Annotated in this window: 47 protein-coding genes and 1 tRNA gene (2 of these 48 only partly in view); 23 read left to right on the top strand and 25 right to left on the bottom strand. The window is 67.0% G+C overall.

From position 1 onward, the window contains the following. From ACHAA3_RS12510 to ACHAA3_RS12490, 5 genes are all read left to right on the top strand, one after another. On the top strand, positions 1-1,104 hold the end of the coding sequence (locus ACHAA3_RS12510) for a DNA gyrase/topoisomerase IV subunit A (protein WP_435709352.1). Its footprint begins 1,353 nt before the window's first position; the window shows 1,104 of its 2,457 coding nt (coding positions 1,354-2,457); its start codon lies off the left edge, out of view; it ends in the stop codon at positions 1,102-1,104. 4 nt (positions 1,105-1,108) lie between these two features. Continuing rightward, entirely contained in the window at positions 1,109-1,843 is a 735-nt protein-coding gene (locus ACHAA3_RS12505) for an LppX_LprAFG lipoprotein (protein ID WP_435709351.1), read from the top strand. A 7-nt stretch (positions 1,844-1,850) separates the two neighbouring features. Next, positions 1,851-3,653, top strand: a complete 1,803-nt coding sequence (locus ACHAA3_RS12500) for an MFS transporter (RefSeq protein WP_435709350.1) — start codon at positions 1,851-1,853, stop codon at positions 3,651-3,653. A gap of 87 nt (positions 3,654-3,740) precedes the next feature. Continuing rightward, the gene (locus ACHAA3_RS12495; protein WP_435709349.1) at positions 3,741-4,235 is read left to right on the top strand and encodes a beta-class carbonic anhydrase; all 495 of its coding nucleotides are present in this window, start codon (positions 3,741-3,743) and stop codon (positions 4,233-4,235) included. Between the two features lie 41 nt (positions 4,236-4,276). Continuing rightward, a complete protein-coding gene (locus tag ACHAA3_RS12490; protein WP_435709348.1) occupies positions 4,277-5,119 on the top strand; it encodes an SDR family NAD(P)-dependent oxidoreductase in 843 nt (280 codons plus the stop codon). A gap of 17 nt (positions 5,120-5,136) precedes the next feature. Here the strand turns inward: ACHAA3_RS12490 and ACHAA3_RS12485 are convergent, their stop codons facing one another. Beyond that, positions 5,137-7,233: a DNA gyrase/topoisomerase IV subunit B gene (locus tag ACHAA3_RS12485; RefSeq protein WP_435709347.1), complete on the bottom strand. Its 2,097-nt coding sequence runs from the start codon at positions 7,231-7,233 to the stop codon at positions 5,137-5,139. A 185-nt stretch (positions 7,234-7,418) separates the two neighbouring features. Here ACHAA3_RS12485 and ACHAA3_RS12480 point away from each other — a divergent pair, with 185 nt between their 5' ends. Next, positions 7,419-7,637 (top strand): DUF7455 domain-containing protein, encoded by a 219-nt coding sequence (locus tag ACHAA3_RS12480; protein ID WP_435709346.1) that lies wholly within the window; start codon positions 7,419-7,421, stop codon positions 7,635-7,637. A gap of 66 nt (positions 7,638-7,703) precedes the next feature. Here ACHAA3_RS12480 and ACHAA3_RS12475 read toward each other — a convergent pair whose 3' ends face one another. The 4 genes from ACHAA3_RS12475 to ACHAA3_RS12460 all read right to left on the bottom strand — a co-directional run bounded on the left by ACHAA3_RS12475 (position 7,704) and on the right by ACHAA3_RS12460 (position 12,214). Then, complete coding sequence (locus tag ACHAA3_RS12475) at positions 7,704-7,931, bottom strand: hypothetical protein (protein WP_435709345.1); 228 nt, start codon at positions 7,929-7,931, stop codon at positions 7,704-7,706. Positions 7,932-8,018: 87 nt separating this feature from the next. Next, positions 8,019-9,527 (bottom strand): RNA polymerase sigma factor, encoded by a 1,509-nt coding sequence (locus ACHAA3_RS12470; RefSeq protein ID WP_435709443.1) that lies wholly within the window; start codon positions 9,525-9,527, stop codon positions 8,019-8,021. A gap of 158 nt (positions 9,528-9,685) precedes the next feature. After that, positions 9,686-11,161 (bottom strand): glutamate--cysteine ligase, encoded by a 1,476-nt coding sequence (locus tag ACHAA3_RS12465; protein WP_435709344.1) that lies wholly within the window; start codon positions 11,159-11,161, stop codon positions 9,686-9,688. Between the two features lie 18 nt (positions 11,162-11,179). Further along, on the bottom strand, positions 11,180-12,214 hold the full coding sequence (locus ACHAA3_RS12460; RefSeq protein WP_435709343.1) for a DUF4192 domain-containing protein: 1,035 nt from the start codon (positions 12,212-12,214) through the stop codon (positions 11,180-11,182). Positions 12,215-12,267: 53 nt separating this feature from the next. Here ACHAA3_RS12460 and ACHAA3_RS12455 point away from each other — a divergent pair, with 53 nt between their 5' ends. The 4 genes from ACHAA3_RS12455 (at position 12,268) to ACHAA3_RS12440 (ending at position 17,437) form a co-directional block, all read left to right on the top strand. Continuing rightward, positions 12,268-12,888 carry a GNAT family N-acetyltransferase gene (locus ACHAA3_RS12455; protein ID WP_435709342.1) on the top strand — a complete coding sequence of 207 codons (621 nt, stop codon included), beginning with the start codon at positions 12,268-12,270 and terminating at the stop codon, positions 12,886-12,888. A gap of 13 nt (positions 12,889-12,901) precedes the next feature. Further along, positions 12,902-14,212: a DNA polymerase IV gene (locus tag ACHAA3_RS12450; protein ID WP_435709341.1), complete on the top strand. Its 1,311-nt coding sequence runs from the start codon at positions 12,902-12,904 to the stop codon at positions 14,210-14,212. Then, positions 14,209-16,377 (top strand): S9 family peptidase, encoded by a 2,169-nt coding sequence (locus tag ACHAA3_RS12445; protein ID WP_435709340.1) that lies wholly within the window; start codon positions 14,209-14,211, stop codon positions 16,375-16,377. Before ACHAA3_RS12450 ends, ACHAA3_RS12445 begins: the two co-directional genes overlap by 4 nt. Before the next feature lie 115 nt (positions 16,378-16,492). Beyond that, positions 16,493-17,437, top strand: a complete 945-nt coding sequence (locus tag ACHAA3_RS12440) for a sigma-70 family RNA polymerase sigma factor (RefSeq protein ID WP_435709442.1) — start codon at positions 16,493-16,495, stop codon at positions 17,435-17,437. On the opposite strand, the gene coaE is transcribed toward ACHAA3_RS12440, so the two are convergent. From coaE to ACHAA3_RS12425, 3 genes are all read right to left on the bottom strand, one after another. Further along, positions 17,434-18,027 (bottom strand): dephospho-CoA kinase, encoded by a 594-nt coding sequence (gene coaE, locus ACHAA3_RS12435; protein WP_435709339.1) that lies wholly within the window; start codon positions 18,025-18,027, stop codon positions 17,434-17,436. The two genes, ACHAA3_RS12440 and coaE, sit on opposite strands and share 4 nt — an antisense overlap. A 7-nt stretch (positions 18,028-18,034) precedes the next feature. Beyond that, on the bottom strand, positions 18,035-18,931 hold the full coding sequence (locus ACHAA3_RS12430; RefSeq protein WP_435709338.1) for an SH3 domain-containing protein: 897 nt from the start codon (positions 18,929-18,931) through the stop codon (positions 18,035-18,037). 179 nt (positions 18,932-19,110) lie between these two features. After that, positions 19,111-20,076 carry a GlxA family transcriptional regulator gene (locus ACHAA3_RS12425; protein ID WP_435709337.1) on the bottom strand — a complete coding sequence of 322 codons (966 nt, stop codon included), beginning with the start codon at positions 20,074-20,076 and terminating at the stop codon, positions 19,111-19,113. Positions 20,077-20,169: 93 nt separating this feature from the next. Here ACHAA3_RS12425 and ACHAA3_RS12420 point away from each other — a divergent pair, with 93 nt between their 5' ends. After that, positions 20,170-20,325, top strand: coding sequence for a hypothetical protein (locus ACHAA3_RS12420; protein ID WP_435709336.1), 156 nt, complete (start codon positions 20,170-20,172; stop codon positions 20,323-20,325). A 63-nt stretch (positions 20,326-20,388) separates the two neighbouring features. Here ACHAA3_RS12420 and rpsA read toward each other — a convergent pair whose 3' ends face one another. From rpsA to ACHAA3_RS12405, 3 genes are all read right to left on the bottom strand, one after another. Continuing rightward, on the bottom strand, positions 20,389-21,870 hold the full coding sequence (gene rpsA / locus ACHAA3_RS12415) for a 30S ribosomal protein S1 (protein WP_435709335.1): 1,482 nt from the start codon (positions 21,868-21,870) through the stop codon (positions 20,389-20,391). A 198-nt stretch (positions 21,871-22,068) separates the two neighbouring features. Next, entirely contained in the window at positions 22,069-23,322 is a 1,254-nt protein-coding gene (locus ACHAA3_RS12410; RefSeq protein WP_435709334.1) for a M18 family aminopeptidase, read from the bottom strand. Positions 23,323-23,400: 78 nt separating this feature from the next. After that, a complete protein-coding gene (locus tag ACHAA3_RS12405; protein WP_435709333.1) occupies positions 23,401-24,393 on the bottom strand; it encodes a DUF3068 domain-containing protein in 993 nt (330 codons plus the stop codon). Between the two features lie 89 nt (positions 24,394-24,482). Between ACHAA3_RS12405 and ACHAA3_RS12400 the strand changes: the two genes are divergently transcribed. Together ACHAA3_RS12400 and ACHAA3_RS12395 are read left to right on the top strand one after the other, a co-directional pair. After that, positions 24,483-26,285, top strand: a complete 1,803-nt coding sequence (locus ACHAA3_RS12400) for a hypothetical protein (protein WP_435709332.1) — start codon at positions 24,483-24,485, stop codon at positions 26,283-26,285. Beyond that, a complete protein-coding gene (locus tag ACHAA3_RS12395; protein WP_435709331.1) occupies positions 26,282-27,478 on the top strand; it encodes an acyltransferase family protein in 1,197 nt (398 codons plus the stop codon). The genes ACHAA3_RS12400 and ACHAA3_RS12395 overlap by 4 nt, the downstream gene beginning before the upstream one ends. On the opposite strand, the gene ACHAA3_RS12390 is transcribed toward ACHAA3_RS12395, so the two are convergent. After that, positions 27,385-31,467 carry an alpha-(1->3)-arabinofuranosyltransferase gene (locus ACHAA3_RS12390; RefSeq protein ID WP_435709330.1) on the bottom strand — a complete coding sequence of 1,361 codons (4,083 nt, stop codon included), beginning with the start codon at positions 31,465-31,467 and terminating at the stop codon, positions 27,385-27,387. The two genes, ACHAA3_RS12395 and ACHAA3_RS12390, sit on opposite strands and share 94 nt — an antisense overlap. Next, a complete protein-coding gene (locus ACHAA3_RS12385; protein WP_435709329.1) occupies positions 31,386-32,120 on the bottom strand; it encodes a class I SAM-dependent methyltransferase in 735 nt (244 codons plus the stop codon). The genes ACHAA3_RS12390 and ACHAA3_RS12385 overlap by 82 nt, the downstream gene beginning before the upstream one ends. A 143-nt stretch (positions 32,121-32,263) precedes the next feature. On the opposite strand from ACHAA3_RS12385, the gene ACHAA3_RS12380 reads away from it, so the two are divergent. Beyond that, the gene (locus ACHAA3_RS12380; RefSeq protein ID WP_435709328.1) at positions 32,264-33,349 is read left to right on the top strand and encodes a glycosyltransferase family 4 protein; all 1,086 of its coding nucleotides are present in this window, start codon (positions 32,264-32,266) and stop codon (positions 33,347-33,349) included. A gap of 70 nt (positions 33,350-33,419) precedes the next feature. Here the strand turns inward: ACHAA3_RS12380 and ACHAA3_RS12375 are convergent, their stop codons facing one another. Next, positions 33,420-33,566 (bottom strand): hypothetical protein, encoded by a 147-nt coding sequence (locus tag ACHAA3_RS12375; RefSeq protein WP_435709327.1) that lies wholly within the window; start codon positions 33,564-33,566, stop codon positions 33,420-33,422. Between the two features lie 44 nt (positions 33,567-33,610). Then, positions 33,611-35,308 carry a hypothetical protein gene (locus ACHAA3_RS12370; RefSeq protein WP_435709326.1) on the bottom strand — a complete coding sequence of 566 codons (1,698 nt, stop codon included), beginning with the start codon at positions 35,306-35,308 and terminating at the stop codon, positions 33,611-33,613. 59 nt (positions 35,309-35,367) lie between these two features. Between ACHAA3_RS12370 and ACHAA3_RS12365 the strand changes: the two genes are divergently transcribed. Continuing rightward, entirely contained in the window at positions 35,368-36,618 is a 1,251-nt protein-coding gene (locus ACHAA3_RS12365) for an oligosaccharide flippase family protein (protein WP_435709325.1), read from the top strand. On the opposite strand, the gene polA is transcribed toward ACHAA3_RS12365, so the two are convergent. Both polA and ACHAA3_RS12355 read right to left on the bottom strand, forming a co-directional pair. Continuing rightward, on the bottom strand, positions 36,559-39,228 hold the full coding sequence (polA, locus tag ACHAA3_RS12360) for a DNA polymerase I (RefSeq protein WP_435709324.1): 2,670 nt from the start codon (positions 39,226-39,228) through the stop codon (positions 36,559-36,561). The genes ACHAA3_RS12365 and polA overlap by 60 nt on opposite strands. Before the next feature lie 71 nt (positions 39,229-39,299). Then, complete coding sequence (locus ACHAA3_RS12355) at positions 39,300-39,911, bottom strand: N-acetyltransferase family protein (RefSeq protein WP_435709323.1); 612 nt, start codon at positions 39,909-39,911, stop codon at positions 39,300-39,302. A 165-nt stretch (positions 39,912-40,076) separates the two neighbouring features. Between ACHAA3_RS12355 and ACHAA3_RS12350 the strand changes: the two genes are divergently transcribed. Genes ACHAA3_RS12350 through ACHAA3_RS12335 form a run of 4 tightly spaced genes read left to right on the top strand, consistent with a single transcriptional unit; the run spans position 40,077 to position 44,201 of the window. Further along, entirely contained in the window at positions 40,077-41,501 is a 1,425-nt protein-coding gene (locus tag ACHAA3_RS12350; protein ID WP_435709322.1) for an ABC transporter permease subunit, read from the top strand. Positions 41,502-41,510: 9 nt separating this feature from the next. After that, positions 41,511-42,506, top strand: a complete 996-nt coding sequence (locus ACHAA3_RS12345; RefSeq protein WP_435709321.1) for a branched-chain amino acid ABC transporter permease — start codon at positions 41,511-41,513, stop codon at positions 42,504-42,506. Further along, positions 42,496-43,422 carry an ABC transporter ATP-binding protein gene (locus ACHAA3_RS12340; RefSeq protein WP_435709320.1) on the top strand — a complete coding sequence of 309 codons (927 nt, stop codon included), beginning with the start codon at positions 42,496-42,498 and terminating at the stop codon, positions 43,420-43,422. Before ACHAA3_RS12345 ends, ACHAA3_RS12340 begins: the two co-directional genes overlap by 11 nt. Continuing rightward, positions 43,419-44,201 (top strand): ABC transporter ATP-binding protein, encoded by a 783-nt coding sequence (locus ACHAA3_RS12335; RefSeq protein WP_435709319.1) that lies wholly within the window; start codon positions 43,419-43,421, stop codon positions 44,199-44,201. Before ACHAA3_RS12340 ends, ACHAA3_RS12335 begins: the two co-directional genes overlap by 4 nt. A 54-nt stretch (positions 44,202-44,255) precedes the next feature. On the opposite strand, the gene ACHAA3_RS12330 is transcribed toward ACHAA3_RS12335, so the two are convergent. From ACHAA3_RS12330 to ACHAA3_RS12320, 3 genes are all read right to left on the bottom strand, one after another. After that, positions 44,256-45,170, bottom strand: a complete 915-nt coding sequence (locus ACHAA3_RS12330; protein ID WP_435709318.1) for a type IV toxin-antitoxin system AbiEi family antitoxin — start codon at positions 45,168-45,170, stop codon at positions 44,256-44,258. 190 nt (positions 45,171-45,360) lie between these two features. Then, a complete protein-coding gene (locus tag ACHAA3_RS12325; RefSeq protein WP_435709317.1) occupies positions 45,361-46,644 on the bottom strand; it encodes an ABC transporter substrate-binding protein in 1,284 nt (427 codons plus the stop codon). Positions 46,645-46,831: 187 nt separating this feature from the next. After that, the gene (locus ACHAA3_RS12320; RefSeq protein ID WP_435709316.1) at positions 46,832-47,443 is read right to left on the bottom strand and encodes an ANTAR domain-containing response regulator; all 612 of its coding nucleotides are present in this window, start codon (positions 47,441-47,443) and stop codon (positions 46,832-46,834) included. A 30-nt stretch (positions 47,444-47,473) separates the two neighbouring features. Between ACHAA3_RS12320 and ACHAA3_RS12315 the strand changes: the two genes are divergently transcribed. Then, positions 47,474-47,556, top strand: a tRNA-Leu gene (locus ACHAA3_RS12315). Positions 47,557-47,819: 263 nt separating this feature from the next. After that, positions 47,820-50,987, top strand: coding sequence for an ATP-binding protein (locus ACHAA3_RS12310; RefSeq protein WP_435709315.1), 3,168 nt, complete (start codon positions 47,820-47,822; stop codon positions 50,985-50,987). Between the two features lie 19 nt (positions 50,988-51,006). On the opposite strand, the gene ACHAA3_RS12305 is transcribed toward ACHAA3_RS12310, so the two are convergent. The 3 genes from ACHAA3_RS12305 to ACHAA3_RS12295 all read right to left on the bottom strand — a co-directional run bounded on the left by ACHAA3_RS12305 (position 51,007) and on the right by ACHAA3_RS12295 (position 53,653). Then, positions 51,007-51,888, bottom strand: a complete 882-nt coding sequence (locus ACHAA3_RS12305; RefSeq protein ID WP_435709314.1) for an ABC transporter permease — start codon at positions 51,886-51,888, stop codon at positions 51,007-51,009. After that, the gene (locus ACHAA3_RS12300) at positions 51,885-52,889 is read right to left on the bottom strand and encodes an ATP-binding cassette domain-containing protein (protein ID WP_435709313.1); all 1,005 of its coding nucleotides are present in this window, start codon (positions 52,887-52,889) and stop codon (positions 51,885-51,887) included. The genes ACHAA3_RS12305 and ACHAA3_RS12300 overlap by 4 nt, the downstream gene beginning before the upstream one ends. A gap of 230 nt (positions 52,890-53,119) precedes the next feature. Next, a complete protein-coding gene (locus ACHAA3_RS12295) occupies positions 53,120-53,653 on the bottom strand; it encodes a class I SAM-dependent methyltransferase (RefSeq protein ID WP_435709312.1) in 534 nt (177 codons plus the stop codon). Positions 53,654-53,696: 43 nt separating this feature from the next. Between ACHAA3_RS12295 and ACHAA3_RS12290 the strand changes: the two genes are divergently transcribed. Beyond that, complete coding sequence (locus ACHAA3_RS12290) at positions 53,697-54,464, top strand: hypothetical protein (protein ID WP_435709311.1); 768 nt, start codon at positions 53,697-53,699, stop codon at positions 54,462-54,464. Then, complete coding sequence (locus ACHAA3_RS12285; RefSeq protein WP_435709310.1) at positions 54,454-55,764, top strand: copper resistance protein CopC; 1,311 nt, start codon at positions 54,454-54,456, stop codon at positions 55,762-55,764. The genes ACHAA3_RS12290 and ACHAA3_RS12285 overlap by 11 nt, the downstream gene beginning before the upstream one ends. Position 55,765: 1 nt before the next feature. Here the strand turns inward: ACHAA3_RS12285 and ACHAA3_RS12280 are convergent, their stop codons facing one another. Together ACHAA3_RS12280 and ACHAA3_RS12275 are read right to left on the bottom strand one after the other, a co-directional pair. Continuing rightward, positions 55,766-56,866 (bottom strand): DegT/DnrJ/EryC1/StrS family aminotransferase, encoded by a 1,101-nt coding sequence (locus ACHAA3_RS12280; protein WP_435709309.1) that lies wholly within the window; start codon positions 56,864-56,866, stop codon positions 55,766-55,768. Positions 56,867-56,888: 22 nt separating this feature from the next. Further along, a protein-coding gene (locus ACHAA3_RS12275; protein WP_435709308.1) for an NDP-hexose 2,3-dehydratase family protein crosses the window boundary here: on the bottom strand, positions 56,889-57,671 show its 3' portion. The gene runs 585 nt beyond the window's last position; only the last 783 of its 1,368 coding nucleotides appear in the window; its start codon lies beyond the right edge, outside the window — the gene reads right to left on this strand; it ends in the stop codon at positions 56,889-56,891.

Raw genomic sequence — 57,671 nt, 5'->3', positions numbered from 1 at the left:
GAGGAGCTGCGCCGCACCATCGAGCGCCTCGACGAGATCCTCGCCGACGACGCAGTCCTGCGCCGAGTGGTCGGCGACGAGCTCACCGAGGTCGCCGAGAAGTTCGGCACCCCACGCCGCACCGTCCTGCTGGAGTCGGCCGGTCAGACCGTCACCAGCGCCGCTTCGGTCGAGGTGGCCGACGACCCCTGCTGGGCCCTGCTGTCGGCCACCGGGCTTCTGGCCCGCACCAGCGACGACAGCGACATGGGGCCGGTGGGCGGACGTGTCAAGCACGACACGATCGTGTCGGCGGTCCGCACCACGGCTCGCGGCGAGATCGGCCTGATCACGTCGGCCGGGACCGTCCGGCGCCTGCAGGTGCTCGACCTGCCCGCACTGCCTCCCACGGCCCAGTCCGCGAACCTGCAGGGCGGGGTTCCGCTGGGTGAGATCATCGACCTTGCCGGACACCGTGCTCTCGCGCTGATGCCGCTGACCGACGACGGTCCCGGTGTCGCGCTGGGCACCCGCCACGGCGTGGTCAAGCGGGTCAAGCCCGATCATCTCGGTCGTGACGAGTGGGACATCATCACTCTCGACGACGGCGACCAGGTCGTCGGAGCCGCCGTTCTGGCCACCGGAGACGAACAGCTGGCGTTCGTCACCTCGGATGCACAGCTCCTGCGATTCGGCGCTGACGCCGTCAGGCCGCAGGGCCGTGCCGGCAGCGGCGTGGCCGGCGTCAAGGTCACCACCGGGTCTCGGGTCGTCGCCTTCGGCGCCGTCACCCACGTCGACACCGCCTCGGTGGTCACCGTGGCCGGGTCGGCCGAAGCTCTGCCCGGCACCCAGACCGGTGCGGTCAAGGTCACCGCCCTGCACGTCTACCCGGCCAAGGGCCGAGCCACCGGCGGGGTGCGCTGCCACCGACTGCTCAAGGGCGACGACGGCCTCATCCTCGCGTGGGTCGGAGACGGCGTTCCGATGGCGTGCGCCACCAGCGGATCACCGGTCGATCTTCCCCCGATGGACGAGCGTCGTGACGGCTCCGGTGTCGGGGCGGCACAGCCGATCGCGTCGGTTGCAGGAACCCCCGGACCGCACGTGGTCGTGCAAGACTGACCGCGTGCGATTCTCCCTTCCTCGTCAGGCCCCCGTCCTCCTGCTGACCCTGGCCGCCCTCGTGCTGGCGGCGTGCAGCGGAGGTGACGACACCTCCTCCGACGGGGGTGGCGACATGGCGGCGCTCCAGGCCCGCTTGGACACCGCACAGCAGGCGATCTTCGATGCTCCGGCGCTGGACATCTCGCTGGCCACCACCGAGCTGCCGCCGGGCGTCAACGGTCTGCTGTCGGCCTCGGGTCGCGGTTATCAGGGCGCCTCGGTCGACGAGGCTGCGTTCACCGGCGAGGTCAACGTCACCGCCGCGGGAACGTCGGTCGAGGCCGAGGTCGTCGCGGTCGATGGCACCGTCTACGCCAAGACCGGGCTCACTCCGGTGTTCCTGACCCTCGATCCGGCCACGCTCGGCGCTCCCAACCCCTCCACGCTGCTGGGCGCCGAGGGCGAAGGTCTCGCGACGATCCTGACCGAGACCCAGAAGCTGGCCGACGGCGGCGAGTCCCGCGAGGGGCGCGACGTCCTGACCACGATCACCGGCACCATCCCCGGCGCCATCGTCGCCGAGTTCCTTCCCACCGCCGACGCCGACAGCAGCTTCCCTGTCACCTACCGGCTCACCGAGGACGACACCCTCGCCGACGCCGAGATCACCGGACCGTTCTACCCCGGCGGAGCCGACGTCACCTACACGGTGCAGCTGACGCCCAACGACGACGACTCCGAGATCACCAAGCCCTAGGACGGCCATGGACGCCCAGCCGATCCAGCCCCAGCCCACCTCTTCTCCCCCGCGTTCGTCACAGATCCTGCTCGGGCTCGCCGCGGTGGCGATCGCCTTCGCCGCCGCCGACACGTACGTCGTCGTGCTGGCGCTGCCGGACATGATGACCGCGGCCGGGCTCGGCGTCGACGAGCTCCAGCGTGCTGCCCCGATCGTGTCAGGGTTCCTGCTCGGTTATGTCGGGGTGCTGCCGCTGATCGGACGGATCTCGGACCTGCGGGGCCGCGTGCCCGTGCTGCTGGGATCGCTGGTGGTGTTCGCCGTCGGTTCGCTGGTCACCGCAGCCGCCTACGACCTCGACTCGGTCGTAATCGGACGCTTGATCCAGGGCATCGGTGGCGGCGGTCTGATCCCGCCCACCCTCGCACTGGTGGCCGACCTGTGGCCGCCCCAACGACGCGGGCTGCCCCTGGGCATCGTCGGTGCGGTCCAGGAGCTGGGCAGCGTGCTCGGCCCGCTGTACGGCGCCGTCGTCCTGTCCTTCGGGTCGTGGCGCGACATCTTCTGGATCAACTGCGCCGTCGGCCTGGTGCTGGCCGCAGCGATGCTGGCACCGGGCCGGGCCGATCCGGTGGCGCCGACGACTCCACGCGGTCGGTTCGACTGGCCCGGGGCAGCTCTGGCGATCGCTGCCCTCGTGGCCCTGACGCTGGTCATGCTCGAACCCGCGCGACTCACCTCGGGTGTCACCAGCGGCCTCGCCTTCCTGCCGGTCACCGGGGAGTCTCGCTGGCTCACGCCACTCGCCCTGACCATGTTCGGTCTGCTGGTGCTGTTCGCGCTGCGCCAGCGGTTGGCGCGCCGGCCGCTGCTGCAGTGGCGTGGGTGGGGCGAGATCGCCCGCGAGACCGACCTGCTCGGCGCCGCCTTCCTGACAACCGCCCTGGGCGCCGTCATCGTGACGTTCGCGTCCGCCGAGCCCGAGACGGCGGCCATCTCCCCCGACGCCGCCTGGCTGCTGCCGCTGGCCGCCGCCGCACTGCTGGGCTTCTGGTGGCGCCAGCGATCCGCACGCGAACCCCTCATCCCTCGAGGGGCCTTCCGGTCGCGGGCCGCGTGGGGCGCGCTCGTCGTCTCGTTCTTCGTCGGCGCCTCACTGATCGCCGCCCTGGTCGACATCCCGTTCTTCGCCCGGCTCACGGTCTATCGCGACTCCCAGCTCGACGCGGCCCTGGTGCTGGTGCGCTTCCTGATCGCCCTGCCGATCGGCGCGGTGCTCGGCGGCTATCTGCTGCGCCGTGTGTCGGCTGCCTGGCTGACGGCCGGCGCGATGACCATGAGCGCAGTGGCGTTCGCCCACATGGCGACGTGGGACGCCCAGTCGCTGGCCAGCGAGGTGGAGACGATCTCGCTGGTGCTGGCCGGCCTCGGATTCGGTCTGGCGATCGCGCCGGTCAACGCCGTCCTGCTCGAGCACACCGCCGACGCCGTGCACGGCGTGGCCTCGGCCCTGCTGATCGTGGCACGCATGGTCGGCATGCTGCTGGGCATCTCGGCGCTCACCACGATCGGCCTGCGCGCCTTCTACGCCGCCTCCGCCGACATCCCGCCGGCCGCACAACTCTGCGACGGGCAGGCCGCCCTGTGCCAAGCCTACCGGGACGCCGTCCGCGACGCCGGCATCACCCAGCTGCACGCTGTGTTCATCGGCGCCGCCCTCTGCGCCGCCATCGCCGCAGTCCTCGCCCTGCTCCTCCTCCGCACCCCCTCCCCCTCACCTTCCCGCTCCCCTTCCCCCAGGGCGGTGGATTCTCAACCGAATGCCTGAGGCGCAGTGGATCTGCAACCGTTTGACGCATCTTTGGGTTTCAGATCCACCGCCCCACCCCCATCGGCGCCTCGGTACGGTGGCGTCGTGAATGACTTCGATGACCTTCTGGACGCCAACCGCACGTTCGCCGACGACTTCCACCTGTCCGGCTTCGACGGAATCGCCAAGGCCGGCGTCGCCATGGTGACCTGCATGGACTCACGCATCGACCCCCTGAAGATGATCGGTCTACAGGCTGGCGACGCCAAGATCCTGCGCAATCCCGGCGGCCGCGTGACCGATCAGGTGCTGGTCGCCGTCGTGCTGGGCGCCACCTTGTTGCAGGTCAAGCGGGTCATGGTGGTCGAGCACACCCGGTGCGCCATGGCCTCGCAGTCCGAGGACCAGCTGCACGAGCGCATCGCCGAGCACACCGGCAGCGACTCCACGTGGATGACCCTTGGCGCCATCAGCGACCAGGAGAAGACAATCCGGGCCGACGTGCATCGCATCACCAGCCACCCGCTGATCGCCGACTCCATCTCCGTCGGCGGCTTCCTCTACGACGTCGACACGGGCCTGCTGCAGCCCGTCGTCTGACCTCGGACCGTCCCACCCTCCCGACTGATCGGCGACTCACCATGACCGGACCCCTGCAGGACACGACCGTGCTCGTCACCGGCGCGAGCGACGGCATCGGTGCCGAGGCAGCCCGGCACTTCGCCGCTCAGGGCGCCCACGTGCTGGTGACAGGGCGTTCGACGGACAAGCTGAAGGCGATCGCCGGTCCGATCAGCGCCGAGTCGTTCGTGGCCGACTTCTCGCGACTGGACGATGTTCGTCAGCTCAGCAAGGACGTTGCCGCGGCTACCGATCGCATCGACGTCCTGGTCAACAACGCCGGCGGCACGTTCTCCCCCGACCGCGTCACCGCCGACGGTCATGAGCCGAACTTCCAGATCAATCACCTCGCACCCTTCCTGCTGACCCACCTGCTGCGACCGAACCTCGCGGCCGCCGGAGGCGCCCTGGTGCTCAACACCTCGAGCGTCGGCAACCTGATCGGCTCGGTCGACCTGGACGATCTGGACTGGAGGCGCCGCCGCGCGAACGAGTTCCGCTGCTACGGCACCGGCAAGCTGATGAACATCATGTTCACCCGCGGCATCGCGCGCCGCTGGGCCGACGACCGCATCGCGTCAGCTGCCGTGCACCCCGGCCCGGTGGGCAGCTCGTTCGGGCGCGACTCCGCGCTCGTGGGCCTGATCTACCGCAGCCCCCTCAAGCGGTTCGCGACGATCAGCGTGCCCGACGGCGCCGCTCCCCTGATCGCGCTCGCCGAGCGAGGCCCATCGCCTGAGATCAATGGCGTCTACTTCAGCCGATTCACGCCGAACGGCAAGGAGAACAAGCAGGCCGCCGATGACCGACTCATCGACGGCCTCTGGGCGACCTCGGCCGACCTGGTCGGCGTACCAACCTGATCTGACAGCGTCTGGACCTACACGTCGATCTGGTCGACGTCGATGTCGTAGGCCCCCTGCACGATGAACTCCTTGCGCGGCGGCACCTCGTTGCCCATCAACAGCTCGAAGACCGAGTCTGCCTCGGCGGCGTCGTCGACCGTGAGACGTCGCAGGGTGCGGTGGCGCGGATCCATCGTGGTCTCGGCCAGCTGGTCGGCGTCCATCTCGCCCAGACCCTTGTAGCGCTGCACCGGGTCCTTCCAGTGCTTGTTCTTGCGCTTGAGCTCGGCCAGCGTGCGCTGCAGCTCGGCGTCGGAGTACGTGTACACGTACTTGTCCTGGCCCTTCTTGGGCGCCGACAGCTCGATGCGGTGCAATGGCGGCACAGCGGTGAAGACCCGACCGCTGTCGAGCAGTGGTCGCATGTACCGGTAGAACAACGTGGCCAGCAGGCACCGGATGTGGGCCCCGTCCGAATCGGCGTCGGCCATGAAGATGATGCGCCCGTACCGCGCGGCCGCCAGCTCGAAGGTGCGACCCGACCCCGCCCCGACCACCTGGATGATCGAGGAGCACTCGGTGTTCTTGAGCATGTCGGCGATGGTCGCCTTCTGGACGTTCAGGATCTTGCCGCGGATCGGCAGCAGCGCCTGGAACTCAGAATCTCGGGCCGCCTTGGCGGTGCCGAGTGCGGAGTCGCCCTCCACGATGAACAGCTCGGAGCGGTCGACGTCGTTGCTGCGGCAGTCGGCCAGCTTGGCCGGCAGCGCACTGGACTCGAGCGCGTTCTTGCGTCGCTGCGTGTCACGCTGCTGCCGCGCCGTGAGGCGGGTGCGCGAGGCGTCGACGACCTTCTGCATGACGACGCGGGCCTTGGCCTTGTGCGCTGTCTTGCTCGACCCGAGGAACGCCTTGAGCTCGCGGGTCACGACCTGGTTGACGATCTTGGTCACGGCCGGGGTGCCCAGGACCTCCTTGGTCTGGCCCTCGAACTGCGGCTCGGCCAGGCGCACCGTGACGACCGAGGTGAGGCCCTCGAGGATGTCGTCCTTGATGACGTCGGGGTCGCCAGCCTTGAGCAGCCGAGTGGTGCGCAGGACGTCGTTGAAGCTCTTGGTGATGGCACGCTCGAAGCCCGAGATGTGCGTGCCGCCCTTGGGGGTCGCGATGATGTTGACGAACGAGCGCACCGTGGGGTCGTAGCCGCTGCCCCAGCGCACCGCGATGTCGACGCCCAGCGTGCGCTCGACCTCCTGGGCGGTCATCTGGCCCTTGGCGTCGAGCATGGGAACGGTCTCGGTGAAGGTGTCCTCGCCCTGCAGCCGCAGGACGTCGGTGACCGCCTCGTCAGAAGCCAGGAACTCACAGAACTCGGTGATGCCACCGTCGTAGCGGAACTTCTCCTCGTGCAGCTCAGGACCACGGGCATCGCCGATCACCAGCTCGAGACCCGGTACCAGGAACGCGGTCTGTCGGGCCCGCGCCACCAGCTCGTCGTAGGCGAACGTGGCGGTCTTGATGAAGATCTGCGGATCGGCCCAGTAGCGCACACGGGTGCCGGTGCGCGCCTTGGCCACCTTGCCGATCTTGCGCAGCGTGTTGTCGGGCGTGAAGTCCACCTCGGGGCCGTCGCCGGCGAACACCCCGGGCACACCGCGCCGAAAGCTCATGGCCCAGGTGGCACCGCCCTTGTCGACCTCGACATCCATGCGCGAGGACAGGGCGTTGACCACTGAGGCGCCGACACCGTGCAGGCCTCCGGTGGCGTTGTACGAACCGCCGCCGAACTTTCCGCCGGCGTGCAGCTTGGTGTAGACGACCTCGACCCCGCTCAGGCCGGTCTTGGGCTCGACGTCGACCGGGACGCCGCGGCCTTCGTCGCGCACCTCGACCGATCCGTCGGCGTGCAGCGCGACCTCGATGTGCGAACCATGATCGGACAGCGCCTCGTCGACGGAGTTGTCGATGATCTCCCACAGGCAGTGCATGAGACCGCGCGTGTCGGTGGACCCGACATACATGCCGGGTCGCTTGCGCACGGCCTCGAGGCCTTCGAGCACGAGCAGGTTGCGTGCGTCGTAGGTGCTGGTTTCGGAGATGGTTCTGGTCCCTTCGCGAAGTGTCGGTTCCACGATAATCGGCGGGCCCGACATGACCGGCCAGACACGCGCCACATCCCGCGCGCCTGCCACGATTTGTCGGTGTCCGGGAGTATTCATGTCGTAGGTCACCATCTGGAGCGAGGAATCATTTCCCGTGATTGGATGTTGAACCAGAAACATCCCCCCACTGTCATCAGCACAGGAAGTAGGCCACCGTGAGCACCCTGACTGCGACCGCCTCCCTCGGAGCACTCGACCGCTGCGACCGCTGCGGCGCCCAGGCCTATGTCCGCGTGACGCTGGGCGGCGGCGGCGAGCTGCTGTTCTGCGCACACCACGCGCGACAGCACGAGGACAGGCTCCGCGAAATGTCCGCGGAGATCCACGACGAGTCCGATCGTCTGACCCAGCCCAAGGACGTCTCGGTCGACTGAGTCACACCACTGAACGTGAAGGGCCCCGCCAATCGGCGGGGCCCTTCGTGGTGTCCGACGTCTACTTCACTCGCGCTGCCCGAAACGCTCGCGCTCGAGGCGCTGCTCGGCGCGCCACCCCAGGTACTGACCCACGATCAGGGCCACCATCCCCACCGCGGTGAGAGTCGAGCCCCACAGGAACTCGCCCATGCCCACCTGCAGAGCAATGCTCCCCAGCAGGACGAAGCCAGCCAAGGCCACGATCACCTTCTTGATCGGACCGAAGGCCACCGGGTCGTGGTGCTCAGACATGCGTCCCAGGCTAACAACGCCCACCCGGCAACACCGCACGACAAAGGGCTCCGCCGATCGGCGGAGCCCTTCGTGTGTCGTGCTGTCTCAGTCGAGGTAGTCGCGCAGCACCTGCGAGCGCGACGGGTGACGCAGCTTGCTCATCGTCTTGGACTCGATCTGACGGATCCGCTCGCGCGTGACGCCGTAGACCTTGCCGATCTCGTCGAGCGTCTTGGGCTGGCCGTCGGTGAGGCCGAAGCGCATGGACACGACACCGGACTCACGTTCGCTGAGCGTGTCGAGCACCGAGTGCAGCTGCTCTTGCAGCAGCGTGAACGAGACAGCGTCGGCGGGCACGATCGCCTCGGAGTCCTCGATGAGGTCACCGAACTCTGAATCGCCGTCCTCGCCCAGGGGCGTGTGGAGGCTGATCGGCTCGCGGCCGTACTTCTGGACCTCGACGACCTTCTCGGGCGTCATGTCGAGCTCGAGCGCCAGTTCTTCGGGCGTGGGCTCGCGGCCCAGATCCTGCAGCATCTGACGCTGCACGCGGGCCAGCTTGTTGATGACCTCGACCATGTGCACCGGGATGCGGATGGTGCGGGCCTGGTCGGCCATGGCGCGTGTGATGGCCTGACGGATCCACCACGTGGCATACGTGGAGAACTTGAAGCCCTTGGTGTAGTCGAACTTCTCGACCGCGCGGATCAGACCGAGGTTGCCCTCCTGGATCAGGTCCAGGAACAGCATGCCGCGGCCGGTGTAGCGCTTGGCCAGCGAGACCACGAGCCGCAGGTTGGCCTCGAGCAGATGGTTCTTGGCCCGACGACCGTCCAGGATGATCCACTCGAGCTCATCGAGCTGCTTGGGACCCGGCTTGCGGCCCTTGGCCAGCTTCTCCTCCGAGAACAGTCCAGCCTCGATGCGCTTGGCGAGCTCGACCTCCTCGGCTGCGGTCAGCAGCGAGACCTTGCCGATCTGCTTCAGGTAGTCCTTGACCGGGTCAGCGGTCGCTCCGGCCACCATGACCTGCTGCACCGGCTCGTCGGACTCATCGGCCGCCGAGATGGTGAATGCAGATGAGGCGGATGCCTTCTCGTCCTCGACCAGCGTGGGGTCGGTCTTCAGGTCCTTCTCGAACTCCTCGTCGGGGATGTCCGGCAAGACCTTCTTGCCCTGGGCGTCGACCACGACAGTGCCGGCGACCACGGGAGGTGGGGTCTCCAGCACGTCCGCGACGTCGATGGTCGGCGGAACCGTGGAGCCTGGGTCCGCGGCCGCCGCCTTCTTGGCGGGCGCAGCCTTCTTCGCCGCAGTCTTCGCGGGCGCGGCCTTCTTCGCCGCAGTCTTGGCGGGCGGAGCCTTGGCAGGCGCGGTCTTCTTCGCGGCGGGAGCCTTCTTCGCAGGACTCTTCTTCGCGGAAGTCTGCGGGGCAGCGGTCTTCTTGGCAGTCGATGAAGGGGTCTTCGTCACAGTCTCTTCTGATTTCGCGGAGTCGGACGTGCTGGCGGGCATGACACCTGGGTCGTTCGGGGTGTCGGTTTCATGCAAGGTACTCAGGGTCTGCTCAGTCTTGGCAACAGCGTCACGGATCAGCCGTGAGCCGGTGTTCATCAACTTGGCGGCGGGATTCACCGGCATGTCAACCTCGCTCATCAGTAGAAGGGCGCAACGAACAGACCTGTGGTCAACCTCTGTGAATAGTCTGCCACGGTCCGACAACGTCATCGCTCGCGCCCCTCTCAGCGCGCTCTCAGCGAAGGCGGGCGCCGCTAGCGCAGCGGCCAGGTGTGCACGGGCTCGCCGCCGTGCATGTGCCGCTGATACTCCTGCGTCGTCAGGCGAAGAGCCGCGACCGAATCCGAACCGGCCGCCCGATGATGTTCGGTCTCCTGGATCAGCCACGTCGCACCGTTGCGGCCCGTGACGCAGCGCTGCTCGATGATCCCGAGCAACCGGTCGCGCACCGCGGCGTCGACACCCAGCTGCTCGAGTCCGGTGTGGGCCAGCGGCAGCAGGTGACGCAGCACGAGCTCGCGTGCCGGCACCGAGCCGACTCCCGGCCAGTACTGCTCGGCCTCGATGCCCATCTGTGAGGCGGTGTGGAAGTTGTCCTCGGCCGCCGCGAACGACAGCTGGGACCACACCGGGCGTTCGCCCTGCCCCAGCACCGGGACGAGCCCGTAGAAGAGCGCCGCGTTGGCCAGCGTGTCCACGACGGTCGGCCCGGCGGGCAGCAGACGGTTCTCGATGCGCAGGTGCGGGCGGCCGTCGGCGATGTCGTAGATGGGCCGATTCCAGCGATAGACCGTGCCGTTGTGCAGCCGCAGCTCGGCCAGGCTCGGCACGCGGCCGGCCTCCAGCTCGACCAAGGGATCCTCGTCCTCCACGATCGGCAGCAGCGCAGGAAAGTACCGGACGTTCTCCTCGAACAGGTCGAACACCGAGGTGATCCAGCGTTCGCCGAAGAACACCCGCGGACGCACTCCCTGGGCCTTGAGCTCCTCGCTGCGCGTGTCGGTGGCCTGCTCGAACAAGGCGATGCGCGTCTCGTGCCACAACTGACGCCCGAGCAGGAACGGCGAGTTGGCGCCCACGGCCACCTGCACGCCCGCGATGGCCTGAGCGGCGTTCCACGTCGGTGCGAAATCCTCGGGCTCGACCTGCAGGTGCAGCTGCGTGCTGGTGCAGGCGGCCTCGGGCATGATCGTGTCGGCCCTGGTGTCGAGGCGATCCACCCCGTCGATGACGATCTCGATGTCCTCGCCGCGAGCGGCCATGATCTGCTCGGACAACAGCTTGTACCGCGGGTTCGGCGAGATCGTGTGATAGCCGAGATGCTCCTCGCCTAGCGTCGGCAGGATGCCGATCATCACCAGGTGAGCACCGACACCGGCGGCCTTGTCCTGCGCGGCGTTCAGGTCGTCGCGCAGGGTCTCCTCGAGCGCGACCAGCCCGGTGCCGTCGATGCGCGACGGGGGGACGTTGATCTCCAGATTGAACAGTCCCAGCTCGGTCTGGAAGTCCTCGTCGGCGATCGCCTCGAGCGCCTCGACCCCCTTGAAGACCGGGTCGCCGTGCTCGTCGACGAGGTTGAACTCGATCTCGATGCCCACGTGCGCCGTGTCGAAGGAGAAGTCGCGCTCCCCCAGCATCCGCGCGAACACGTCGAGACAACGCCGCACCTTCGCGCGGTACCGAGTGCGGTCGTCGCGACTGAACTCGCGGGCATCCACGTCCTGACCCATGGCCACACCCTATTCCCGTCAGCCTGCCTGTCGCAGGTCTTCACGATCCGCCCATTCCTGCGGCCCGATGCCGGACTGCACGAGGTCGAGCATCAAGGTGGCCATGGAGTAGGCGGGATCGGCGGCATGCGCGCGTTCGGCGGCAATGAGCGCCTGCGCACCGTCGCCGGTCAGCCACGCCGTGAACGCGGTCAGCGCGAGCACCCCTGGCTCGTACGGCGGCACCACCAGCTGCGCGGCACGTGACATCAGCGCGAACGAGGCCTCAGCGACATCAGGGGTGAACAGCTCCCACAGGGCGTCGCGGACGTTGATCGCATTGACCCACACGGACACAGCGGCCGCATCCTCCTCGGTGACCGGCTCCCCCGCCGCCACCCGGCTCACCAACGGGCCGAGCTCGCGCAGCGCGACCACGTCAGACGGCTCGTCGTGTCGGCCGAGATCACCGAGCACCCGCACCAGCGCGGCGTGGGTGAGCACCTCCATGCGGTCTCGGCACTCCCCCGCCACCGGAGCGAAGCGCGCGACCAAGGTCTCGCGGTCCGGCAACACCTGCTGACCGGCGGCCACGGCCTGCACGATCGACACGTGGTGGTCCGACGTGTCATAACCGATGCCCTCGGCCGGAAAGCCGGGAATGTCGACCCAGTACCGCTGACCGTTGGACCGGGCGATGACGATCGGCGTGATCGTCCCGAGCTGGGCCTCGATGGCCTCGAGCAGGTCGTGCGCAATCCTCTGCCGCCTGGTGATCGCCAGCGCGATGACACCCTCGGCCCCTTGGCGTCGGAGATGGCCCACGATGACCGCCGCCGCGTCGTCCACGTACTCGGCACCGGGCAGGTCCATGCGCAGGCGAAAGCCCATGCGGTGCCGCGGTCCGCTCGTGGCAATGGCCACGATGGACTCGACGGGGCGAAACCCAAAGAGCGTTGGCATGGCGTTGAACAGGTCAGGAATATCGTGTGCGGTGAACACCGGGCGGTCGTCATGAGTCATGCCCTCGACGTTCGCGCCCGGCAGCCCCCGCGGCCATGGTCGCGGAGTCATCTGTGGACGGTCGCCTCTTCGAGGACCCCCTGTGGACGCAGTACGCTCCTGGCGTGGAGTTCCTCGCACCGATCACGCTGACCGGGACCCGGGTGTCACTGTCGCCCCTGTCCCACGATGACGTCGACGAGCTGGCCGCAGCCTCCGCCGACGGCGACCTGTCCTCGCTGCAGTACACGGGAGTGCCGACTCCGGAGAACATGGGCACCTGGGTCGACACGTGCCTGACGATGCAGGAGTCCGGCACCTTTCTGCCGTGGGTGACCCGGCGCCTGGACACCGGCACGCCCTCGGTGATCGGGATGACGACGTTCTGCAACGTCGAGCCGGCACACCGCCGTGTCGAGATCGGGTACACCTGGAACGCCGCATCAGCCCAGAGGTCGGGCACCAACACCGAGAGCAAGCTGCTGCTGCTCACGCACGCCTTCGAGACCCTCGACTGCATCGCCGTGGAGTTCCGCACCCACTGGCTCAATCGGCAGTCGCGTGCCGCGATCGAGCGTCTCGGCGCCAAGCTCGACGGCGTGCTGCGCAACCACCGACTGTCGCCCGACGGCACCCTGCGAGACACGGCGGCCTACTCGATCCTGCCGCACGAGTGGCCGGCGATCCGGGCCGAGCTGCAGCGGCGGCTCCAGGCGCAATCTCCGGGCGCAATGAGCTCAGCCTGATGCGGCCCACCTGATGCGTACTGTGGCGTCGATCCTGCACCTGGACCTCGACGCCTTCTTCGCGGCCGTCGAGCAACGCGACAAGCCATCGCTGCGCGGCAAGGCCGTCATCGTCGGCGGTGTCGGCAACCGCGGGGTCGTCGCCACCGCGTCGTACGAGGCCCGCGTGCACGGCGTGCGATCGGCGATGAGCATGGCCGAGGCTCGTGGCCGGTGCCCGCACGCAGCGTTCCTCTCGGGACGTTTCGAGGCGTACCGGGCCAGCAGCCGTCAGGTGATGGAGTGCCTGGCCCTGTTGTCACCACTGGTCGAGCCCCTGTCGTTGGACGAGGCCTTCGTCGACCTCGCCGCCAGCCCGGACTTCGATCCAGGCCGCCTCGCAGAGCTGGTCGAACGACTCCGCGACGACATCACCGAGGCGACTGGTGGCCTCACCGCCTCGGTCGGCGTCGCCTCGTCGAAGCTGATGGCCAAGATCGCCAGCGAGATCAACAAGCCCGACGGCGCGTGCATCATCGACCCGGGCACCGAGATGGAGGTGCTGGGTCCGCTGCAGGTCACCGCGATTCCGGGAGTCGGCCCGGTCACGGCCCAGCGACTGAGACAGGCCTCGGTCACGACGGTCGACGACGCCCGCGCCCTCAGCGCCGACGAGCTGGTGCGCGTGCTCGGCCAGTCGGCCGGCCGTGGGCTGTTCCAGATGGTGCGCGCCGACGACGACCGACCCGTGATCGCCGATCGCGAGGCGAAGTCGATCAGCATCGAGGACACCTTCGAGGTCGACGTCGTGGACCGGGACCGGCTGGGTCGCACAGTCGACCGGATGGCCTCGTCGGTGGCGGGCAAGCTGGCCAAGGGCGGCCTGTCCGGCCGCACCGTCACCCTCAAGGTCCGCCATCACGACTTCGAGACGCACACCCGATCAGCCACGCTGGCCGGTCCCACCGACAGTCCTCGCACGATCACGACCACGGCGCGACGGTTGCTGGACGCGGTCGACCTGCGCGGCGGGCTACGACTCATCGGCGTGGGCGTCAGTGGCCTGGCCGACTGGGTGCAGGACGACCTGTTCGACGACCCCGACGAAGTGCTCGACGTCACCGAATCAGGGCCGCTGGAGCCAGCAGTGCCCGCGATGGCGGACTACCGGCCCGGCATGGACGTGCACCACACCGAGCACGGCGCCGGGTGGGTGTGGGGATCGGGCCTGGGCCGTGTGACGGTCCGATTCGAGACCCGGCACACCCCGCCCGGGCCGGTGCGCACCTTCGCGACCGACGACCCGGCGCTGGCTCCCAGCCACCCCGATACGGTCGAGTCATGAGCCTCACCCCGCCCGTTGCCGAGCGACGGCCGATCACCCGCACCCACCACGGCGATGCAGTGGTCGATGAGTACGAGTGGCTGCGCGATCCCGAGGACCCCGCCACGATCGCCTACCTCGAGGCCGAGAACACCCACGCCGACGAGGCGACCGCCGACCTGGAGTCCCTGCGCGGCCAGATCTTCGAGGAGATCAAGGCGCGCACGCAGGAGACCGACCTCTCGGTGCCGGTGCGCCGGGCCGGCTGGTGGTACTACACGCGCACCGTCGAGGGAAGCCAGTACGCCATCCGCTGCCGGTGCCCCGTCCTCGACGCCGACAGCTGGACCCCGCCCGACCTGGAGGCCGGAGAGGACATCACCGACGAGCAGGTGCTGCTGGATTCGAATGTCGAGGCCGAGGGCCACGAGTTCTTCTCCCTCGGCGCGTTCAGCGTCAGCGACGACGAGAACCTGCTGGCCTGGTCGGTCGACACCACCGGCGACGAGCGGTACACGATCCGCATCAAGGACCTGCGCACCGGAGAGGTGCTGCCCGACGAGATCACCGGCGCCAGCGCCGGGGCCACGTGGTCGGCAGGCGCGAGTCACCTGTTCTACACGACGGTGGACGACGCCTGGCGTCCTCACCAGGTCTGGCGCCACGCGCTGGACCCAGCCTCCGCTACCGCCCCCGGCACCGAGGACACCCTGGTCTTCGAGGAGCCCGACGAGCGGTACTTCGTCGGCATCGGTCGCACGCACTCGGAGAAGTACCTCGTGATCGGGCTGTCCTCGAAGGTCACCAGCGAGTACCTCGCCCTGGAGGCCGATCAGCCCGAGGGCGAGTTCCGCGTGATTCTTCCGCGTCGCGACGGCGTCGAGTACACGCTGGAACATGCCGTGATCGGTGGCGAGGACCTGTTCCTCGTGCTGCACAACGACGGCGCCCTGAACTTCGAGCTCGCCTCGACCCCGGTCGACGAGCCCGGCGAGCTGACCGTGCTGGTTCCCGGCAGCGACACCACCCGCCTCGAGGACGTCGACGTGTTCGCCCGCTGGGTCGTGCTGTCATACCGCCGCGACGCACTGGCCCGCATCTCGATCATGCCGATCACCGCGTCCGGTCTGGCCCCGCAGCACGAGATCGACTTCGGCGAGGAGCTGTTCACCAGCGGCGTCGGCGGCAACGCGGAGTGGGATCCGCCCGTGGTGCGCGTCGGCATGGGCTCGTTCGTGACGCCGTCGAGCGTCTTCGACTACAGGATCACCCTGGGTGATGATGGCGATGTCGCCGACGACGAGCTGGTGCTGCTCAAGCAGGCGCCGGTGCTCGGCGGGTACGACCCGGCCGCGTACGAGCAGCACCGGGTCTGGGCAACCGCCGACGACGGCACCCGGGTGCCGGTCTCGATCGTGTGCCGCACCGACGTCGCTCGTGACGGCACGGCGCCGGCCCTGTTGTACGGATACGGCTCCTACGAGGCCAGCATGGATCCGGGCTTCTCGGCCATGCGACTGTCGCTGCTCGACCGCGGGTTCGTGTTCGCCATCGCGCACGTGCGCGGTGGCGGCGAGCTCGGCCGGCACTGGTACGACGACGGCAAGATGCTCAACAAGCGCAACACCTTCACCGACTTCGTCGCCGTCGCGCGCCATCTCGTCGACGAGGGCTGGACCAGTTCCGACCGCTTGGTGGCCGAAGGCGGCAGCGCCGGCGGTCTGCTGATGGGGGCCGTGGCCAATCTCGCCCCGGACGCCTTCTGCGGCATCGTGGCAGCCGTCCCGTTCGTGGACGCGCTGACCACGATCCTCGACCCCGAGCTGCCGCTGACGGTCATCGAGTGGGACGAGTGGGGCGATCCCCTGCACGACCCCGAGGTCTACGCCTACATGAAGTCGTACTCGCCGTACGAGAACGTGGGCGCCCATCCCTACCCGGCGATCTTGGCAGTCACCAGCCTGCACGACACCCGGGTCATGTTCGTCGAGCCGGCCAAGTGGGTGGCCCGGCTGCGCGCCACCGCTACGGGCCCCAGCGCGACTGGGGAGGCCCAGATCCTGCTCAAGACCGAGATGCACGGTGGACACGGCGGTGTCAGCGGCCGGTACGCCGCCTGGAAGGAACGCGCCTGGGAGCTCGCCTGGATCATCTCGACCGCCACCAGCGCGTCGCGAGGTGCCTGAACCCTCAAGTTCCAGTCTAAGAAGCCACTGAGAGCGGAATCCTCATCCGGTGGCGTGCGTTGTGATGGGTACAGGCCACGCATGACCGGAACGAACTGAGGAGCGCCAGGTGAGCATGACGACGAGCAAGAGCACCACGACCGAGGGCAAGGACAGCGTCGGCATGTACCTCGCCGAGATCGCCCGCACCCCCCTGCTCGACGCCGCACGTGAAGTCGAGCTCAGCAAGACCATCGAAGCCGGCATGATGGCCCGCCATCTGCTCGACTCCGGCCGGATCGGTCGCCGCAAGGGCGGTGCGCCCAAGTCCGCCACCCAGGAGGAGCTGCTCTGGCTGGCCGAGACCGGCGAGCAGGCGCTCCAGGAGTTCATCGCAGCCAACCTGCGGCTCGTGGTCTCGATCGCCCGCAAGTACGGCCGGTCAGCCATGCCGATGCTCGACCTGGTCCAGGAGGGCAACACCGGCCTGATCCGCGCCGTCGAGAAGTTCGACTACATCAAGGGCTTCAAGTTCTCCACGTACGCCACGTGGTGGGTGCGTCAGGCGATCACTCGTGGCATCGCCCAGCAGGCCCGGGTCGTGCGCCTGCCCGTGCACGTCGTCGAGGAGCTCAACCAGGTCACGGCCGCGCGTCGCAACCTCGAACGTCAGCTGGGCTATGACCCCGAGCCCGCCGAGGTCGCCCTCGAGCTCGGCATGGACGTCGAGCGCGTCATCGACCTCATGTCGTGGGGCCGCGATCACGTCAGTCTCGACTCCCCTGTCGACGACGACGGCGACACCTCGCTGGGCGATCTGATCGCCCGCGAGACGTTGCCCGGTCCCGACAGCCAGGTCATCGACCTCGAGACGCGCGATCTGATCGCCGGGCTCGTGGGCAATCTCGGTGAGCGCGAGGCCGACATCGTGCGAGCCCGCTACGGACTGCTCGACGGGCGTCAGCAGAAGCTGGCCGACATCGGCAAGCGCCACGGCATCTCGGCAGAGCGGGTCCGCCAGCTCGAGCGCGAGGCGCTGGGCAAGCTGCGCCGCATTGCTGACCCGGACCTCGCTGCCTAGCCTGCGCTGAGCAGGGTGCGCCAGAGGTCGTCCACGACGGTAGGCAGCTGATCCTTGGGGCCGGTGTTGTCGATCAGGTGATCGGCGACGCCGGCCCTTTGCTCACGGGTGGCCTGGGTGGCGATGCGTGCACGAGCGTCGGCCTCGGTCATGTTGCGGTCCGAGGCCATGCGCTGGACCTGCACGTCGACGGGCACGTCCACCACGATGACGACGTCCATGTCAGCCGCGGCACCCATCTCGATCAGCAGCGGGTTGTCGTGCACGACGATCGCATCGGAGGCGGCCGCTGATGCCAGGGCGAGGGCACGCTCGCGGATGGCCCCATGGGTGATGGCCTCCAGATCGCCCAGGGCAGCGCGGTCGGAGAACACGATCGAGCCGAGGGCCGGGCGATCCAGCGTCCCGTCGTCGGCGATCACCGCAGAGCCAAAACGCTCCTCGATCGCGCCGAGCGCCGGAGTGCCGGGCTCGACGACCTCCCGTGCCAGGAGGTCGTAGTCGATCACCAGCGCGCCGTGCTGGGCCAGCAGGGCGCTGACCGTGCTCTTGCCAGAGGCGATGCCTCCGGTGAGCCCCACGGTGAGCATGCGGCGATCAGCCGGTGGCCGAGGCGCCGTACGTGGTGACGTGCACGTGGTCGTAGTGATTGGCCGTGGGGCTGCCGCGGTCGCTCATGGGGCGCCAGGCCCCGGAGGTCGCCGGACGCCAGATCTGCTGGCGCCAGATGAGGTACTCGACGCCCAGCTCGGAGCGGTTCTCCATCAGGAAGTTGGCGATCGCGGTGCCGGTGTCCGAGGAGATCATGATGTCGAGTGCCTGCCCGGTGGCATGTTCGCCCCGGTTCGCCACGCCGCCGTAGGAGGTGACCTCGGGGAACTCGGCACACACGGCGCGGTAGACCTTGACCGTGTCGGGCTGCAGGCCGGACTCGGGCCCGGACCCGGCGGCACAGGGAGCGGCGCTGAGGGTGGGCTCGGGCGGCGGCGGAGGCGGCTTGGGCGCCTTGGGCGGCTCAGGCATCTTCTCGGCGACGCTCTTGCTGACGACCCAGCGGGGCAGATCCTTGTGGATGACCTGGGTCCAACCGTCCTTGGTCTCACCCGTGACGTCGACCGTGTCGCCCTTCTTGACCGAGGCGAGCTTGGCCGATTCGCGATCGGAATCGGCAAAGATCGACAGATCCTTGACCGCGAACAACGTGCCGGCGATGTCGGCCTGCCCGGACTCATTGGGCAACGGGGCGCGCTCGGCGCTGCGGCTGACCCGGGTAGGAGGATCGGCCACGACCAGGGTCTCGACGTCCGCGGGCAGCTGTTCAGCAGCTGCGACGGCGTCGACCCGTGCGGAGACCGGGTCATCTTGCACGACCACGGCAACGGCGGAGCCGAGCACGGCTGCCAGTCCGAGACCGGGGATGAGAGTTCGAGTCAGCGTGGACCGACGTCGGGTGCGCGCGATGGGCGCAGCACGTCGGTGGCCAGAGGTCGCCACGAATTAAACCGCCTGTTGATCGACTGCACGGGCCGGTGTGCCGCGGGGGCGGCACACGGGGGGAAGACCGTTCTGCCGAGCATACGGGTCGGACCTAAACCTGTCCGCACGTATCCCCTGCCCACGCGAAGTCCCGTGACCGATCACACACTCATATGAGGGCAGGGCGGCGCGCGTGGTCAGGCCGACACGCCGCGGAAGGTGCGGCGGTAGTGCTGTGGGGTGGTCCCGCGGTGAGCGAGGAAGTGATGGCGCAGGGTCGCGGCGTTGCCGAATCCCACACGGTCGGCGATCTGGTCGATCGACAACGCGGAGCTCTCCAGCAGCTCCTCGGTGAGCGCCACGCGCTGGGTCGTCATCCACTGCAGCGGCGTCGTGCCGGTCTCGTCGCGAAACCGCCGCGCAAACGTGCGCGCCGACATGTGAGCCCGTTGGGCCAACCGCTCGACCGACAACGACTCCCCCAGGTGCTCGGTCATCCAGTCCAGCAGCGGGGCGAGGGTCTCGACGTCGGTGGTGTGCATCGGGGTACGGATGAACTGGGCCTGGCCGCCGTCGCGGTGTGGGGGCACCACGATGCGACGCGCCGTCGAGGCGGCCACCTTGGCGCCGAAGTGGCGGCGCATCACGTGAAGCGATGCGTCGATGCTGGCGGCCGAGCCCGCGCCGGTGACGATGTTGGCGTCGTCGACGTAGAGGATGTCGGGCCGCACCTCGATCGCTGGATAGAGCCGGGCCAGCTCGTCGGCGTGGCGCCAATGGGTGGTGCAGGAGCGACCATCGAGCAGGCCGGCCTCGGCCAGCATGAACGTCGCTGAGCAGTGCGCGAACACGATCGCACCACGGCCGTGCACCTCGCGGACACAGTCCAGCACCGCAGGATCGAAGTCCAGGTGGCTCGACCGCGGGACGAAGCACACCAGATCAGCATCGTGGGTCGCCTCCAGTCCGTGCTCGACGTGCAGGTCGTACCCGCCACGGCCCCTGATCCGGCCCGGTCGCGGCGCACAGACCCGAAAGTCGAACACGGGATTGTCGTCGTCGGGGTGGTACGGCTCGTTCCACACCTCGCTGAGCACACCCAGGCCGAACATCTCGACCCCGTCCTGGACCACGAGGGTCACCGTCTTCAACGCGCGCGACATGCCGCCAGCATGACCCAGATGTGGCAGGAACTCAATGCTGACTGGCTTTCCAGCCACTCGTGGCAGGAAATCCACAGGAGCAGACTTACTGCCATGATCATCGTCATCGCAGTACTCCTGGTCCTCACCTTCGCGATCATCCTGACCCGGACGATCCGCACCGACGGCTATGGCAGCCGCCCACCACCTCGCAGCCACCAGGGCGAGGAGATCCCCGCTTCCGCCTACGTCCCCCGCATCATCGCCTGAACGACAGCACCCCCGGCCGATGGCCGGGGGTGCTGTCGTGGTGCGGGTCGAGCTGGTGACTACTTACTCGCCACCGGTGAGCTTCTCGCGCAGCGCCTGCAGCGCCTCGTCGGAGGCCAGTGAGCCCTCCTGCACTGGGGCTTCGCCGCCGGTGCTCTCCGAGGACGGTGCAGAGCTGTCGGAGGAGTAGTTCGACGCCTCGGCAGCCTCGATGCCGGCCTTCTCGGCATCCTCGATCTGCTTCTTGTGCGCCTCCCAGCGCTCGTGGGCCTCGGCGTACTGCTTCTCCCACGTGGCGCGGGCCTCGTCGAAGCCGTCCTGCCACTCGCCGGTCTCGGGATCGAAACCGTCGGGGTAGATGTAGTTGCCGGCCTCGTCGTAGGACGAGGTCATGCCGTAGAGCGTCGGGTCGAAGTCGTCGCCGACTGCGGCCTCGGTCTCGTTGGCCTGCTTGAGCGACAGCGAGATGCGACGACGCTCCAGGTCGATGTCGATGATCTTGACCATGACCGAGTCGCCGATCTGGACGACCTGCTCGGGGATCTCGACGTGACGCTCGGCGAGCTCGGAGATGTGCACCAGGCCCTCGATGCCCTCCTCGACGCGAACGAACGCACCGAAGGGGACGAGCTTGGTGGACTTGCCGGGAACGATCTGGCCGATCTGGTGCGTACGGGCGAAGTGCTGCCACGGGTCTTCCTGCGTCGCCTTGAGCGACAGCGACACGCGCTCGCGCTCCATGTCGACGTCGAGAACCTCGACGGTGACCTCGTCGCCGACCTGCACGACCTCGTTGGGGTGATCGATGTGCTTCCAGGACAGCTCGGACACGTGGACCAGGCCGTCGACGCCGCCGAGATCGACGAACGCACCGAAGTTGACGATCGAGGAGATGACGCCCTTGCGCACCTGCCCCTTCTGCAGCTCGTTGAGGAAGTTCTGGCGCACGGCCGACTGGGTCTGCTCGAGCCAGGCACGGCGCGACAGGACCACGTTGTTGCGGTTCTTGTCGAGCTCGATGATCTTGGCCTCGATCTTCTGACCGATGTACGGGTCGAGGTCGCGGACGCGACGCATCTCGACCAGCGACGCGGGCAGGAAGCCACGCAGACCGATGTCCATGATCAGGCCGCCCTTGACGACCTCGATGACGGTGCCTTCGACGACGCCGTCCTCAGCCTTGATCTTCTCGATGTCGCCCCAGGCGCGCTCGTACTGGGCGCGCTTCTTGGACAAGATGAGACGGCCTTCCTTGTCCTCCTTCTGGAGGACGAGGGCCTCGACCGCGTCACCGAGGGCAACGACGTCATTGGGATCGACGTCGTGCTTGATCGAGAGCTCGCGGGAGGGGATGACACCTTCGGTCTTGTAGCCGATGTCGAGGAGAACCTCGTCACGATCGACCTTGACGATGATGCCTTCGACGATGTCGCCGTCGTTGAAGTACTTGATGGTCTTGTCGATAGCGGCGAGGAAGTCCTCTTCGCTGCCGATGTCGTTGACCGCAACCTGCGGGGCCGCAGATGGAGTTGCGATGCTTGTCATATAGGGATTGCTCCGATGGATGGGTGACGTTGGACGGGCGCGCCGAGGCCAGTTGTCCGTACGAGCGGTTCGACCCCGGTGAAGGGACCAGATCCGAGCACGAGCCCACGCCTGCTCTGTCCGAGACGCGAGCAAGCCGTCAGCGCGTGACAATCTTACGCGCCCGCGACGTCAGCGGACCCGCCGGGGTGCGCCGGTTCAGGTCGTCGGGGACAAGAAGGCAGCGAGGGCGCGGGTGTACAGATCGACGTCGTCGCTGCCCATCACCTCACGCGCCGAGTGCATGGCCAGCTGCGGAGCTCCGACATCGACGGTCAGCATGCCGGTCCTCGCCGCGCTCAGGGGCCCGATGGTCGATCCGCAGGGCAGGTCGGCGCGGTGCTCGTAACGCTGCAGGGGCACTCCGGCGGCGTCGCAGGCGCGTTGGAAGTGTGCTGCTCCGGCGGCGTCGGTGGCATATCGCAGGTTGACGTTGACCTTCAGGACCGGGCCGCCGCCCAGGGCGATCTGGTGCAGCGGTTCGTGGCGGTCGGCGTGGTTGGGGTGCGTCGCGTGCGCCATGTCGCCCGACGCGCACACCGACGCGGCGATCGCGCGGTGCAGCTCGTCGCGTCCTCCGCCGGCGGCCAGGACGGTGCGCTCGAGCACGGTCAGCAACAGGTCCGAACCTGCCCCGCGCTCCGACGTGCTGCCGATCTCCTCGTGGTCGAACAGGGCCAGCACGGTGGCGACCCCGTCGACGGGTTCGGCCGACAGCAGGGCCTGCAGACCTGAGAAGCAGGTGCCCTGGTTGTCGAGGCGTCCGGCGGAGACGAACTCCTCGCGAGCCCCGATCAGGGCGCTGGGCGTGACGTCGTGGGTCATCAGCTCGAAGCCGAGCACGTCGTCGGCCCTGACCTCGGACTTCTCGGCAATCCAGTCCATGAAGCGACCAGAGCCGGTGTTCCAGATGGCGTTGAGGTGGCGCTGCGGGTCGACCTCGATGCTCTTCTTCTCCGCGGACAGGTGGATCGCGAGCTGCGGCACCCGCAGCACCGGCTCGTCGATGTGCACCAGCTTGAGGCTGCCGTCACGCAGGGCGAGTCGTCCGGCGATGCCGAGGTCACGGTCGAGCCACGAATGGATCCACGCTCCCCCGTACGGCTCGAGGGCCACGACACCCAGGCCGCCCGCCTCGACGTCGTGGTGCTGCTTGAGACGCAGGTTGGGGCTGTCGGTGTGGCCACCGACGACGCGGAATCGGACGTCGGCTCCGGGCGCCGCCTCGGTGTTCCACGCGACCAAGGATCCGCCACGGATCACGAACCACTTGCCGGGCCCTGTCGGCCACGGCGCCGTCTCGTCGACCTTGGTCCAGCCCGCCGCGCCGAGCCGCTCGGCTGCAGTGGCGCAGACGTGGAACGGGGTCGGCGAGTGGTCGACGAAGGTGCACAGGTCGGCGGCCGCAGTCATTGGTTCAGCCTAGACGTCACCTGACATGACGACGGGGCCGCCGACCGAGTGGTCGACGGCCCCGGGCCAAGGATCAGCTCAGACGTGCGCAGGAGCGTCGTCTGCCGTCGTGTCTCGCGAACGGCCTCGAAGTGCAATGCCGATCAGGATCAGGACCAGTCCGACGATCCCACCGAAGATCGGGAAGGTCGTGTGGACCGCGGCCAGCAGCGATGACGTTCCCGCATACTCGTCGACCGTGGCCTGCACGTTCTCGTCGGTGTAGCCCAAGGTGGCCGCCGTCGTGGTGAGCTTGCGCTCGCCGTCGAGCTCGAGATACCCGTCCTGGGACTCTCCGCCTCGAATGATGACGCCGGTGACCGGCTCCACCAAGAAGGTGCGGACGTTGGAGTAGATACGGTCGGTCACGACCGTGCCACCGTCCTCGCCGACGAGATCGCCCGGCACCGCGGTGGTGCCGACCTTGGTGGGCTCGATGACCTGCTCGAACTCGTAGACATCGAGATCGTTGATGGTGGTCTCACCCTTGTACTCGGCCGGCGTGGCCTTCTTGAGCGAGCCGTCCCAGAACATGTAGTCCTTCTTCTGGGTGTCGAACGGGAACTTGAAGTACTGGCCCTGGAAGTTTCCGCGCTTCTTCTCGCCACCGGTCTCTGTGCGCGTCTGGTTCCAGTCGACAGCCTCGCCGGTTGTCGCGTCGAACGCGACGATGTCGGCCGTGCCGCTCAGGGGCGTCTCGCCGCTGCCGCAGTCAAAGTCTGGCGCGGCAGTGCAGCTGAACGTGCGCCACACGGCGATGTCACGACCGAGATCCTCGCTCGCCTCCTCGCTGAGATCGACGTCACCGCTGACGACACGGGTCGACTTCAGCGGCCCCTCGATGACGGCTGGACCCGCTCCGACGTCCAGATACTCTGCGTCCTCGCCCTGCGCAGTCGCCGAGATGCTGGTCGTTTGGTTGTTGTCCGGCACGACGGCCAGTCGGTCATACATGTAGAACCGTGATGCCACGGCCAGCACCAGCAAGAAGGCGCCCAATACGAGCGCCACCGTTCCCAATTTCCTGCTCACTCCAGGCTCCCTCCGCCAATGTGATCTCGCGTAGGTTACCAGCCCGTAGGGTCACGACATGTCACCGAAACATGGGAGGATATGACCTCGTGAGCGCCACCCAAGTTCGTTCGGCCGCGCGCCCTGTCGAGCAGGTGCGAGCTGCGGCTGCGGTCATCGTGATTTCAGGTCTCGCGTGGCGAGTCTGGGCCGCATGGAACGGGTGGTTCTATGCCGACGACTTCTTGCTTGTTCAACGCGCTCGCGACATGGGATTCACCGTCGATATGCTGATGACGCCCAATGACAGCCAACTGATGCCCTTGGGCATGGTGGTGGCCTGGCTGGTGGGGCTTCCAGCCGGTCTGACGTGGTGGCCCGCGGCCCTGTCACTCATTGTCATGCAGACAGCGGCCCTCGGCGCCTGCTGGGCCATGCTGAGCACCGTCTTTGGTGAGCGCTGGGCCACGCTCGTTCCCCTGGGACTGTTCGCCTTTTCGCCGATGGCGATGGACAACTCCCTGTGGTGGGCGGCGTCGCTCAACGGACTTCCTGCGCAGGCTGCGTTCTTCCTGCTGGTACTCGCGGTAGTCCAGTGGTCGCGAGAACGGAGAGTCCGCTGGGCGGTCCTGGCGTCCTTCGCATTCGCCCTCGCAGCGCTGAGTGGCCCGAGGGGTCTGTTGGTCGCAATCCCCATCGGCATCCTCACCATCGGACTGCTCACTCCGTCCGGGCACTGGCGAACACTGCCACGCCGGCTGTTCAGCACCCACTGGCCGATCATTGCGCCTCCGGCCGTGCTGGGAGCCATGTATCTACTGGTCTATCGCAGCGTTGCTCCGGCACCACTGTCGACATCGACCGACGCCCAGCACGGCAAGGTTCTCTGGAATCTGATCGTCGAGAGCTGGGCGCCGTCGTTGCTGGGTGGCCCCGTGTGGTGGAACGTTGTCGCCGACCCGATCTCCGTGCCCTCCGCGCCGCGTGTGATCGCCGTGACTGCGGCATTCATCGTGGTGACGCTCATGCTGCTCCTCGTGTTCCGCGGTGGCAGGACCGGCCGCGTCGCAGTGGCCATGATGACTGCGCAACTCATGGCCACCTATGTCGCCATCGACTTCGGTCGCGCGCTCCAGCTCGGCCCGGACGCAGCACTCAACACCCGCTACTATCCCGACGTTCTGGCCGTGACTGTCGTTGCCTTGGCGTTCGCCGTGATGGGGCGCGCCGAAAGTCGTCCTGCCACCACCATCGGTACCTCGATGATCGTTTCCCGACGCGGTCAAGCAATCGTGGGGACGTCTGCCGTCGTGTTCGCTACGTCCTTGGTCAGCGTCGTCACCTTCACGCTCCCCTGGCACCGCGACTTTCCGGCTCACAGGTTCGTCGACAATGCCGTCACCAGCCTTCAGGCACAACCCCGGCCGGTAGCCGATGTCGAAGTACCGGAACTGGTCCAGCTTCCGATCCACTTCCCCGAAAACCTCGTGTCCCGACTTCTGGCGCCCTATCCTGATGTGGTCGATCCGCGCACGGAAGGCAACGACCTGTTCGCGCTAGGCCCAGATGGGACAGCAGGACCGGCCCTCGTCAATGGCGCAACGAGCGACCCCGGCCCCGAGCTCGGTTGCGGTTGGCGAATCGACAACGCAGAGGTCCGCATCGCCATGGATCGAAATGACATGAATCTGTTCCCGTGGACAACCATCAACTACGCCGCGAGTGGCGATGGTCGAGCCGTCGTGACGTTCGACGACCGCAAGCCATTTGAGATCGACCTGCTCGCAGGCGCGCACACGTGGTTCGTCCGCGGGGATGGCGCCTATTCGACACTGACCATCCGCACGCTCGAGCCGGGGACCGTCGCCTGCGTCGATGGTGTGCGATCCGGCAGATTGGACGTTTCCCCGTGAGCGACATCGATCGCGAGACTTCCACTGCATTGCCACGCCTTCCCGCGCTGGACACACTGCGCGGTCTGGCGTCGCTTGCTGTGGTCATCACGCATGTCGCCTTCTGGGCCGGTTACTACGACGCTGGCTTGTTGGGCGCCGTGGCCCAGCGGCTGGAGGTGGGGGTCGCCATCTTCTTCGTCCTCTCGGGATACCTCCTCTCCTACCCGCGCTTCGCCGCCGCCCGGTGCGGGGTTCCCGCCGAACGACTTGCGACCTATGCGAGCAAGCGAGTTCTTCGGGTTCTTCCCGTTTACTGGGTGACTGTCGTGCTCGCCATGGTGTTGGTAGATCTGAATCAGGACCGCGACTGGCAGACGTGGTTGGACAACTTGCTGATGATCCAGCTCTACCGGGACACGATCTTTCCCGAGGGCCTGAGCCAGATGTGGAGCCTCGCCACGGAAGCGGCCTTCTACCTCGTGCTGCCCGCACTCACGATGGCACTGACCTGTCGGCGATTCAGCCGCCGCTCAGCGCAGCTGATCCTCCTCACGCTCATGGCTGCCGCCTCCATCGTTTGGGCCGGCCTCGCCGCGGGCCCGTTCGCCGACCTGGGAAGCTGGACCACCTTGGCCCTTCCTAGCTACCTGTGCTGGTTCGCTGCAGGCATGGCGATCGCTGTGGTGCATGTCGAGCTTCGTCTGGGCGACGGAACGTGGTGGCCTGTGGTGTGGTGCCGCGCCGCCGCCGAAACGCCAGGGGCCTGCTGGCTGGTTGCCGCCGCGCTCGTCGTCGTTCAGAGCACACCACTGGGTGGGGCAGCCGGCCTCTTCGCTCGCACTTCGAGCGAATCGGTCCTCCGAGCTGTGTTGTACCTCGTGGTGGCGGTGGCCGTGATGCTCCCCGCAGTCTTTGGTGCGGCGGACACCCCACACGGACGTGTGATGGCATGGGCACCGCTGCGGCACCTGGGCCGCATCTCCTACAGCCTGTTCTGCTGTCACGTGATCGTGCTCGCCGTCCTCTTCCAGTCGACCAGCTGGGTGATCTTCGACGAGAACGTGGTTCTCGTCTTCGTGGTCGTCCTCGCCATCAGTCTTGCAGTCGCCGAGATTCTCTACCGCGCGGTCGAACGGCCCTTCCTGCGACGCAAACCCAAGGGGCCAGCAGCCACGAGAACTGATCCCACGCCGAGCCAGGCGAGCAACTGAGGTAGAACTCGGTCACCAGCCCAGGTATCGAACGAGCCCCACGGTGCGAAGGCGTACAGGAGCACGGCTCCTCCCCCCATCACTGCGGCAATGATCGCTGGCGCCGTCGACACCCGGCGTCGTACCACCTCGAGACTGACCGCGGCGATGAGGACAGCCAGCATCGCGACCCACCCAGCCACGATCATCGCGGCAACGAGTCCGCACGCGACCAGCGTCCTGGAGCGCCTGCTCGGCTTCTCCTCGGCTGCATCAGCGCCCGTGAATCGCCCACGATTCGGCAAGGCTGCAACCAGTGGCACGACAAGAAGATAGAGGGCACCTACGAGGAGACTCGCTCGATAGGTCGAGCCGGGCCCAAAATTGATCGAGGCATCTGCAGCAGCGTCCCGATCAGGAGCCAACCACCCTTGACGCCAACCATCGAGGACAACGGGTGTCAGCATCTCGCCGTTGGAATCACTCGCCTCCCATCCGGGGTTGGTGTTCATCGTGGTTGCCAGCACGGTCTCCGGCCCAGCTGAGGTGGATGCGATGGTCGTTTGCCGCAGCACGACGTCGAGAGGACGCACACCGACTCCCGCGTCGGCCCGAACACGATGTGTGCCCTCCGTGAGACGGACGGCCGGTTCATCGCACCAGTCGATTGCCACGGGCTCGCCCGCGACGAGCGTTGCGACCGTTGTGTTCAGGCTTCCAGGAAATGTCCGCCCATCAATGGTCACGGAGGGACCTTCGCGACAGCTCAGTTGGACAGGTTGATTGGCCGAAAGGTCCGCGAACCCGTCCAAGCCCGGAATCGACACCTCTGCGAGTCCGAGCGGAAGCGCCGAGATCGCGCCGGAAAAGTCCACCGAGCTTCGCCGTGCGCCGGCCAGAAGATGGATCTCCACCGAGTCGGTGCGGACAGGGTCGAATCGCACCCGCCCGTCGATGATGGGCGTCTCGACCTCCTCTCCGGTCCCGAACACCAGACGCACGGAGCGGGGCGACGATGCCGCGAATGTCGACGGGGTGGGCATCGATATCTCGGAGACCTGTCGCGGGTCGACCCACCTGAGCGTCACGGTGGGGTCAACGTCCTCGGCTGCAGCGACCCAACCGGCTCGTGTCGTGCCGTCGACCAGCGCGAGTGCTCCACCGAGCACCGATGTCGACTGCTGTGAACTCACCTCGATGGTCGAGAGACGACCTCGTTGGAGTAGGGCGTCAAGGTCCGGGCCCGCATCCGCCACAACACGCGCCGCGGCTGCGAATGACGCGGATCCCGACAGAGGAACTTCGCGGTCGAGCGTTCGTCCGTCCTCGACGGGGCGGACGAACGCATCCGAACAGCGGCGAAGTTGAGCCAGCGTCAAGCAGCCGTCGTTACGGCCCGCTTCTGTCTGGAGCAACACCTGGTCCGGAACCGGCCACGACTCAGGCAGGGTCGGGAGCTGCAACGGTCTCGACAGGGCGATCTGATCCAAGCTGACTTCGCTGATGGCGATGTCAGCTTGCGGAGTGCGCACGGCTTCGATGCGCACGTGGCGAACCGATCCCAAGCGAACTGTTGAGGCGCGCCCACCCTGCGCCGTGATGGACTGCACGCCGTCCTCGGTCAGGACGCGAAGCTCTCTTGTCTGATCGCGAGGCAGATCCAACGTGATAGTCGCTTCTCCCACGTCGCGCATCCGGCCGAGATCGAGGTCGATCCATGCCTCCCGATCCTGGGCTTCGTTCGGACGCCATGCGGTTCGCGGGTCTCCGTCGAACGCCGCCCAAGGCGATGCTGATTGATCGATGACCGGGCGGGCTCCGGCGTCTGATCGAGATGATGACGCCGTCAGCGATCTCGCGCCGCGCAGATGCGGCACGCTGCTCCACCGGTCGATGGTCTCCTCGTCGTAGCGGTGCACCTCTCGATCCGCACGGTAGGGCTCCTGCGGTGTGAGGGAAGCCGACCGATTGCGCCGGACCTGGGCGAACGCCACTTCTTGTCGCCGATTTCCGTCGGTCAGAATCACAGGGCCGCGCGGCGGGTCCAAGGCGTCAGGTCCCAGGATGCTCGGCCCCTTCGCGATCGCGTCCAGTTCGTCGAGCTTCAACAGTGATCCCGCATCTCCCACCACCGTCGGCACCCGATCGTCCGACTGCAAGGTTGTCGCCATGACGGGGGCGTTCAGTGAGAAGACCTCGATGGCAGGTCGCTGCGCCTGGCGCCCCTGGTCCACGAAGACGGTCTGCCCGTCCTCCCCGATCAACGAAGAGCCCCCGCCCACCGTCGGTCCAAAGGATGCGACCTGCTGCATCCCGGGAATTGACATCAGCGTGGCCCTCACCGTCTCCGGCGACTCCGCCTCGAGACCGCCGCGATCGAGGTCGTGCCGCAACACGATGGTGCCAGCACCGGCACGACGCAGAAGACCAGCGAGTTCCGATGAACCCCGGCCCGTGCCCAGCTCGGCGGTCAACGTGTCGAGCATGTCGATGTTTGAGCCCGGAGCCAGGGGAATGACGTTCCGAACTGCCCAAGGACTGTCCAGGAGGGGCTGGAGCGGCTCATCGTTCGTGCGACCCCACACGTATCGGCCGAAGGTGGACGCAGGAGTCAGCAGAGCACGCCCATTCGAGTTGTCCTCCAACCAGGCGGACGCCTCTTGCCAGTAGCCGGGGATCGCCGTGAAGCTCCCCTGCGGAGCCACACGGGCGGTCCAGGCAGGGCTGGTCGAGCCGGCCACCGCGACGAGAGCGAGGGTCATGGCTCCGAGCGCAGTCGCGGTTCGGACGCGCGTCAGAGCCGTCAGGGCATGGCACAGGCCAACGATCAGAGGAACTCGGACCAGCACGTCGAACTTGTGTGCGTTCCGCAACGGCGCCAACGGACCATCGAGCAGCGTTCGCAGCGTCTCGGACCCCAGTCCGGGTGTGGATCCTGCGTGACCGAGCGTCACCAGCACGAGCCCGACGAGCATGGACGGAACGAGAAACCGCCGCCATGGCAGGTCTGCCCGTGCCAGTCCGTAGAGACCGAATGCGACGAGCACAGCGCCGTTGAGGATCAGCAATGGTTCGGAGATCAACAGGCGGCCAGCCTCAGAGCTGGGGTCGACATACGGCACCCAATTCGAAGTCCCACGCAGCGCGTCAACAGTGGTTGACGGAAAGGCCGTGTTCGAGATCGACTCGATGTAGTCCAGGAAGGGCGGGCTATACCGTCCCAGCAGGAGCAGGGGCAGGAGCCACCATGCCGTGGCCAGCAGGACTAACGGTGGCCACCACCGTCGCAGGGAGCGACGACGCGGTCCCGGCGGTGCGACGACGAGCCACCACACGGCCATGGGGATCACCGCGAAGGTTGCCACCGCGTTGACGCCACCGACACACGCCACCGCGATCGCGCTGAGGGCAGCGCCGCGTCTCGGATCGCCGCGGCGCACCGCAATGATCAGGGGTATCAGCACCCATGGCGCGAGGGCGCTGGGCCACACCTCGATTGATGACGGCCCCAGCACCGTCAAGAATCTCGGAGACAGCGCGAAGGCCAAGCCCGCCACGATGCGGGTCCACGAAGTACCGACACCCAGCAGGCTGAGCAGCTTGACCATGCCCAGAAATGCCACGACGAGGATCAACGACCACCACAGCCGCTGCACGACCCACTCAGGTAGATCGATGACCGTTCCGAGCCAGAAGAACGGACCCATCGGAAACAGGTAGCCGTAGGCCTGATTCTGCACCTGACCGAAGGCCCCGTTGGGGTCCCACAGGTGTAGCGCTCGCTCCAGGAAGGCCCCGGGTGCGACCACGAGATCGAGCTTGGTGTCGCCCACGATTCGACCGGGCGCCTGTATGAAAGCAAGTGCAACGAGGAACAGCGACCATGCACCCAGCCGGATGCGCCAGGGTGTGATGCGGGGTGGAACGGCTACCTCTTGCGCAAGACGATCGCGAGATTCCACGTCACCACCTCCCGGAGGCCCGGGACGCGCAGGATCCACCACGACCATCGAGGTAGATAGCGCGGCACGACTGCCACGACCTCGGCTTCGGCGACCTGGCGAGCCCAGCGCTGTCCGGCAGCAGTGGTGACGGCGAACAGGGAGGTGCCGAAGTCGTTCTTGGGACGGTGTCCGTGACGACGTGCGTACCTCTCAGCGGCTCGATGACCTCCCAGGAAGTGCCATGGTGCCGTCTCGTGACCGCCCCAGGGGCCCCACCACACCGTGTAGGAGATGAAGATAAGTCCTCCGGGCCGGGTCACTCGGACCATTTCCTGAGCCATCTGCCAGGGCTCCGGAACATGCTCGAGCACATTCGACGAATACGCGACGTCGAAGCTCTCGTCGCCAAACGGCAGAGCCATCCCACTGCCGAGAACGGTTCCAGATTCTGGATCACCGCGACCTGCAAGCTCGCCCAGGTCTGCGTCGAGCGCTGTGTACCGCGCGCCCGCGCCTCGGAATGCCGCAGAGAAGTACCCCGGTCCGCCCCCGACGTCGAGCACCCAGGTATCCGCAAGATCCACGTACGATGAGACCTGCGCGACCGAGTCAGCGGCAAGGGTGCCGTAGAAGTGGTCCGGGGCGGTCTGCTCGAGTCGAAAGGCCTGCAGGAGTCCCCACGACCGTCGCAGGCTGGCGCGGAACATCGTCGATGGCACCAGCGCACCGTACTCCAGTCCTGGACCAACCTTGACGTACTATCTGTCAACTGCGTTGAGGGACGCGGCCGCCGGTTGAAACCCCGGCGTCAACGAGTCGCTGCGGCGACTCTGAGGGAGGTACCGGCGCGAGTCGGGGCGACGTGCACATTCTCTTCTGCAACTGGCGCGACACGCGCAACCCCGAGGGCGGTGGGTCTGAGGTCTACGTGGAGAAGATGGCCGCAGGTCTCATTGACCGGGGCCATCGCGTGACCATCGCGTGCGCCCGTCACGCTGGCGCACCCGATGACGAGGTGGTCGACGGGATCCGGTTCGTCCGGTGCGGCAGCAAGCTGGACATCTACCTGACCACCGCGGCCCGACTGCTCCTGCGGCGATATGGCCGGGTCGACCTGGTCGTCGACGTGCAGAACGGTCTACCGTTCTTCACACGGCTCGTCACCCGGCGCCGGGTCGTGGTGCTGGTGCATCACGTCCACCGCGAGCAGTGGCCGGTCGTCTATCCGGGACTCACCGGTCGGGTCGGTTGGTGGATTGAGAGCTTCGTGGCACCTCGGTTGTACAGCCGGAGCCGCTACGTCACCGTGTCGGAGGCCAGTCAGTACGAGCTCACCGAGCTCGGCGTCGATCGTGAGCGCATCACGGTCGTGCACAACGGAAACTCGCCTGCTCCGCGCGTCACCGTGAAGCGTTCGGCCTCACCCCGCTTGTGTGTGCTGGGCCGCCTCGTTCCGCACAAGCAGGTTGAGCATGCGATCGACGCGCTGGTCGCCGTGCGCCGCAGATATCCGGACGCTGAGCTCGACATCGTCGGATCTGGTTGGTGGGATGAAGAGCTTCGTGCCTACGCGAGAGCGGCGGGCGTCAGCAACGCAGTCATCTTCCACGGATTCGTCGACGACGTGCGAAAGCACGAGCTCCTGGCGCACGCCTGGGTCATGGTGCTGCCCTCGTTGAAGGAAGGGTGGGGGCTGGTCGTCGGGGAGGCAGGCGCCCATCGAACTCCGACCGTGGCCTACTCAACTGCAGGCGGGACAACCGAGTCGATCGACCACAAGGAGTCCGGAGTGCTCGTGGACGATCACGCCGCGCTCATCGCATCCGTGTGCGAGCTCATTGCGGACGACCCGTGGCGGACACTCCTGGGTGAGGGCGCGCTCGCCAAGTCCCACTCATTCTCCTGGGCGTCGTCCCAGGAGCAGTTCGCGCACGTGCTCGAGACGTGACGCGCAGCCGCTGAGAAGAACGACGAAAAGCCCGAGATCGTAGCGATCTCGGGCCTTTCGTACTACTAGGTCAGTTGTTGCCGTAGCTCACGGTGGTCGCGTCGACCTGCTCGGTCCCGGCGCTCTGCTGAGCCTGCACGACGCCAACTGCGGTCGCAGCTGCGAGTCCGCATCCGGCGACGAACGCGACGACTCCGACGATCAATGATGATGTCACTGTGTGTCCTCCCTCAAGGCAGGCTCATCGTACCAGTGATCGGGTCACCTGGTGGCGCGACGCGACATCGCCACGACGTGAGATCCGAGAGCAGCCAGGAGGGCTGCGCTCGCCAGGATCCACGCCGCAACAACTGCACCCCGCTCCCCCGCCCCAGGAGAGTCGGCCTCAGCATCGCCGGCAGCAAACAGGACAAGATCGCCATGGGTGGCGACCAGCTGCAGACGCGCAACCGTGTCGAGTGCACCGATGGCCTGCGCGGCTGACGTGTCGACCAGGACCAGACCGATCCCGCGTTGTCGAAGAAGCTCGGGTTGGACGCGGCCGGAGGACAACGCGCCGAAGAGGTCGTCGACGCGTGGGTCCTCACCGCGGATGGTGAGACCCGAGACCACGAGGTCGTCGTTGACGACCGTGGTGCGGTCGAAGAACCGGCCTGCCGGATCCAGCACCGCCCGTCCTCCGTTGAACTCCGGCGCGCGATACGGAGCGAACGGCAACACCAGGAGATCTCCGGCCACATCGTTGCTTGCGATCTCCTCACGCATCTGTGACCAGGAAGCCGGGTACTGCACGGGGTCCAGCCGGCCGGAGACGCCGAGCGCCAGATCGGGAAGGCTCGCGATCGGCAGGAACACCAGAAGTCCCGCCACGAATCGGCTGGTCAGCTGCGATGGAATCGCTTCTGAGATCCGTGCGGCACCATGCGCGAGCGCCATGGCGCTGAAGGGCGCCAGCAGAGCCAGGAACCGGGTGCCGTCTCGCACCAGGCCACCTGCGGGCACCAACTCGACCCACCACTGCACGAAGCCTGGGAGAACCCATCCTGCGACCGCCACTGCCAGGCCCACAACCGCTAGCACCGCGAGCCGCATTCGCTCACCGCGGCCGTCACCGGGCCAGCACCGCACGCCGAGCGCCATCACCGCCCAGCCGACCAGCACCAACAGAGCCGTCGTCCACAACCCTCGCGACGCCGGCACCACGTCTCCGTTCCAGATTCCTCCCAACGACAACGCCGACCACAGCCGGCCGAGAGGTCCATCGCTCTGCAGCGAGAACGCCACCGCCCCGGCCGGATCGGAGCGCGTTCCGGCAGGGCTGAGCAGACCGGCCACGATCCACGGCGCATTCACCGCCCCCGCCAGGGCGGTCAGCCGAACGGGCCCGTGGCGCCCACCCACGATCCACGCCGTCAGCAGCCCGAGGACTCCCCCGACGGGCGTCAGTGCCAAGGCCGCCAGCGCGAGGGTGGCAGGACCCCAACGAGCGCGCTTAGATCGCAGCGCGCAGATCAGCCACGGCAACGCGGCATAGCCGAGGAGTAGCGGCCACTGACCGAGAACCAGCCGCTCGGCCACGAACGGGTTCCACACGTAGAACGTCGCTGCCACCAGACGTGCGGGGAGTCGCAGGGTCGGCACGAGTCGTGCTGCGCCCACCGCCCCGATCACGAAGACGGCACCCAGCACGACCCGTTGGACCACAGCAGCCGGGACGACCGACCCCAAGAGCGCCACGACGGCATCGGACGGCACGGCACGAGGCAGAGCACTGCCCAGCCCCCACGGTTCGAGCCGGTCCAGATCGAGGTGCGGAACCCACACCATGTCGTAGGTCAGCACATATCCGGGGCGAAGCAGCGGAGCGCAGATCATCAGCGCCAGCAGCAATCCCCACAGCCAGACCCTCCGGTCCGCGCCCGACCGCTCCGCGACTGCGTGACTGGTGGGTGCTGACACCGCGCTCCCCTTCTCCTGGCTGTGCTGCCCCGCGACCCAGGCCGGGCTAGGGTTCGTCCGTGAGGTCCGTCCGCGCCACGATGACAGGTGGCACGCTCGTCGCTGTCGGCATGGTCGGCATGAACGCAGCGATCTACGTGTTCAACATCGTCGCAGCCCGACGGTTGGAGGCCGAGGACTTCGGCGCGCTCACCGCCATGTTCAGCCTGGTCCTGGTCGGCAACGTGGCCGCTCTCGGCCTGCAGGCCGCGATTGCGCGTCGCATCTCGGTGGAGCCCGAGCATCGCGACGAGCTGGTGGACGCCACGATCGCCGTCGCTGTTCGGGTCGCGCTCGCCGTCGGCGCGTTCGTCGCCCTGACCTCGATCGTGCTGGCGCCGGCCCTCAAGCTGGACTCGGTCTGGCCCATCATCTTGTGCGGAGCCACGCTCGCACCGCTGACGATCATGGGCGCCCAGGCCGGCGTCGCGCAGGGCACGCAGCAGTGGAAGGTGCTCACCGCGATCTACGCCGGCAACGGCGTGGGTCGCATGCTCGGCGGCACGATCGCGATCATCATCGACCCGTCGGTCATCGCGGCCATGATCGGCATCGCGATCGGTTCGTGGCTGCCCGTGGCCGCCGGCTGGTCGATGCTGCGGCGCCGGTCCAGCGCCGACGGTGCCGCGCGCCGTCGGCCGCTGCTGCGCGAGGCAGCACTGGGCACCCACGCCCTGCTGGCCTACTTCGTGCTGAGCAACCTCGACGCCCTGATCGCCCGCAACTCCTTCGACGGGCGCGAGAGCGGTCTGTACGCGTCGGGACTGATCCTGGCCAAGGCCGCGCTGTTCTTCCCGCAGTTCGTGAGCGTGGTGGTGTTCCCCAACCTCGCCCGCGCCACCACGAGCGCCGCCAAGTGGCGTGCCGCTGCTCTGGTGGCCGGTTTTGGTGCCTGCGCCGTCATCGGCACCGCCGTGCTGCCCCAGCTGGCCCTGATCCTGGTCGGCGGCGACAAGTACGCCGACATCTCCGGCCGCCTGTGGCTGTTCGCGCTGGCCGGGTCGACGCTCGCCGTCGTCCACCTCTTGGTGTTCGACGCGCTGGCTCGCCACGCGCACGGCGTCACCCCGCTGCTGTGGGCTTCAGTGGCCGCCGTGATCGCGATCGCCTACGGACTCGACGTGCACATCACCGGACTGGTGCTCACGGTCTCGGGCGTCAGCACCGCCCTGGCGGTCACCTTGCTGCTCATGCCGCGCGGCGCCGGGACCTCAGTGGGCAGCGTCGTGCCAGGTGCGACCGGTGCCGACCGAGACGTCGAGCGGCACTGACAGGTCGGCCGCTCCGGCCATCTGCTCACGCACCAGCGCCTCGACCGTCTCGAGCTCGCCGGCCGCGACCTCGAGCACCAGCTCGTCGTGCACCTGCAGGAGCAGCCGCGACCTGAGCCGGGCGTCGACCAGGGCCTGCTGAACCCCCAGCATGGCGACCTTGATGATGTCGGCGGCCGAGCCCTGGATGGGCGCGTTGAGCGCCATGCGCTCGGCCATCTCGCGGCGCTGCCGGTTGTCGCTGGTGAGGTCGGGCAGGTGTCGACGTCGGCCGAGCATGGTGGCGGTGAAGCCGGTGGAGCGGGCCTCGTCGACCACGCCGCGCAGGTAGGCCTGGACACCGCCGAACGTCTCGAAGTAGTCGTCCATGAGACCCTGCGCCTCGCCGGTGGTGATGCCCAGCTGCTGGCTGAGGCCGTAGGAGCTGAGGCCGTACGCCAGGCCGTAGTTCATCGCCTTGATGCGCGCCCGCAGCTCGCCGTCGATGGCGCTGGCATCACGCTCGAACACCTTGGCGGCCATGACGGTGTGGAAGTCGTGACCCGATCGGAACGCCTCGATGAGGTCGGCGTCCTCGGACAGGTCGGCCATGATCCGCATCTCGATCTGGCTGTAGTCGGCCGTCAGGAGGGTCTCGTAGCCGTCGCCGACCACGAACGCCTCGCGGATGCGGCGACCCGACTCGGTGCGGACCGGGATGTTCTGCAAGTTGGGATCGGCTGAGCTGAGCCGCCCGGTGGCGGCGATGGTCTGGAAGTAGGTGGTGTGGATGCGGCCGTCGGGCGCCACCGTCTTCTGCAACCCCTCGACCGTCTGCCGCAGACGTGTGACGTCGCGATGGGCGAGCAGGTGCTGCAGGAACGGGTGCTCGGTCTTGACGAACAGGCCCTGCAGGGCCTCGGCGTCGGTGGTGTAACCGGTCTTGGTGCGCTTGGTCTTGGGCATGTCCAGCTGCTCGAACAGGACCTCCTGCAGCTGCTTGGGCGATCCGAGGTTGACCTCGCGGCCGATCACCGCGAACGCCTCGTCGGCGGCGTCGCGCATGGTCTGGCTGAACTCCTCGTGCAGCGCAGCGAGGTGGTCGCCGTCGACGCTGATGCCGGTGGCCTCCATGGTCTGCAGCACCGCGAGCAGGGGCAGCTCGACCTCACGCAGCAACGGCAGGGATTCTTGCTGGTCGAGCTCCTCGGCCAGCACGACCCAGAGGTCGAGGGCGGCCCGAGCCCGGTGCACCGCGATGTCGGCACCGCCGCCGGACTCGAGGGCGTCGTCGAGGGTCATCTGGCCCGAGTCCTCGGCCGACGCGAGCTCGCGGTGCAGGTACCGCACCGAGAGGTCGGCGAGGTCGTAGGCGCGCTGGTCAGGCTTGAGGAGATACGTGGCCAGCGAGGTGTCGGCGGCCAGACCGGCCAGCGACCATCCCTGGGCCGCGAGCGCGTGGGCCTGCCCTTTGGCGTCGTGCAGCACCTTGGGTCGGCTGGCGTCGGCGAGCCATGCCGCGAGGGCCGTGTCGTCGGCGGGGTCCAGCGCGGAGGGGTCGACCCACGCACCGCGACCATCGGCCGTGGCGATCGCGACACCGTCGGCGCGTGCACCCACCGGGCGCGTGACTCCGGTGACCTCCAGCCCGACCGTGTCGGTGCCCAACGTGTCGAGCCAGGCGGTGAGCTCGCCCGGAGCCGGACGCTCGATGACGACGTCGATGGCGGCTTCGGCCGAGGAGGACTCATCGCCGCCACCGAGGTAGTCGAAGAGACGCTCACGCAGAGCGGCGAACTCCAGCGCGTCGAACACGCTGTGGATGGCGTCCCGGTTCCACTCGGTGCTGAAGGCGAGATCGGAGACGGCGGCGGGCAGGTCGAGATCGCGGACCAGCGCGTTGATGCGCCGGTTGCGCAGGACGTCGTCGAGGTGGGCCCGCAACGACTCCCCCGCCTTGCCCGGAACCGCGTCGACGCCGGCCACGAGCGCGTCGAGCGTGCCGAACTGGGTGATCCACTTGGCCGCCGTCTTGGGGCCGACACCGGGCACGCCCGGCAGGTTGTCGCTGGTCTCACCGACCAGGGCTGCGAGGTCGGGGTAGTGGTCGGGGGTGACCGCGTACTTCTCCTCGACCGCGGCCGGGGTGAACCGCACCAGGTCCGACATGCCCTTGCGGGGATACAGCACCGTGGTGGTCTCGGTGACGAGCTGGAACGCGTCACGGTCGCCGGTGACGATCAGCGTCTGCATGCCCGCGGCCTCGGCCTGGGTGGCCAGGGTGCCGATGATGTCGTCGGCCTCGAAGCCGTCCTTCTCGAACGTGGTGACGCCGAGCGCCGCGCAGACGTCCTTGATCAGTGGGATCTGGCCGCTGAACTCCTCGGGACTCTTGGCACGCGTGCCCTTGTACTCGGCGTACTCCTCGGTGCGGAAGGTGCGCCGCGACACGTCGAAGGCCACGGCCACGTGGGTCGGCGCCTCGTCGCGCAGCACGTTGATGAGCATCGAGGTGAAGCCGAACACCGCATTGGTGTGCTGCCCCGTGGTGGTGGCGAAGTTGTCGACGGGCAGGGCGAAGAAGGCTCGGTAGGCCACGGAGTGACCGTCGATGAGCAGCAGGCGATCCACGTGACCGACCCTAGTCCCCCACACCGACAGCCCCGGGACAGGCAGATCGAGGCCGGGTGGATCGGCGAGGTTCAGATCTTGGCTGGACTGTCCTCGCCCTGACGCCGCCGCAGCGTCCGGCGCATCGCGATGAGCTTGCCCGTGTCGCGCGAGTGAGCTGTCTTGCCGCTGAGCCGCGACTGCAGACGGGTCGCCGCGATGGCACGGACGACCGCCACCTGGCTGAAGCCGAGCTTCGTCAGGTAGCGGTGGGGCTCGCGCGCATGAACCGGGATGGCCGCGACGACGACCTGGCAGTCGTGCTCCTCGCCGTACGCCGCGACCGACGACAGCAGGGTGGCCGCCACCGATCGGCGGCGGAACCTCGGGGACACCTGGATCTCGGTGACGAGCAGGACGCGGGCCAGGGTGATCGGCGTCAGCGTCGACAGGCTGCAGACGGTGGCGCCGACGATCTGTCCCTCGATCAGGGCCACGATCATGCGCCGGGTTGGATCCTGCATGTTCAGCGACAGGGCCGCTGCGGCCTCGGCCACCTGGGGATCGCGCCAAGACGCTGCGGGCAACAACGACTCGAGGTCGCCATCTCCGCCGTCTCGGCCGCACTCGTCCCACAGCCCGATCAACTCGGCTGCGTCCTCGACCACGGTATCTCTCACCACGATCTGCGAGCGCCCGGTCATGGTCGCTGACTTTACACAAGGTCGATGCGAGATCGACCCTCGTACCAACGAAACCGAACTGTTACCTGTCTGTGACCGATGTGGCCCCGGTGACTCCCCCGAGTCGTTATAGTCCCACAAGATCGGCTGCAACCCAGCCGGCGTCATCCCCTGACTGGAGTCGATGTGCACCTGCGACCCGCTGCGCTGATCTCGGTGGTCCTGGCCGGATTCATCCTGCTGGCCCCGACTGCCGCACTCGCCGACGACGCCACACCGGCGCCCACCGCGACAGCGCCCACCGACCCGGTCCCCACCGAGGCCGAACCCACCGGAGCGCCTGACGATCCCGATGCCCCGATCACCGGCACCGAGGTGCCGCCGGTCAGTGAGCCGCCGGATTCGGAGTACTACGTCTCGGTGCTGTTGATCAACAGCGCCGAGCGCGACGCCGAGGGCCAGGGCACTCCCCTGCCGGGCATCGGCCTCACGGTCGAGGACGAGGGCGGTGCCGAGGTCGGCGAGGGCATCAGCGGCGTCGAGGGACGTGCCTTCATCGCCATCCCCGGCAGCGGCGACTTCACCGTGGTGCTCGACCAGAACACGCTGCCCGACGGCATCGAGCTCAGCGACGAGGACACGGGCGAGCGCGACATCAACGTCTTCCTGTCCGGCGCGACCAACGTGCAGTTCCAGATCGGCGTCGAGGCCGTCGCGGAGACGCCGTTCTACCAGACGCTGGCGCAGTCGGTCGTCAACGGCCTCAAGTACGGCCTGATCATCGCGCTCGCCGGGCTGGGCCTGTCCCTGATCTTCGGCACCACGGGCCTGACCAACTTCGCCCACGGTGAGCTGATCACCTTCGGCGCGATCATGACCTACGCGTTCAACCGCGGGTTCGGGCTCCCGGTGCTCCTCGCCGGCGCCTGCGCCGTGGTCGCGGCGGCCCTCCTCGGCTACCTGCAGGACAAGGTGTTGTGGGCACCGCTGCGCAACACCGGCAAGGGCCTGATCGCGATGATGATCGTCTCGATCGGTCTGGCCCTGCTGGGTCGCAGCATCTTCCAGTACACCTTCGGCGGGTCCACCCGCACGCTGTCGCAGTACGTGGCCCAGTCGCCCATCTCCGTCGGTCCGGTCCTGATCGCTCCCAAGGAGCTCGCGATCATGGGCGTCTCGATCGTCGCCATCGTGATCGTCGTCGGCGGACTGGCCTTCACCCGACTCGGCAAGGCCATGCGCGCGGTGTCGGACAACCCGGCCCTCTCGGCATCGTCGGGCATGCGCGTCGATGGCGTCATCAACCGGGTCTGGATCCTGGGCACGGCCCTGACCGGCCTGTCCGGCGTGCTGCTGGCCGTCGACCGGCAGGTCAACTTCCAGATGGGCTTCAAGCTGCTGTTGCTGGTGTTCGCCGCCGTGACGCTCGGTGGACTCGGCACCATCTACGGCGCCCTCATCGGCTCGATCATCATCGGACTCGTGTCCGAGGTCGGCCCCGTGTTCGGTGTCCCCGCCTCGATCAAGGATGTTGGCCCGTTGCTGCTTCTGATCCTCATTCTCCTCGTCAGACCCCAGGGAATCCTGGGCCGAGCCGAACGCGTCGGATAGGGGGCTGTCATGGACATCGGAGCAATCATCGACGCCGCGGTCTCCCAGGCCATCGGCCCGCAGGCCATCGTGTTCGCCATCGCGGCGATCGGTCTCAACATCCACTTCGGCTACACCGGGCTGCTGAACTTCGGCCAGGCCGGCTTCATGGCGCTCGCCGGGTTCGCCCTCGCCGTCACCATGGTGCAGTTCGACCTGCCCCTGGCGATCGGCCTCGTCATGGGTCTGATCGCCTCGGTGATCCTGGCCTTCATCCTCGGTGTGCCGACCCTGCGGTTGCGGGCGGACTACCTGGCCATCGTCACCATCGCCAGTGCCGAGGTCATCCGTCTCATCCTCGGCGCGGTGGAGTTCAAGGGCCTGTTCGGCGGGTCCAACGGACTCAACGGATACGTCGGCGAGTTCCAGGCACTCAACCCCTACGACAGCGGCCTCGACATCGGCATCGGTTCCTGGAGCCGCAACGACCTGTGGTCGATGACCGTCGGGTGGACCATCGTCGGCCTCGGCTGCCTGCTGGTCTGGGCGCTGATGCGCAGCCCGTGGGGACGCCTGCTGCGGTCCATCCGTGAGGACGAGGACGCGGTCCGCTCGCTGGGCAAGAACGTGTTCAGCTACAAGATGCAGTCGCTGGTCCTCGGTGGCGTGTTCGGCGGCATCGCCGGCATGTTCCACGTGCTCAAGCAGGGCTCGGCCGTGCCGACCGACTTCAACACCACCTTCACGTTCTTCGCGTACGCGGCCCTGCTGATCGGTGGTGCGGCTCGCGTGCTCGGCCCCGTCGTCGGTGCGATGATCTTCTGGTTCCTGGTCTCCGGACTCGGCCAGCTGTTCGGTCAGCTCACGTCGGGCACGGACCCGTTCTTGCCCACGTGGCTGATGACCAACACTCAGTCGAGCCTGGTGCGCTTCATCGTGCTCGGTGCTGGACTCATGCTGCTGATGATCTTCCGACCCCAGGGGATCTTCGGCGATCGAAGGGAAATCGCGATCGATGCCCGCTGAATACACGAAGACCACCGTCGAGCAAGCTCGAGCCAAGCTCAAGGACGTCCCCCACGAGCCGGGTGCCCCCAAGCCCGACCCGATCGTCAAGGGCGCCAACATCACCCGACTGTTCGGCGGACTCACGGCCGTCGACGTCGAGAAGATCGAGATCCAGCGCGGTGTCATCACGGCACTGATCGGACCGAACGGCGCCGGCAAGACGACGTTGTTCAACCTGCTGACCGGTTTCGACGAGCCCAACACCGGCGACTGGACGTTCAACGACAAGCAGCTCGCCAAGGTGCCGGCCTTCAAGGTCGCGCGCGCCGGCATGGTGCGCACGTTCCAGCTGACCAAGGTGCTGGCCAAGCTGAGCGTCATCGAGAACATGCGCCTCGGCGCCACCGGTCAGAAGGGCGAGAAGTTCTGGGCGGCCCCGTTCAAGGCGCTGTGGGGCGGCCAGGAGGACGAGGTCACCCAGCGAGCCGACGAGCTGCTGGCACGGTTCAAGCTCGACGCCAAGCGTGAGGACTTCGCCGGCTCGCTGTCCGGCGGTCAGCGCAAGCTGCTCGAGATGGCCCGCTCGCTGATGGTCGACCCCGAGCTGATCATGCTCGATGAGCCCATGGCCGGCGTGAACCCGGCGCTCAAGCAGTCGCTACTCGGGCACGTGAAGTCGCTGCGCGACGAGGGTCGTTCGGTGCTGTTCGTCGAGCACGACATGGACATGGTGCGCGACATCTCTGACTGGGTCATCGTCATGGCCCAGGGCCAGATCGTGGCCGAGGGAACCCCTGAGTCGGTCATGGCGAACCCCGCCGTGATCGATGCCTATCTCGGTGCGCACCACGACACCGACCTGACCGAGATGTCGACCGAGCAGGTCGAGGCCGACGCCGCCGCCGAGCTCGACGCTGACAAGGAAACATCATGACCGAGGCTCCCGAACAGACCGAGCGCGACAAGCACCTGGCGCACGCCGACGGTGCGGTGCTGCGCGCCGATGACCTGATCGCCGGCTACCTGCCGGGCGTCAACATCCTCAACGGCGCAGACCTGTACTGCCACAAGGGGGAGCTGGTGGGCATCATCGGCCCCAACGGTGCTGGCAAGTCGACCCTGCTGAAGGCCATGTTCGGCCTGGTCAAGGTGCACGAGGGCAGCGTGACGCTGCAGGGCAAGAAGATCACCAACCAGCGCGCCGACCAGCTCGTGACCCAGGGCATCGGTTTCGTCCCTCAGAACAACAACGTGTTTCCGAGCCTCACGATCGAGGAGAATCTCGAGATGGGCTGCTACCAGGAGCCCAAGAAGTTCGGTGATCGCTTCGACTTCGTGACCGGGATCTTCCCGCGCCTGGGCGAGCGTCGCAAGCAGCGCGCCGGTTCGTTGTCCGGTGGTGAACGTCAGATGGTGGCCATGGGGCGGGCCCTGATGATGGACCCGTCGGTGCTGCTGCTCGACGAGCCCTCAGCGGGCCTGTCCCCCGTGCTGCAGGACGAGGTGTTCGTGCAGACGCGCAACATCAACCAGGCTGGCGTCTCGGTCGTGATGGTCGAGCAGAACGCTGCGCGCTGCCTGCAGATCTGCGACCGCGCCTACGTGCTGGACCAGGGCCGCAACGCCTACTCCGGCGCCGGCCGCGACCTCGCCAACGACCCCAAGGTCATCGAGCTCTATCTCGGCACCCTGGGCAAGAAGGACGCTTCCTAGTCCGCTGACGAGTCACGTAGACCCGGTGAGGAGTCACGTAGACCCCGTGAGGAGTCACGTCCACCACCGCGGAATCGGAGTGATCCCCAAGATCTTGCCGAGTTCCTGCTCGAACCGCGGGTCGGTACCGAAGATGCCCTCATAGCGTGCAACCACGATGACGAAGCCGACGGCCTCGATCAATCCTCGGCGGTCCAGGTCGTGCAGCGTGTCGAGTCCAGAGGTGTGGAACTGTCGGCCGTCGAACTCCACGCCGACGCGGCGGCGCCGGTAGGCCAGGTCCAGGAATCGGCGCTGGCCCGCGGCATCGACCACCTCGAGCTGCGCCTCGGGCACCGGCAGGCCGGCGTCGATGACGCGCAATCGAGTCCACGACTCCCCCGGACTCGCCGACTTCGGCTCGATGTATCGGGCAAGCACTCGTGCCTGTCGGATTCCTCGGTATCCCTTCAGCTCAGCCAGATAAGCGCGCACGTCCATCGGCCGCACGGCACCGATCCGCGCGAGGGCATCTGCGGACGCCAGGGCATGCGGACGATACTGCTTGCGCAGGAGATCGGCGGCCGTGCGTACGGGGCTGGTGACAGGCACGCCCTCGACCTCGACGATGTCGGTGTCTTCCAGCAGCGCCTGGCGGCAGTCGATACCTTCGACACGGCTGCGACCTCGGCCATGTGGCACCACCCATCGGGGCGCGAGCCGATGCCGGTCGCTGGGCTTGTGCGCGTCGACACCCCAGATCCAGGCGGCGGTCTCGTCGCTGAGCACCGCGTGCTCAGGCACGGCCAGCCGCGCGGCCGCGATCCGCGTCTCGCGTGTGTCATCGGCGCGCGCGTCCTGATAGACCCGGTCGAACACCCGCACCAGGTCGCCGATGTTCACCGCGGCGCGAAACGCGTTGCGATCCAGGCCGACCCGCTCGTGGTCGCCATGCACGAACGGAGCACCATCGTTCAACAAATTCATCATCGAGACAGTGGACCCGATGGTGCGCTGACGCGGAGTTCGCTCATCCACAGGGTGATCTACGTGACTTCTCACCGGGCCTGCGCGACTCGCCAGCGGGTCTACGTGACTCCTCGGCGATGGGACACACGCGCGGACGGCCCCCGCGCCGGAGCGCGGGGGCCGTCGTGGTGCTGCGATCAGGTGGTGCTGATCAGATGCTGCCGGCGATGAACTCGACGGCGGTGTACTCGTTCTGAGCGTCGTACTCGTAGATGCCGATCGAGGCGGCCGTGGGGCTGCCCGTCTCGCTCATGTCGATCGGACCGGAGACACCGTCGTAGTCGATGTCGGTCTCCGGGTCGTCCTCGAGCATGGCAGCGCAGTCAGCGAACGTCGTGCACTTCTCGCCACCCTCGGTGACGCTGGGCAGCGCGGAGGCGATGGACTCACCCGAGTCGTCACCGGCGGCGATGGCCGCGAGAGCCGACGTGACGACGGCGTCGTAGGACTCCGCCGCATAGCTGTAGACACCGTTGAGATCAGGGTCGATCTCGTCCAAGCGATCCTTGAAGTCGCCGGCAGCGTCGGCACCGGGGATAGTTCCCTTGGTGCCCTCGAGGGTTCCGTCAGGCAACGGGGTGGTCGACTCGGCGCCGTAACTGGCGGTGTTGCCGTCGACGAAGTACGTCGGAATGTCCGTCGGACCAGCGCCTGCGCTGACCAGCTTGGGGATGATCGACGTGGTCTCGTCGAACGCGATCAGCACGATTGCGTCGGGCTCGGCGTCGGCCACGGCCGAGATCTGCGTGTCGCTCGGGCCGTCCTTCTCGCTGTACAGCTCGTTGATGGCGACGGTGGAGCCGGCTGCCTCGAGGTTCTTGGAGACCTCGCTGGCCAGCACCTCGCCGTAGGAGTCCTGGCGAGCCAGGATCGCCACGTTCTGGCGTCCGTCCTTGACCAGCAGGTTCGCCATGACGGCTCCCTGCAGCACGTCGGACGGGGCGGTGCGGAAGTACAGGTCGGGCTCTGCGTAGTCGCCCTCGTCGAACTCGGTCGAGGTGTTGGCGGGCGAGTACATGACGACGCCGGCCGACATGATCTTGTCGATGACGGTCAGCGAGACACCCGAGGATGCCGCGCCGACGATGACGTCGGAATCGGCCTTGATCAGCTTGTCGGTCTCGGCCGGGGCGATGCCGTTGTCGGTGTCACCGGAGTCACCGCGAACGCCAACGACGTCCTCGCCGAGCACACCGCCGGCCTCGTTGATCTCCTCGACGGCCAGGTCGACGCCTGCGAACTCCGGCGGGCCGAGGAACGACAGGCTGCCCGTCTGGGGCAGCAGCGTGCCGATCGTGAGCGTTCCGTCGCCCTGGGCGGCAGGAGCGTCCTCGCTGCCTTCGGAGCCCGAGTCGTCACTGCCACAGGCAGCAAGCACCAAGGCGCTGGCGGCTGCGACCGCACTGAGACGGAGCATGTGGGAATTGCGCTTCATCAATCCTCCGGATTGTGTGGGGATGGCGGTGACACACAATCGGCATGTGCCCCTCATTTCCCCGAACGCTAGTCTTCCGTGGGGCCAGATGGGCCGGAGTCGCACAAGTGCTGGGCAACGTAGTCGATTTGTAACCGGGCCGCCGCCTGAATTACCATCTCGGGCTGCATCACGACTCTGGGCTCGATCAGGACTCTGGGGCTGAGGAGGGAAGCGCATCGTCGATGACGGCGCGGGCCACCTGCAGCATCGACAATCGCAGATCCATGGCCGTGTGCTGGATCCAGCTGAAAGCCTCGGGCTCGCTCATGGCCTGTCGCTCCTGCAGGATCGACTTGGCCCGCTCGATGCTCTTGCGGGTCTCGAGTCGCTCCGACAGGTCGCCGACCTCGCGCTCGAGGGCCGTCATCTCGGCATACCGGCTGCGGGCCATCTCGATCGCGGGCACCAGGTCGGATCGGGTGAACGGCTTGACCAGGTAGGCCATGGCGCCGGCTTCACTGGCCCGATCGACCAACTCACGCTGGCTGAACGCGGTGAGCATCACCACGGGGGCGATGCGAGCACGAGCGATCTGGGCAGCCGCCTCGATCCCGTCGAGCTTGGGCATCTTGACGTCCATGATCACGAGGTCGGGCCGGTGCTCGATCGCCAGGGCCACGGCCTGCTCCCCGTCGCCGGCCTGGCCCACCACGTCATAGCCCTCCTCGGCGAGCATCTCGGCCAGGTCGAGCCGAATGAGGGCCTCGTCCTCGGCGATCACGACACGAGGAGCCGAGGTGCTGGCAGGAGTATTCACATGAGAAGGTTATCGGGCGCTTCGGTGCATGCCGAGTTGGCGGAATGGTAGACGCGACGGTCTCAAAAACCGTTGTCTGAAAGGGCGTGCGGGTTCGAGTCCCGCACTCGGCACCGGGAACCTGGGCTCTGTGACTGATCGTTCGGGCTGTGGCCCTCACCTTCAGCAGGTCGGACCCACGGGGAGCCTCCTGGGCTCACCAGCGTCGAGCGCGAGATCAAGATTCTCTGATGGCATCACTGTCCGCCTCGAGACACATCGAGTGGTGACACAGCCGAGGAATCGGTGCATATCGCCGAGCCCCACAGGTCGATCCGTGAGGAAGGCATGTCTCCCGTTGACGACAGCGTGGCCGAATGGGACAGAATCAGCAGTGATGAAACGAACCATTCTTGGCCGCGACGAGTGGATCCTGCGCCTGCACGCTGACATCGACCGAACGACGTCCAGCCACGGCGGGCTGCTGCTGATCAGCGGTGAGGCAGGCATCGGGAAGACCACCTTGGTCGCCGGGCTGATCGAGCGCGCTCGAGACCAGGGCGCGATCGCCGTGGTCGGGACGTGCTCGGGCTCGGCCTCGGCGCCTGACCTGTGGCCGTGGACCCAGATCGTCCGGGCCATTCAGCGAGCCCTTGGCACGGCCGCCTTCGATGAGTTCGCGACCAGCGTCGGGCTTGACGCGTCTGACCTAGTGCCTGCTGCCGGACGGGCAGCCGATCTGGCAGATCACCAGTTTGCCCTGTTCGACGCCACGGCTGCGATGCTGTCCGCGATCTCGCATCACGCCCCTTTGGTCCTCGTGCTCGAAGACCTGCACTGGGCTGATGAGCCGTCGGTGGAGCTGCTGGACTTCCTGGCGCGGCATGCGTGGTTCGAACGGATCCTTCTCGTCGCGACCTACCGGGACACCGAAGTCAGCCAACCTGGACATCCCTTGCACCAGCAAGTAAGCGTGCTCAGCCCCCAGGCTGGTTCCATCCAGCTCACCGGGCTCGATCAGAAGGCGGTTGCCTCCCTGCTGAGGCGAGTCACGGGTCACGAACCCGAAGACTCGTTCGTTGCGTTCGTGCACCGTCGCACCGGTGGCAATCCGTTCTTCATCGAGCAAACAGCACGGTTGTGGGCCGGCGGCCACGATCCCCAGGTCATCCCCCCGGGCGTCACCGAAGCTGTGCGACGTCGGCTGGACGGCATGTCGACCGACACCGTCAAGCTTCTCCAGGCCGCCGCGATCCTCGGGGCGTCCTTCACGTACACACTCCTGTGCTCGGTGCTCTCCATGCGGGGCGCGCGAGTTTCGACAGCCATTGCCACCGCACTGTCCGCGCGGCTCCTGCAGGTCAGCGAGCACGGTTCCTACGCATTCGTCCACGACCTCGTTCGCGAGACGGTTCTGGCTGATCTCTCCGAGCATCTCGCAGCGACCTTGCATGCTGCCGTCGTGGAGGCGCTGGCCGATCTTTCGGACGAGCTCCTTCCCGGGCAGGCCGCCGAGCATGCGGTGCGAGCCGCACACCTGGTCCCCTCAGAACGCACCGTCGACCTGCTCGTGGCGGCCGGTCGCGATGCCAATGCCCGCATGGCTCCCGCGGAGGCGATTGAGTTCTACCGGCGAGCTGCTGAAGTCACGCAGGACCACGACCGAGCCATCCTGATCCGACTCGACCTCAGTGCTGAGGTCTACTTCAAGGCCACGATGAACCGCCAGTCGACGCTGGAAGCGGCAGAGCTCTTCGACGGGCTCATCATCGACGCTGAGGACGCCTCTGCGGCCGTGGCGGCTCGAGTGGCCCTTGCGGCCATGGATCACGCAGATATCGACGCCGTCCGAGCCGACGCCCTGCTTCGCTCCAGCGCCCGTCACGTGTTGGGGTTTACGCCACCCGAGAACACGCTTGATCTCGCAGACGTTCTGTCACGAGACTTGGCAGATGCGGCTCGCGCCGGCTCGGATGACACGACGCTCTCGAACGTGCTGACCGCCCGGCACGCGGCACTGTGGCAGTCCGGCAAGGCTCGGGAACGGTACCAACTCATGGCCGAGCTGGTGACCGTTGCTCGGCGCACCGGAGCCCGTGATGCCGAGCAGTTCGCCACATCGATGCTGTGGGTCTCCTTGCTGGAACTGAATGACCCCGCTTATCTGGAGCAGTACCGGGCGTTTGTCGCTCTCAGTTCTCGATACAAGACGCCACGATTCTCGGTCGCCTCGCACGTCGACACGGTGGTGATCGCATGCTTCCGAGGACGGTTCGCCGAGGCTTTCGAGAGCTTCGCCGGCCTTCAGGAGCAGATTCCGCACGAGGATCTGTACTGGTGGATGGCGCAGTACGTTCGGTGGCTGCTGCACCTTCGCCAGGGCGATCTGACCCAAGCGGGGTCGGTCATGCGACGCCTCGTTCGAACCGACCTGGACTACTCGATCATCCTGGCAGCCCAGGCCTGCGAGGAAGGCCGCTTTGCCGAGGCCGCGGAGCACCTGCGATCTGAACGGATTGCGCCCTCCGCCGACGATGCTGCACCCACGAGGGGGCACAGCATGACCCTTCAGCCCTTGCGAGATCGGGTCTGTGCGCAGGTGGCTGCCGGAACAGGTGACCCCGACTTCATTGCAGTCGCTCGGGAGCGCCTGGGGCCGCACAGCGGTACCTGGTCCGTCGACATCTTCGGCATCGAGATCGGTGGTCCGATCGACATGTACCTCGGCGCGGTGGAGGCGAGGGCGGGCAACACCGTGCAAGCGATCGCTTTGCTGGAACGGGCGGTCCGTGCCGCCGAACAGATGTCCACTCCGTACTGGGCAACCGCATCGCGCCTCACCCTGATCGAATCGCTGGCACCCGACGAGCCACGCCGAGCGGAGCTGATCGACCAAACTGCGAGCGTCCTGGCAGACCTGGACGCGAAGGGCTTGCAGAGCCGGCTCGAGGCGATCTGCGGTGACACCGCTCCCAAGTCGCCCCGTCCGCAGGTGTCGGTAACCGGGTCCCGCATCGTCGGGCAGTTCCGACGCGAGGCGACGGTATGGATGATCGGTCTCGGCGAGGAGCTCATCCCTGTCCCCGACACCAAGGGAATGGGTGATTTGCACAGCCTCATCAGCAATCCCGGAGTCGAGATCTCGAGCATGCAACTGCTGAACCCCACCGGTGCGGCCGACATTGATCGTGCCACGCGTTTCGGCGGGGACCCGATGGTGGATCAGACGGCGCGAGAGCAGTACCGAGCCCGGCTCAACACCCTCGATGCGATGCTCGATGAAGCGGGCTGGGACGGCCACGTGGCGCGCAGGGATGAACTGTCAGCTGAGCGAGACGCGTTGATTGCCGAGCTACGGGCCGCAACGGGCCTGGGTGGCCGGTCCCGCGTCTTGGGCGATCAGGCCGAGCGGGCCCGTAAGACCGTCAGTGCCCGCATCCGAGACACCTTTCGGAAGCTCGACACCCAGCATCGGGCACTCGCGGCCCACCTCCGGGACTCGGTGAGCACGGGCACGCACTGCCGATACTCACCGAGCGTCCCGGTCGACTGGCGCTTGAGATAGCAGCTCTCCGGCCGAACCTCTACTTGCGGTTGTAGAGCCGCATCGTCGCCGAGCCAAAGACGGCGATGATCCCGGCACTCACGAGGGCAAGCCAGACCAGGTCCGTATCGGAAGACTGACCGGACATCAGACCTCGAACGCAGTCCACCACGATGGTGATCGGGTTCACCTTGACGGCCGCCTCCAGCCATCCCGGCATCGTGCTCGGATCGACATAAGCGCTGGACAGGAACGTCAGCGGCATGATCACCATCATTGAGAAGGCCATCACGGACTTCTCCGAGCGGAGCAGCAACCCCAGCATCGTCCAGACCCACGACAGTGCGAAGCAGAACACGACGAGCACACCTACACCTGCGAGCACCCCGATCGCTCCACCTTCGGGCCGATAACCCAGGATCAACGACAGCACCACGATCACAGCAGAGGCAACCAGGTAGCGGAAACCATCGCCGAGGAGGTAACCCACCATCGGCGCTGGACGCCAGATCGGCAGAGTTCGAAACCTGTCGAAAACGCCCTTGGTGATGTCGGTGTTCACCGCCAAGCCTGTGTACATCGTGATCATCACGATGCTGACCACCAGAATTCCCGGAATGAAGAATGGCAGGTAGTCGTTCGGAGTTCCGGCCAAGGCGCCACCGAACAGGTAGGTGAACATCAGCGTCATCATGATCGGGAAGAGGGTGACGTCGAAGAGTTGCTCCGGAACGTGCTTGATCTTCAGCATGGCCCTCCACCCGAAGGTGATGGAGGCGGCCCAGGCCGAGGGGCGCGGCGGTCGCTCGTCGGAGAAGAGCTCACGGAGATCGGCCGCAAGAGGAGCAGGGGCCAGGGCTGCCTGCCCCTCGCTGCCGTCGGGAGCGGTTTCGTCGGTGATGGTCGAGTCGGTGCTGGTCATGCCTCATCCTCCGTGTGAGAAGTTGCGGGGCTGTTGGTCAAGGCGAGGAAGACTTCGTCGAGGCTTGGCTGGCCGAGCGCGAAGGAGTCAACGACGATCCCGGCCCGAGCGAGCTCGCCGAGGGCGACTCCCGCTCGGTGAGCAGCCAGTTCGGTGACGGCGGTGCTGTCGGGTGCAGTTGTCCCAGCCCCCAGGCTGGCGCTGAGCCCGACCGGGTCTGGGTCTCGCTGGACTTCGGTTCCAAACGCATCAGCCAGGAGCCTTGCCGCATCCTCGCGACGGTCGGAATTGCGCAGACGAAGACTCACCGAGCCCATGCCGATGGATGACTTCAGCTCGCCCTTAGTTCCTTCGGCGATGACCTTGCCCTGGTCGATCACTGCAATCCTGGATGCCAGCTGGTCGGCCTCGTCCAGGTATTGGGTCGTCAACATGACTGTGGTCCCCTGTTCCACGATCGCTCGGATGATGGACCACACCTGATTGCGGCTTCGGGGGTCGAGGCCGGTGGTCGGTTCGTCCAGGAAGAGCAATTTGGGTCTGGACAACAAGCTGGCTGCAATGTCGAGACGTCGCCGCATTCCGCCCGAGTAGGTTTTCACTTGGCGCTTGGCCGCCTCAGTCAGTCCAAACGTCTCCATCATCAGATTCGAACGTTCAGCCGCGGCCGATTTGGAGTGACCGATCAGACGCCCGAGCAGGATCAGGTTCTCGGTGCCGGTGAGGTCTTCGTCGACCGAGGCGTACTGGCCGGTCATGCTGACCAAGCTGCGCACCTCATCGGCTTCACGCACCACGTCGTGCCCGAAGATCTGCGCCCCACCGCCGTCAGGTCGGGACAAAGTCGCGAGCATCCGCACCGTTGTCGTCTTGCCTGCACCGTTGGGACCCAACAGGCCGTACACGGTCCCCGGCTCGACACGCAGGTCCAGGTGGTCGACCGCAACAGTGTCACCGAATGTTTTGACCAAGCCGTGGGCTTCGATGGCCGCTACTGACATGGAGTGCTCCTCTCTCGTGGCTCTCAACTCACAGGCGCTAGGAGAAGCGTTCGGTTCGCTAGATCGGATCTAGCGAACCGAGGGCGCCGCAGCTGCGGCACGCTGAGAGCCAGGTGACAGCCCGGCACACCGGGGCGGCCCAGCCGCGCGCAAGAGCCCAGCACCACCGTCGTCGTCGTCATCGTCATCGGTCGAGGCCGACACCCGGGCGACGCCGTCAGCGTAGATTCTCAGCTCTCCAGGGGGCGGCGAAGGAGGTGCGTGTTCCACCGATCGTCGTGCCGACCCTGATGAAAGGTCTGCCACTGGATCACGAGACCGGCGTCGGTGTAACAAGACTCAAGGTCCTGTGTGGGCCATAAAGCCGTGTGCCAGTCACCGCTGACATCCAGACCCTCGCCCTCTCGCATCGAGAGCAGGACGTATCCCCCAGGGCGCGTCGCTTGAAAGATTCGTCTCAGCACGTCGGGAAGTTGAACGTGCAGGACATGAATCAAGACGCACAGCGCTTGCACCGCGTCATATGGCCCACCCAGATCGTCGGTGAGGACATTGAGACGCTCAGCGATCAGCCCTCGCCTTCGCTGCATGTCCAAGAACGACTCGGTGGCATCGGTGCGACGTACCGTCAGGCCCAGACTTTCGAGCAAGTCAGCGTCATAGCCAGTGCCGGAGCCAACTTCGAGCACCACCGCTGGGCGAGGTAGGACTGCAGCCAACTGATGCATCGCCTCAGCGCTGCCCTCGAAGGGGTCGGATCCCACGATCTCGGCGTACGTCTGCGCATATCCCTCGTACGCCGCGACGGTGCGAGAGTTGCGCTCGGAAGCCTCAGCCCACTCATCGTCTGTCTCGCGTGCACCTGCCATAACCGCCCCCGATCAGTCCGGACAGACTACGGCACCCCCGACAGTCAGACGGCTGGATCGCCGCCTGCTTGAACAACAGCACGAGCGAAGAAGCGACGCAGCCCCCCCGGGCAGCACGCTGGAGGCGGTGACAGAAACGGGAGGCCTCGCCATGTCGGACACGGCAACAGCCAGCAAGAACGACACGGCAAACTCGAGGAAGAAACGTACGCTCCGCATCATCGATCAGCATCACTCAGCGTGCCTGATGGTGTTCGCAACCATCGTGGTCCTGCACTGGATCGAGCACCTCACCCAAGCGGTGCAGATCTACCTGCTCGAATGGCCGAGACCAGAAGCTGGTGGCGTGCTGGGCCTGTTCTTCCCTTATCTGGTCACCAGCGAGTTGTTGCACTACGGCTTCGCCAGCATCATGCTGATCGGGCTGTGGTTGCTGCGCCACGGATTCAGCGGTTCCGCGCGGCAGTGGTGGACCCTGACGCTCGCCATTCAGTTCTGGCACCATTTCGAGCATCTTCTCCTCCTGATACAGGCCCTGAGTGGCTCGAACCTGGGCGGCGCACCGGTGCCGACCAGCCTGGTCCAGTACCTCGTGCCTCGGGTCGAGCTGCACCTGTTCTACAACGCAGTGGTCACGATCCCGATGGTCGTCGCGATGGTCCTTTACTACCGCCGCACCCCGGCTGGGGCTGTCGATGACACCTAGGCCTCTACCGGACCGCTTCAGGCAAGTCACCGCGGCATGCGTCGCAGCGGTCGCGCTGGTCTGCATCGACACGGCGATCCTTGCCCCCGGGGCATACGGGCACACCAGCATTGACCTGATCTCACCGGAACCGGACGAACGGCTCGCGGTACTGCCCGACTCGATCAATCTGGAGTTCTCGGACCCCGTTGAGGGCCGCAACGTGCGGGCCACGCTGACGCTCTCCAACACGACAGAGGTGAAGCTGCCCGAGCCGGTAGGCGTCGACGGTGACGTCTCGATCGACCTGCCCGAGCCCTCCACCACCGCCGACGCTGAAGGAAGCTATCTGCTGACGGTCGGCGTCGTCGGGGCGGACGGGCACGCGGTCCAGTCCCAGTTCGCCTTCGTGGTCGGCGATGGCCCGTTGATCGACGCCACCGGTCAGATCAGTGGCGGGGCCAACACCCCGGCAGGGTTAGCCACGGCCCTGCTCATCTCCTCATTAATCTTGCGGAGCGCGTTCGTCGTGCTGATGGGCGGCCTCGTCGTGGCCATGTCTTGGCGTGCGGCGCTGAACCACCGGGCCATCCGAGGGACCGTCCTGGGGGCTGGCGTCCTGACGTTCATCGCGTCCATCGCCGAAGCCGGGCTACAGAACGCTGAGGCAGCGTATGCGAGCGGTGTCGCGACAACGCTCACCTTCGACCCACTGGCCACCCCGTTCACACGCCTGATGTGCCTCGGCGGAGTGATAGCCCTGGTCTGGGCGTTGGCCATCGTCGGAATGAAGCCCCGAGACGACGGACAACCAGCCGTGGGATGGGTCAACACGGCGCTCATCGCCGGCGCTATCTGCACGGTGGCAGCGGCCGGTACCTCCCACGCAGCCAGTCAAGGCGCCTTCTTCGCGCTCGCCGTCGTCCACACAGCAACTGTGAGTGCATGGCTTGGCGGCGTGCTCTTCCTCTACCTCGGCGTCCGTCTGGTCGGACCCGCACCTGCACCGACCCTGGCGAGCTTCCGCACCCTGGCACTTGCCCTGGCGGCTGTCGGAATCATCAGCGGCGTGACATTGGCGCTCGCGCTGACCGGTGGTCTGCGGGGGGCGGACGGACCCTACCTCGTGTGGCTCGGCGCGAAAGCCACAGCTGTGGTCGCACTTCTGGCCGCCGCGGCGCGTTCGGCGTACCTGACGAACGCACCCAGGCGCGGGCAAACCACTGCGCGCCAACCCAAGGCGCTGCTCATCGAGCTAGGAGCTGGCGCGTTGGCCATGGTGGTCGCCGCAACCCTGGCGGCGGTCCCACCCACGTCATGAGTCAGACGATCGCTCGAAGGACCTCGATCACCCGCTCCTGATCGGTTTCGGTCAGCGTCGGGTACATCGGGAGGGAGAAGATCTGCCCGGCCATCTCTTCGGTGACTGGGAGAGATCCAGGCCGATACCCGAGATCTTCGAACCCCGGCATCGTGTGCACCGGCCACCGGTAGCTGACATTGAGGTCCAGTCCACGCTCGGATGCTTGCCGCAGCAGACGGTCCCGCTCGAGATGGCGGACTACATACAGGTAGTAGACGTGCGTGTTGCCCGATGCGGGCCTCGGCAGGACTAGATCAGTGCCTGCCAGCCCCTCCTCGTACCGACGGGCGATGTCCTGCCGCCGGGCGATGTAGTCATCGAGTCGCCCCAGCTTTCGGAACAGGATCTCAGCCTGGACCTCATCCAGGCGTGCATTGTGTCCCGGCGTCTCGATGACCCGGTAGTCTTTTTCCATGCCGTAGTAGCGGAGTCGGCGCACGTTCTCGGCCAGGTCGTCGCGACTCGTGATCACGGCCCCTCCGTCTCCGTACGCGCCGAGCACCTTCGTCGGGTAGAAGGAGAACGCCGCGAGGTCGCCACTGGCTCCCGCTACGACGCCTCCCTGACTGGCTCCGTGTGACTGTGCACAGTCCTCCAGGACAGGAATACCGAACTCTGCCGCAACTTCGTTGACAGGACCCATCGCGACGCACTGGCCGTACAGGTGAACGGGCAGCAGGCAGGCCGTGCGCTCGGTGACCACCGAGCGGAGTTGGTCAGTGTCCATCAAGTAGGTGCCGGGGTCGATATCGACGAAGACGGGGCTCGCACCCACCTGGTCGATCGCCACCACTGTCGGAGCGGCAGTGTTGGAGACCGTGACGACTTCGTCGCCGGGTCCCACCCCCAAGGCTCGAAGCCCCAAGACGATCGCGTTCGTACCGTTGTCGACCGACACACAGTGGTCCACTGCATGTCGTTGCGCATATGCCTTCTCGAAGCGGGCCACGCTCCGCCCCAGAACCAGCTGCCCTGACCTGAACACCGTGTCGACGGCGTCGAGAATGTCGTCTCGCTCATTGTCGTACTCGGTGAGGTAGCTCCATACTCCGATACCCATCTCCCCCGCTCCTTCTTCTCAGCTATTCCTCGTGCTCAGCCAGTACTGACTGGAGACAGGTCAGCAGGCTCCGCGCCTGGATGTTCACGTAGTTCTCGTGTTCCAGGAGCTCGCTGAGCTGGCCAACTGTCAGCCAGGCAAACTCCGGTGGTGTCTCGACGTCGTCCAGCTCCACGATGAGATGACGGTTGCTCATTCGAAAGAATCGACCGCCCTCGTCGGACAGCATCTGGTCGAAGTGCACTTGGTCTGGTCGGGCGGCCAGCACTCGGTCAAGCAGCGGCGGCATGGGCGACCCGCCCTGTCGGTTGTGGGCCGGTGTGCACTGAACTGTGGGGCCAACCTCTGGTCCGTCGAGATTGCCGCCCTCGGACCGCAACCGGGCGAGCAGGTGCACGACACCGTCGATGCGTCGCACCACGAATGCCACGACACCTGGCCCGCTGGCCGGGGCGAGGATCGGCTGGTCCCACGACGTCACCTCCCGGCCGTTGGCGCGCACCTGCACGCCCAGCACCCGGAAGAACCGATCATCTGCGTGCGAGATGCGCTCGCCGGTGAAGCGCCAGTGCGCGACGTTCTGCAACGGAATTCGGCGCACGACGAGTTGTTGCACGGTGCGAGTGCCGGTGATCCACTGGCCGAGTTCGGCCCGTGATGTCACACCACCGTCGGTCGAGCAGAACGATCGTCCGAGTGCTTCGCGGAACGTCGTTCCGGGCAGGTCGTCGTGTCGCCCTCGGAAGTGAAACGGGAGGCAGGACAGGACTGACCTTGCCTCCATGTTGACCACATTGTCCATCCG

It is taken from the genome of Aeromicrobium sp. CF3.5 (genome assembly GCF_051262695.1).
In the GTDB taxonomy this organism is placed as follows: Bacteria; Actinomycetota; Actinomycetes; order Propionibacteriales; family Nocardioidaceae; genus Aeromicrobium.
Note: the sequence above shows the minus strand (reverse complement) of the source record. Positions and strands in the feature narration are given on the sequence as shown.

Excerpts from the sequence above, each read along its gene's own strand:
- ACHAA3_RS12500 (WP_435709350.1), top strand. The coding sequence starts at position 1,851 with ATGGACGCCCAGCCGATCCAGCCCCAGCCCACCTCTTCTCCCCCGCGT.
- ACHAA3_RS12490 (WP_435709348.1), top strand. The coding sequence starts at position 4,277 with ATGACCGGACCCCTGCAGGACACGACCGTGCTCGTCACCGGCGCGAGC.
- ACHAA3_RS12475 (WP_435709345.1), bottom strand. The coding sequence starts at position 7,931 with ATGTCTGAGCACCACGACCCGGTGGCCTTCGGTCCGATCAAGAAGGTG.
- ACHAA3_RS12470 (WP_435709443.1), bottom strand. The coding sequence starts at position 9,527 with ATGAACACCGGCTCACGGCTGATCCGTGACGCTGTTGCCAAGACTGAG.
- ACHAA3_RS12465 (WP_435709344.1), bottom strand. The coding sequence starts at position 11,161 with ATGGGTCAGGACGTGGATGCCCGCGAGTTCAGTCGCGACGACCGCACT.
- ACHAA3_RS12460 (WP_435709343.1), bottom strand. The coding sequence starts at position 12,214 with ATGACTCCGCGACCATGGCCGCGGGGGCTGCCGGGCGCGAACGTCGAG.
- ACHAA3_RS12450 (WP_435709341.1), top strand. The coding sequence starts at position 12,902 with ATGCGTACTGTGGCGTCGATCCTGCACCTGGACCTCGACGCCTTCTTC.
- ACHAA3_RS12445 (WP_435709340.1), top strand. The coding sequence starts at position 14,209 with ATGAGCCTCACCCCGCCCGTTGCCGAGCGACGGCCGATCACCCGCACC.
- ACHAA3_RS12440 (WP_435709442.1), top strand. The coding sequence starts at position 16,493 with ATGACGACGAGCAAGAGCACCACGACCGAGGGCAAGGACAGCGTCGGC.
- coaE (WP_435709339.1), bottom strand. The coding sequence starts at position 18,027 with ATGCTCACCGTGGGGCTCACCGGAGGCATCGCCTCTGGCAAGAGCACG.
- ACHAA3_RS12425 (WP_435709337.1), bottom strand. The coding sequence starts at position 20,076 with ATGTCGCGCGCGTTGAAGACGGTGACCCTCGTGGTCCAGGACGGGGTC.
- ACHAA3_RS12420 (WP_435709336.1), top strand. The coding sequence starts at position 20,170 with ATGATCATCGTCATCGCAGTACTCCTGGTCCTCACCTTCGCGATCATC.
- rpsA (WP_435709335.1), bottom strand. The coding sequence starts at position 21,870 with ATGACAAGCATCGCAACTCCATCTGCGGCCCCGCAGGTTGCGGTCAAC.
- ACHAA3_RS12410 (WP_435709334.1), bottom strand. The coding sequence starts at position 23,322 with ATGACTGCGGCCGCCGACCTGTGCACCTTCGTCGACCACTCGCCGACC.
- ACHAA3_RS12390 (WP_435709330.1), bottom strand. The coding sequence starts at position 31,467 with ATGGTCGTGGTGGATCCTGCGCGTCCCGGGCCTCCGGGAGGTGGTGAC.
- ACHAA3_RS12355 (WP_435709323.1), bottom strand. The coding sequence starts at position 39,911 with ATGACCGGGCGCTCGCAGATCGTGGTGAGAGATACCGTGGTCGAGGAC.
- ACHAA3_RS12345 (WP_435709321.1), top strand. The coding sequence starts at position 41,511 with ATGGACATCGGAGCAATCATCGACGCCGCGGTCTCCCAGGCCATCGGC.
- ACHAA3_RS12340 (WP_435709320.1), top strand. The coding sequence starts at position 42,496 with ATGCCCGCTGAATACACGAAGACCACCGTCGAGCAAGCTCGAGCCAAG.
- ACHAA3_RS12335 (WP_435709319.1), top strand. The coding sequence starts at position 43,419 with ATGACCGAGGCTCCCGAACAGACCGAGCGCGACAAGCACCTGGCGCAC.
- ACHAA3_RS12330 (WP_435709318.1), bottom strand. The coding sequence starts at position 45,170 with ATGATGAATTTGTTGAACGATGGTGCTCCGTTCGTGCATGGCGACCAC.
- ACHAA3_RS12325 (WP_435709317.1), bottom strand. The coding sequence starts at position 46,644 with ATGAAGCGCAATTCCCACATGCTCCGTCTCAGTGCGGTCGCAGCCGCC.
- ACHAA3_RS12310 (WP_435709315.1), top strand. The coding sequence starts at position 47,820 with ATGAAACGAACCATTCTTGGCCGCGACGAGTGGATCCTGCGCCTGCAC.
- ACHAA3_RS12305 (WP_435709314.1), bottom strand. The coding sequence starts at position 51,888 with ATGACCAGCACCGACTCGACCATCACCGACGAAACCGCTCCCGACGGC.
- ACHAA3_RS12300 (WP_435709313.1), bottom strand. The coding sequence starts at position 52,889 with ATGTCAGTAGCGGCCATCGAAGCCCACGGCTTGGTCAAAACATTCGGT.
- ACHAA3_RS12285 (WP_435709310.1), top strand. The coding sequence starts at position 54,454 with ATGACACCTAGGCCTCTACCGGACCGCTTCAGGCAAGTCACCGCGGCA.
- ACHAA3_RS12280 (WP_435709309.1), bottom strand. The coding sequence starts at position 56,866 with ATGGGTATCGGAGTATGGAGCTACCTCACCGAGTACGACAATGAGCGA.